The 57,671-nt window shown below is 63.6% G+C and carries 48 protein-coding genes and 1 tRNA gene; 29 read left to right on the top strand and 20 right to left on the bottom strand.

Annotation, left to right across the window (positions count from 1 at the left end; translation table 11 throughout):
• Positions 1 to 14: 14 nt before the first annotated feature.
• The 4 genes from recN to xerD all read left to right on the top strand — a co-directional run bounded on the left by recN (position 15) and on the right by xerD (position 5,201).
• Positions 15 to 1,712, top strand: a complete 1,698-nt coding sequence (gene recN / locus E3O65_RS01655; RefSeq protein ID WP_134362017.1) for a DNA repair protein RecN — start codon at positions 15 to 17, stop codon at positions 1,710 to 1,712.
• A gap of 11 nt (positions 1,713 to 1,723) precedes the next feature.
• On the top strand, positions 1,724 to 3,445 hold the full coding sequence (locus E3O65_RS01650; RefSeq protein WP_134362016.1) for a CTP synthase: 1,722 nt from the start codon (positions 1,724 to 1,726) through the stop codon (positions 3,443 to 3,445).
• Between the two features lie 3 nt (positions 3,446 to 3,448).
• Positions 3,449 to 4,126 carry an NUDIX domain-containing protein gene (locus E3O65_RS01645; protein ID WP_422386393.1) on the top strand — a complete coding sequence of 226 codons (678 nt, stop codon included), beginning with the start codon at positions 3,449 to 3,451 and terminating at the stop codon, positions 4,124 to 4,126.
• Positions 4,127 to 4,205: 79 nt separating this feature from the next.
• The gene (xerD, locus tag E3O65_RS01640) at positions 4,206 to 5,201 is read left to right on the top strand and encodes a site-specific tyrosine recombinase XerD (RefSeq protein ID WP_134362015.1); all 996 of its coding nucleotides are present in this window, start codon (positions 4,206 to 4,208) and stop codon (positions 5,199 to 5,201) included.
• A gap of 1,066 nt (positions 5,202 to 6,267) precedes the next feature.
• Here the strand turns inward: xerD and E3O65_RS01635 are convergent.
• Both E3O65_RS01635 and E3O65_RS01630 read right to left on the bottom strand, forming a co-directional pair.
• Positions 6,268 to 6,975, bottom strand: coding sequence for a PIG-L family deacetylase (locus E3O65_RS01635; protein ID WP_241988653.1), 708 nt, complete (start codon positions 6,973 to 6,975; stop codon positions 6,268 to 6,270).
• A 32-nt stretch (positions 6,976 to 7,007) separates the two neighbouring features.
• On the bottom strand, positions 7,008 to 8,270 hold the full coding sequence (locus tag E3O65_RS01630) for a glycosyltransferase (RefSeq protein WP_241985821.1): 1,263 nt from the start codon (positions 8,268 to 8,270) through the stop codon (positions 7,008 to 7,010).
• A gap of 228 nt (positions 8,271 to 8,498) precedes the next feature.
• Between E3O65_RS01630 and E3O65_RS01625 the strand changes: the two genes are divergently transcribed.
• From E3O65_RS01625 to E3O65_RS01585, 9 genes are all read left to right on the top strand, one after another.
• Complete coding sequence (locus E3O65_RS01625; RefSeq protein ID WP_241985823.1) at positions 8,499 to 9,386, top strand: ParA family protein; 888 nt, start codon at positions 8,499 to 8,501, stop codon at positions 9,384 to 9,386.
• A complete protein-coding gene (locus E3O65_RS01620; RefSeq protein WP_134362012.1) occupies positions 9,370 to 10,179 on the top strand; it encodes a segregation and condensation protein A in 810 nt (269 codons plus the stop codon). Before E3O65_RS01625 ends, E3O65_RS01620 begins: the two co-directional genes overlap by 17 nt.
• Entirely contained in the window at positions 10,169 to 10,729 is a 561-nt protein-coding gene (gene scpB, locus E3O65_RS01615; protein ID WP_134362011.1) for an SMC-Scp complex subunit ScpB, read from the top strand. The genes E3O65_RS01620 and scpB overlap by 11 nt, the downstream gene beginning before the upstream one ends.
• Positions 10,726 to 11,523, top strand: coding sequence for a pseudouridine synthase (locus E3O65_RS01610; RefSeq protein WP_134362010.1), 798 nt, complete (start codon positions 10,726 to 10,728; stop codon positions 11,521 to 11,523). The genes scpB and E3O65_RS01610 overlap by 4 nt, the downstream gene beginning before the upstream one ends.
• A 14-nt stretch (positions 11,524 to 11,537) precedes the next feature.
• Positions 11,538 to 12,620: a prephenate dehydrogenase gene (locus E3O65_RS01605; protein WP_134362009.1), complete on the top strand. Its 1,083-nt coding sequence runs from the start codon at positions 11,538 to 11,540 to the stop codon at positions 12,618 to 12,620.
• Between the two features lie 2 nt (positions 12,621 to 12,622).
• Complete coding sequence (cmk, locus tag E3O65_RS01600; RefSeq protein WP_134362008.1) at positions 12,623 to 13,309, top strand: (d)CMP kinase; 687 nt, start codon at positions 12,623 to 12,625, stop codon at positions 13,307 to 13,309.
• Positions 13,306 to 14,823: a ribosome biogenesis GTPase Der gene (gene der, locus E3O65_RS01595; RefSeq protein WP_134362007.1), complete on the top strand. Its 1,518-nt coding sequence runs from the start codon at positions 13,306 to 13,308 to the stop codon at positions 14,821 to 14,823. Before cmk ends, der begins: the two co-directional genes overlap by 4 nt.
• A 296-nt stretch (positions 14,824 to 15,119) precedes the next feature.
• Positions 15,120 to 17,438: a glycosyltransferase family 2 protein gene (locus tag E3O65_RS01590; protein WP_134362006.1), complete on the top strand. Its 2,319-nt coding sequence runs from the start codon at positions 15,120 to 15,122 to the stop codon at positions 17,436 to 17,438.
• A complete protein-coding gene (locus E3O65_RS01585) occupies positions 17,435 to 19,021 on the top strand; it encodes a chitinase (protein WP_198411715.1) in 1,587 nt (528 codons plus the stop codon). Before E3O65_RS01590 ends, E3O65_RS01585 begins: the two co-directional genes overlap by 4 nt.
• 62 nt (positions 19,022 to 19,083) lie before the next feature.
• Here E3O65_RS01585 and E3O65_RS01580 read toward each other — a convergent pair whose 3' ends face one another.
• Positions 19,084 to 19,530 (bottom strand): hypothetical protein, encoded by a 447-nt coding sequence (locus E3O65_RS01580; protein ID WP_134362005.1) that lies wholly within the window; start codon positions 19,528 to 19,530, stop codon positions 19,084 to 19,086.
• Between the two features lie 249 nt (positions 19,531 to 19,779).
• Between E3O65_RS01580 and E3O65_RS01575 the strand changes: the two genes are divergently transcribed.
• From E3O65_RS01575 to E3O65_RS01565, 3 genes are all read left to right on the top strand, one after another.
• Positions 19,780 to 19,856: transfer RNA gene (locus tag E3O65_RS01575), tRNA-Pro, on the top strand.
• Between the two features lie 177 nt (positions 19,857 to 20,033).
• Positions 20,034 to 20,297, top strand: coding sequence for a helix-turn-helix domain-containing protein (locus E3O65_RS01570; protein WP_241985820.1), 264 nt, complete (start codon positions 20,034 to 20,036; stop codon positions 20,295 to 20,297).
• A gap of 21 nt (positions 20,298 to 20,318) precedes the next feature.
• Entirely contained in the window at positions 20,319 to 21,491 is a 1,173-nt protein-coding gene (locus E3O65_RS01565) for a tyrosine-type recombinase/integrase (RefSeq protein ID WP_241985819.1), read from the top strand.
• A gap of 520 nt (positions 21,492 to 22,011) precedes the next feature.
• Here the strand turns inward: E3O65_RS01565 and E3O65_RS16995 are convergent.
• The 8 genes from E3O65_RS16995 to E3O65_RS01530 form a co-directional block, all read right to left on the bottom strand.
• Entirely contained in the window at positions 22,012 to 22,275 is a 264-nt protein-coding gene (locus E3O65_RS16995) for a type 1 glutamine amidotransferase family protein (RefSeq protein ID WP_166804631.1), read from the bottom strand.
• Positions 22,276 to 22,706: 431 nt separating this feature from the next.
• Complete coding sequence (locus E3O65_RS01560; protein WP_134362003.1) at positions 22,707 to 24,086, bottom strand: SIR2 family protein; 1,380 nt, start codon at positions 24,084 to 24,086, stop codon at positions 22,707 to 22,709.
• Between the two features lie 438 nt (positions 24,087 to 24,524).
• A complete protein-coding gene (locus E3O65_RS01555) occupies positions 24,525 to 25,013 on the bottom strand; it encodes a Panacea domain-containing protein (RefSeq protein ID WP_134362002.1) in 489 nt (162 codons plus the stop codon).
• Entirely contained in the window at positions 25,013 to 25,888 is an 876-nt protein-coding gene (locus E3O65_RS01550; protein WP_134362001.1) for a hypothetical protein, read from the bottom strand. The genes E3O65_RS01555 and E3O65_RS01550 overlap by 1 nt, the downstream gene beginning before the upstream one ends.
• Before the next feature lie 209 nt (positions 25,889 to 26,097).
• Positions 26,098 to 26,817, bottom strand: coding sequence for a DUF4238 domain-containing protein (locus E3O65_RS01545; protein ID WP_134362000.1), 720 nt, complete (start codon positions 26,815 to 26,817; stop codon positions 26,098 to 26,100).
• 234 nt (positions 26,818 to 27,051) lie between these two features.
• A complete protein-coding gene (locus E3O65_RS01540; RefSeq protein WP_134361999.1) occupies positions 27,052 to 27,609 on the bottom strand; it encodes a hypothetical protein in 558 nt (185 codons plus the stop codon).
• Positions 27,610 to 27,617: 8 nt separating this feature from the next.
• Complete coding sequence (locus E3O65_RS01535; protein ID WP_174722249.1) at positions 27,618 to 27,986, bottom strand: single-stranded DNA-binding protein; 369 nt, start codon at positions 27,984 to 27,986, stop codon at positions 27,618 to 27,620.
• 311 nt (positions 27,987 to 28,297) lie between these two features.
• Complete coding sequence (locus E3O65_RS01530) at positions 28,298 to 29,089, bottom strand: hypothetical protein (RefSeq protein WP_134361998.1); 792 nt, start codon at positions 29,087 to 29,089, stop codon at positions 28,298 to 28,300.
• Positions 29,090 to 29,298: 209 nt separating this feature from the next.
• Between E3O65_RS01530 and E3O65_RS01525 the strand changes: the two genes are divergently transcribed.
• The gene (locus E3O65_RS01525; RefSeq protein WP_134361997.1) at positions 29,299 to 29,871 is read left to right on the top strand and encodes a hypothetical protein; all 573 of its coding nucleotides are present in this window, start codon (positions 29,299 to 29,301) and stop codon (positions 29,869 to 29,871) included.
• Positions 29,872 to 30,479: 608 nt separating this feature from the next.
• On the opposite strand, the gene E3O65_RS01520 is transcribed toward E3O65_RS01525, so the two are convergent.
• The 4 genes from E3O65_RS01520 to E3O65_RS01505 all read right to left on the bottom strand — a co-directional run bounded on the left by E3O65_RS01520 (position 30,480) and on the right by E3O65_RS01505 (position 33,828).
• Positions 30,480 to 30,950, bottom strand: coding sequence for a hypothetical protein (locus E3O65_RS01520; RefSeq protein ID WP_134361996.1), 471 nt, complete (start codon positions 30,948 to 30,950; stop codon positions 30,480 to 30,482).
• Positions 30,951 to 31,157: 207 nt separating this feature from the next.
• The gene (locus E3O65_RS01515) at positions 31,158 to 31,907 is read right to left on the bottom strand and encodes an ATP-binding protein (protein ID WP_134361995.1); all 750 of its coding nucleotides are present in this window, start codon (positions 31,905 to 31,907) and stop codon (positions 31,158 to 31,160) included.
• 60 nt (positions 31,908 to 31,967) lie between these two features.
• Positions 31,968 to 32,357 carry a hypothetical protein gene (locus E3O65_RS01510; RefSeq protein ID WP_134361994.1) on the bottom strand — a complete coding sequence of 130 codons (390 nt, stop codon included), beginning with the start codon at positions 32,355 to 32,357 and terminating at the stop codon, positions 31,968 to 31,970.
• A gap of 469 nt (positions 32,358 to 32,826) precedes the next feature.
• Positions 32,827 to 33,828 (bottom strand): hypothetical protein, encoded by a 1,002-nt coding sequence (locus E3O65_RS01505; RefSeq protein ID WP_134361993.1) that lies wholly within the window; start codon positions 33,826 to 33,828, stop codon positions 32,827 to 32,829.
• A 462-nt stretch (positions 33,829 to 34,290) separates the two neighbouring features.
• On the opposite strand from E3O65_RS01505, the gene E3O65_RS01500 reads away from it, so the two are divergent.
• From E3O65_RS01500 to E3O65_RS01485, 4 genes are all read left to right on the top strand, one after another.
• Positions 34,291 to 35,217, top strand: coding sequence for a restriction endonuclease (locus tag E3O65_RS01500; RefSeq protein ID WP_338419161.1), 927 nt, complete (start codon positions 34,291 to 34,293; stop codon positions 35,215 to 35,217).
• Positions 35,218 to 35,248: 31 nt separating this feature from the next.
• The gene (locus E3O65_RS01495; RefSeq protein ID WP_134361992.1) at positions 35,249 to 35,455 is read left to right on the top strand and encodes a hypothetical protein; all 207 of its coding nucleotides are present in this window, start codon (positions 35,249 to 35,251) and stop codon (positions 35,453 to 35,455) included.
• 627 nt (positions 35,456 to 36,082) lie between these two features.
• Complete coding sequence (locus tag E3O65_RS01490; protein WP_134361991.1) at positions 36,083 to 38,023, top strand: ATP-dependent nuclease; 1,941 nt, start codon at positions 36,083 to 36,085, stop codon at positions 38,021 to 38,023.
• A gap of 26 nt (positions 38,024 to 38,049) precedes the next feature.
• Positions 38,050 to 39,534, top strand: a complete 1,485-nt coding sequence (locus E3O65_RS01485) for an ATP-dependent helicase (RefSeq protein WP_166785613.1) — start codon at positions 38,050 to 38,052, stop codon at positions 39,532 to 39,534.
• Positions 39,535 to 40,175: 641 nt separating this feature from the next.
• Here the strand turns inward: E3O65_RS01485 and E3O65_RS01480 are convergent.
• Positions 40,176 to 40,550, bottom strand: a complete 375-nt coding sequence (locus E3O65_RS01480) for a hypothetical protein (RefSeq protein ID WP_134361989.1) — start codon at positions 40,548 to 40,550, stop codon at positions 40,176 to 40,178.
• A gap of 97 nt (positions 40,551 to 40,647) precedes the next feature.
• Positions 40,648 to 42,474 carry an alpha/beta hydrolase family protein gene (locus E3O65_RS01475; RefSeq protein WP_134361988.1) on the bottom strand — a complete coding sequence of 609 codons (1,827 nt, stop codon included), beginning with the start codon at positions 42,472 to 42,474 and terminating at the stop codon, positions 40,648 to 40,650.
• Between the two features lie 625 nt (positions 42,475 to 43,099).
• On the opposite strand from E3O65_RS01475, the gene E3O65_RS01465 reads away from it, so the two are divergent.
• Entirely contained in the window at positions 43,100 to 44,650 is a 1,551-nt protein-coding gene (locus E3O65_RS01465) for a hypothetical protein (protein ID WP_134361986.1), read from the top strand.
• A gap of 222 nt (positions 44,651 to 44,872) precedes the next feature.
• Here E3O65_RS01465 and E3O65_RS01460 read toward each other — a convergent pair whose 3' ends face one another.
• From E3O65_RS01460 to E3O65_RS01450, 3 genes are all read right to left on the bottom strand, one after another.
• The gene (locus tag E3O65_RS01460) at positions 44,873 to 45,586 is read right to left on the bottom strand and encodes a DUF6994 family protein (RefSeq protein WP_241985818.1); all 714 of its coding nucleotides are present in this window, start codon (positions 45,584 to 45,586) and stop codon (positions 44,873 to 44,875) included.
• A 238-nt stretch (positions 45,587 to 45,824) separates the two neighbouring features.
• A complete protein-coding gene (locus tag E3O65_RS01455) occupies positions 45,825 to 46,766 on the bottom strand; it encodes an aldose 1-epimerase family protein (protein WP_338419160.1) in 942 nt (313 codons plus the stop codon).
• Between the two features lie 50 nt (positions 46,767 to 46,816).
• On the bottom strand, positions 46,817 to 47,755 hold the full coding sequence (locus E3O65_RS01450; protein ID WP_198411714.1) for an NAD(P)-dependent oxidoreductase: 939 nt from the start codon (positions 47,753 to 47,755) through the stop codon (positions 46,817 to 46,819).
• A gap of 280 nt (positions 47,756 to 48,035) precedes the next feature.
• Here E3O65_RS01450 and E3O65_RS01445 point away from each other — a divergent pair, with 280 nt between their 5' ends.
• From E3O65_RS01445 to E3O65_RS01415, 7 genes are all read left to right on the top strand, one after another.
• Positions 48,036 to 48,863, top strand: coding sequence for a DeoR/GlpR family DNA-binding transcription regulator (locus E3O65_RS01445; RefSeq protein ID WP_134361985.1), 828 nt, complete (start codon positions 48,036 to 48,038; stop codon positions 48,861 to 48,863).
• Between the two features lie 404 nt (positions 48,864 to 49,267).
• A complete protein-coding gene (locus E3O65_RS01440; RefSeq protein WP_134361984.1) occupies positions 49,268 to 50,212 on the top strand; it encodes a carbohydrate kinase family protein in 945 nt (314 codons plus the stop codon).
• Between the two features lie 45 nt (positions 50,213 to 50,257).
• Positions 50,258 to 51,157, top strand: coding sequence for an aldolase (locus E3O65_RS01435; protein WP_134361983.1), 900 nt, complete (start codon positions 50,258 to 50,260; stop codon positions 51,155 to 51,157).
• Positions 51,157 to 52,461 carry an AGE family epimerase/isomerase gene (locus tag E3O65_RS01430; RefSeq protein ID WP_338419159.1) on the top strand — a complete coding sequence of 435 codons (1,305 nt, stop codon included), beginning with the start codon at positions 51,157 to 51,159 and terminating at the stop codon, positions 52,459 to 52,461. The genes E3O65_RS01435 and E3O65_RS01430 overlap by 1 nt, the downstream gene beginning before the upstream one ends.
• Positions 52,462 to 52,557: 96 nt before the next feature.
• Positions 52,558 to 54,021, top strand: a complete 1,464-nt coding sequence (locus E3O65_RS01425; RefSeq protein WP_134361982.1) for a glycoside-pentoside-hexuronide (GPH):cation symporter — start codon at positions 52,558 to 52,560, stop codon at positions 54,019 to 54,021.
• Positions 54,018 to 56,291 (top strand): glycoside hydrolase family 31 protein, encoded by a 2,274-nt coding sequence (locus tag E3O65_RS01420; protein WP_134361981.1) that lies wholly within the window; start codon positions 54,018 to 54,020, stop codon positions 56,289 to 56,291. The genes E3O65_RS01425 and E3O65_RS01420 overlap by 4 nt, the downstream gene beginning before the upstream one ends.
• A gap of 105 nt (positions 56,292 to 56,396) precedes the next feature.
• Positions 56,397 to 57,122, top strand: a complete 726-nt coding sequence (locus tag E3O65_RS01415) for a sulfite exporter TauE/SafE family protein (protein ID WP_134361980.1) — start codon at positions 56,397 to 56,399, stop codon at positions 57,120 to 57,122.
• Positions 57,123 to 57,671 lie beyond the last annotated feature (549 nt).

The following is a 57,671-nucleotide window of genomic DNA, read 5'->3' as shown; positions in this document are numbered from 1 at the left end:
AATAGGTGCTCTGCATGATCGAGGAACTCGTCATCCGCGACCTCGGTGTCATTGCCGAGGCCACCCTGCCCCTCGGTCCCGGCTTCACCGCCGTGACGGGCGAGACTGGAGCCGGCAAGACCATGGTGGTCACCGCGCTTGGCCTGCTGCTCGGAGAGCGCGCCGATCCCGGCCTGGTTCGCCAGGGGCAGCCGAAGAGTTCGGTCGAGGGCCGCTGGGTGATCCCCGTCGACGGCGCTGTCGCCGGCCGCGTGCGCGACGCCGGGGGAGACCTCGACGGCCCGGAACTCATCCTCAGCCGCTCGGTGTCCGCGGAGGGCCGCAGCCGGGCCGTGGTCGGCGGACGCAGCGCCCCCGCCAGCGTGCTCAGCGACCTCGGCGGCGACCTCGTGGTTGTGCACGGCCAGTCCGACCAGATTCGGCTGCGGTCATCCGTCGCCCAGCGCGCTGCGCTCGACCGGTTCGCGGGGCCGCCGCTGGCCGAGACCCTCACCGTGTTCCAGGACGCGTACCACCGCTGGCAGGGCCATCAGGCCGACCTCGACCGGCTCGTCGACGAGCAGGACCAGCGCACCCGCGAGGCCGTTGAGCTGCGCGCCGCCATCGATGAGATCGAACTCGTCGCCCCGCAGCGCGGCGAAGACGAGGCGCTCAGCGAACGCGCCGAACGCCTCGGAAACCTCGAGGAGCTGCGCGTGGCCGCCGCCCAGGCCAGGGAGTTCCTCTCCGCCGAGGAGAACCCCGACGACCTGCCCGACGCGGTGGCCCTGCTCGAGTCCGCCCGGCGTCAGCTCGAACGGGCCGGCGAGCACGACCCGGCCCTGCCGCCCCTCGCCGAAGCCCTCGCAAACGCCGGTTTCCTGGTCGCCGACATCGCCGCGCAGCTTTCCAGCTACCTGGCCGGACTCGACGCCGACGGAGCCCGCGAACTCGAGGTTGTGCAAGAGCGCCGTGCCGACCTCACCGCATTGGCCCGCAAGTACGCCGGCGGCATCGACGAGGCCGTCGACTTCCTCGACACCGGCAGTGCCCGACTTCTCGAACTCGACAGCGACTCCGACCGCATCGACACGCTGCGGGTCGAGACGGATGCCGCGCGCCAGTCGACCGACGACCTCGCCGACCGGCTCACCGGCATCCGTCGCGCGGCCGCGGAGGCCCTCGGAGCGGCCGTGACCGCCGAGCTGGCGGCCCTGGCCATGCCGAACGCGTCGCTGCTGGTGGAGGTCGACGGCCGCGCCGAGATCACCGTCACCGGGCGCGACGCCGTGAAAATCCTGCTGCGTCCGCACGCGGGTGCCGAGCCGCGCAGCCTGGCGCGTGGGGCATCCGGTGGCGAACTGTCCCGGGTGATGCTCGCGATCGAGGTCGTCATCAACCAGGCTGACCCTGTGCCGACGTTCGTCTTCGACGAGGTTGACGCGGGCGTGGGTGGTGCGGCGGCCATCGAGATCGGCCGTCGGCTCGCCCGCCTCGCCGAAACCGCCCAGGTCATCGTGGTCACCCACCTCGCCCAGGTTGCCGCGTTCGCCGGCAACCACCTCAGCGTCGTCAAGGACAGTGACGGCTCCGTCACCGCCAGCAGCGTGCGCCAGCTGCACGGCGACGAGCGCGCCGCCGAAATGGCCAGACTCCTCTCCGGTCTGCCCGATTCCGCGAGCGGACTCGAACACGCCCGGGAGCTCATGAACCTCGCCCGCACCAACCGTTAGGTCAGCCCGCAATGCTAGAGTCGAAGCCCGTGGTGGAAAATAAAAGCACGGACGAATCAGTACGCAACGACACGACGAAGCACATCTTTGTAACCGGTGGTGTCGTCTCTTCTCTTGGGAAGGGCCTGACGGCCGCAAGCCTCGGCAATCTCCTGACAGCCAGCGGTCTCCGCGTTGTCATGCAGAAGCTCGACCCCTATCTCAACGTGGACCCGGGCACGATGAACCCGTTCCAGCACGGCGAGGTCTTCGTCACCGACGACGGTGCCGAGACCGACCTGGACATCGGGCACTACGAGCGGTTCCTCGACATCAACCTCAGCCAGGCCGCGAACGTCACGACCGGCCAGGTCTACTCCCAGGTGATCGCCAAGGAACGTCGTGGCGAATACCTCGGCGACACCGTGCAGGTCATCCCGCACATCACCGACGAGATCAAGCGTCGCATGCGCCTGCAGGCCAGTGACGAGCTGCGCCCCGACGTGATCATCTCCGAGATCGGCGGCACCGTCGGCGACATCGAGTCGCAGCCGTTCCTCGAAGCCGCCCGCCAGGTGCGCCACGAACTCGGTCGCAACAATGTGTTCTTCGTGCACGTGTCGCTGGTGCCGTTCATGGCCGCCGCGGGGGAGCAGAAGACCAAGCCCACCCAGCACTCGGTCGCCGCCCTGCGTTCCATCGGCATCCAGCCGGATGCGCTCGTGCTGCGCAGCGACCGGCCCGTCTCCGACTCGAACAAGCGCAAGATCGCGCTCATGTGCGACGTGGACGAAGACGCTGTGGTCAACGCCGTCGACGTGCCCAGCATCTACGAGATCCCCACCATGTTGCACGACCAGGGTCTCGACAAGTACATCACCGACCACCTCGGCCTGCCCGTCACCAGCGTGGACTGGACCGGCTGGCAGAAGGTGCTCGACGCTGTGCGCGAACCCCAGCACACCGTCACGATCGGCCTGGTCGGCAAGTACATCGACCTGCCCGACGCCTATCTGTCGGTCACCGAGGCGCTGCGCGCCGGCGGTTTCGCCAACCAGACCAAGGTCAACGTCTCTTGGATCGCCTCCGACGACTGCGAGACCGAGGAGGGTGCCACACGCCTTCTCAGCGAACTCGACGGCATCTGCGTTCCCGGCGGCTTCGGCGTGCGCGGCATCGAGGGCAAGCTCGGCGCCCTCAAATTCGCGCGTGAGAACGGCATTCCCGTGCTCGGCCTGTGCCTCGGTCTGCAGTGCATGGTGATCGAATACGCCCGCAACAGGGCCGGCCTCACCGGCGCATCCTCGTCGGAGTTCGACGAGGAGACCGAGTTCCCCGTGATCGCGACCATGGAAGAGCAGGTTGAGATCATCGCCGGTGGCGATCTGGGCGGCACCATGCGCCTGGGCCTCTACCCGGCTGCCCTCGCCGAGGGTTCCATCGTCGCCGAGCTCTACGGCGCCCCCGAGGCGTCTGAGCGTCACCGTCACCGCTACGAGGTCAACAACGCGTTCCGCTCTCAGATCGCGGATGCCGGCATGTGGTTCTCCGGAACCTCACCCGATCGCCACCTGGTCGAGTACGTCGAGCTCAAGCGCGAGGAGCACCCGTTCTACGTGGGCACGCAGGCTCACCCGGAGCTGCGCAGCCGGCCCAGCCACGCGCATCCGTTGTTCCGTGGCCTGATCGGCGCGGCCCTGGATCGCCAACAGGCCAGCCGTCTGTTCGAGGTCGAAGCCAAGGAAGAAGCCTGAGTCGTGACCGATACTCACGTGACCGCCGAAAAGTCTGGCCAATCGGCGTCAGCCCTGCTGGCGGATGAGCCCGCTTTCGCGCCCGTCACGTCCAGCGCGATCGTGTTCGACGGCGCGGTCTGGGATGTGCGCCGGGACACCTTCGGCTACAACGGCGTCGGCGTCGTGCGGGAGTACCTGGACCATCCGGGCGCCGTGGCGATCCTCGCGCTCGACGCGCAGGACCGCGTCCTGCTGATCAAGCAGTACCGGCACCCCGTGCGTGTGCGCGATTGGGAGCTGCCCGCCGGGCTGCTCGACCAAGACGGCGAACACCCGCTCGTCGGAGCGCAACGGGAGCTGGCCGAAGAGGCCGACCTCGTGGCCGCAGAGTGGAACATGCTCGGCGAGTTCTACACCTCCCCCGGCGGCAGTAGCGAGGTCATCCGGATCTACCTGGCCCGCGGTCTCACCGTGGCGAAGGAGGTGTTCGAACGCACCGACGAGGAAGCCGACATCGAGGTGCGCTGGGTGCCGCTGGATGACTGCGTCGACGCCGTGCTCGCCAGCCGGGTGCAGAACCCTTCTCTGGTGATCGGTGCGCTGGCCGCCCAGGCTGCCCGCGCCCGCGGGTGGAGCACGCTCGGGGCAGCGGATGCGCCGTGGCCGCGGCATCCGGTCAATTGGGACCACACGGTGTGACCGGTTGGCCTCGCCCATCGATGTGAGCGGTTCCGGCCACGGTGCGCCTGATGCTGCCGATGGTGGGGCAACTCCTGCCATGGGCAGCGACGGGGCGAGCGTACCGGCGTCGCGGGACGCGGCAGGTGCGGCCGTTGCTGCGGCCGTGGACTCGTATCTCCGGCATGTGGCGATCGAACGCGGCCTGAGCACGAACACAGTGTCTGCCTACCGGCGGGACTTGGCGATCTACAGCCGGTGGCTGGCGGACGCGCAACTGACCGGTCTGGCCGATGTCACCAGTCGGCACATCTCCGACTACGTACGGTTCCTGGGCTCCCGGGAGGAGTCGCCGTTGACCGCGGCGTCGATCGCGCGCATCCTCTCGACCGTTCGTGGGTTCCACCGGTTCCTGCTCGAGGAGGGCGTGGTCGAAGCGGATGTCGCGCACGAGTCGAAGCCGCCGAAGCTCGGCACCCGGCTGCCCAAGGCCATCTCGATCGAGCAGGTCACCCGGCTGCTGGCGGCGACGGACGGTGACGAGGTGGCGAACCTGCGCGACAAGGCGCTTCTTGAGCTGCTCTACGCTACGGGCGCCCGCGTCTCCGAGGTGGTCAACCTCAATGTGGATGACGTGCTCGACCCCGAGGTTGTGCGCCTCACCGGCAAGGGCAGCAAGCAGCGCATCGTGCCCGTCGGCAGTTACGCGCGCGCTGCCATTGACACCTTCCTCGTGCGGGGGAGACCCCTGCTCTCCGCCCGCGGACCGGCGACGCCGGCCCTGTTCCTGGGTCTGCGCGGCAAGCGGCTGAGCCGGCAGAACGCGTGGCTGATCATCCGGGCCGCCGCCGAAAGAGCCGGACTCGAAGGGCACGTGTCGCCGCACACGCTGCGGCACTCGTTCGCCACGCACCTGCTCGAGGGTGGAGCCGATGTGCGTGTGGTGCAGGAGTTGCTCGGCCACTCCTCGGTGGCCACCACCCAGATCTACACCCTCGTCACGGCCGACACCCTCCGCGACATGTACACGACGGCGCACCCCCGAGCACGGGTGTCCCGCCCTGCGCCGGTGGTTGAGCCGCCCGCCGCTATGTGAGCCGGCGCCTGGTTGAACCGGTGTTTTGCTCTGCGAATCCGGTGTTCTGTTCCGCGAATCCGGTGCTCGGCTCTGCTCTGCGAACCCGGTGGTTGAGCCTGTCGAATCCGGTGTTCTGCTTCGCGAATCGGGGCCCTGGTCATTCGTCTTTGTCGCTAACTGCGGAGTTTTTCGCGACACGCCGTTGGGCCGGGCACCGAAAGCGGCGTGTTGCGGTTTTCTCCTCAGTTGCGTGATGCGGATGCCGCCAGTCGGGTTTGCCCGCGGCGGCGGCTCCCGGTGCGGTGGTTGAGCCTGTCGAATTCGGTGTTCTGCTTCCCGAATCCGGGCCCTCGTCATTCGTGTTTGTCGCTAACTGCGGATTTTTTCGCGACACGCCGTTGGGCCGGGCACCGAACGCGGCGTGTTGCGGTTTTCTCCTCAGTTGCGTGGTGCGGATGCCGCCAGTCGGCTTCGCCCGCGGCGGCGGCTTCCGTTGCGGTGGTTGCGCCTGTCGAATGCGGTGGTTGAGCGTGTCGAATCCGGTGTTCTGCTTCGCGAATCCGGGCCCTGGTCATTCGTGTTTGTCGCTAACTGCGGAGTTTTTCGCGACATGCCGTTGGGCCGGGTACCGAACGCGGCGTGTTGCGGTTTTCTCCTCAGTTGCGTGATGCGGATGCCGCCAGTGGGCTTTGCCCGCGGCGGCGGCTTCCGTTGCGGTGGTTGAGCCTGTCGAATGCGGTGCTCTGGCTTCCAAACCCAGCTACTTGCTCCTGTTCCGGACAACTGTTGCCCGTGTACTGGCAACAGTTGTCCGGAACGAGAGCGATTGCGGCCAGGTCGGTCGGCCTCCGAGCTGCCGCCCCAGCGCCCACCGCTTCAGCGCCCCAGCACACACCGCCCATCGCCCACCGCCGCACCGCCCATCGCCCACCGCCGCAGCACACATCGCCCACCGCCGCAGTACACATCGCCCACCGCTTCAGCACACATCGCCCACCGCCCCAGCGCCCACCGCTTCACCGCCCCAGCACACACCGCTTCACCGCCCCATCGCCCACCGCCGCTGCACACAGCGCCCACCGCTTCAGCGCGAGAGCGCGCGCAGCCCGACAGCAGTGCTGATCGGCTCACGCTGCCCGCCGGAGTGCACGATGTGCGTGCCGTCAACGGTGAGCTGACTGGCGTGGCAGCGCAGGGCGGCGGTCACCACAGCGAGGTGCCGGTCGAGGGTGAACCACTCGGTGCCAGCGCCCGGCTGGTGCACGACCTCGGCGAACGCCACCCCCACCGCGCGACTAGCCGCCAGCGCCGCCTCGTGCATGCGAACGTGATCCGGATGCCCGTACCCGCCGCCGTTGTCATAGCTGATCACCAGCGCCGGGCGAAGCTCCTCGATCACAGCGGCCACATCCGCCGTCACCTCACCGAGCGGCGCGCGCACCAGGGCGTCGTCGTCGATGTCGTCGGCCGGCCCGGCCAGCCCCGGGCGAATCCAGGTCATGCCCGAGTCCCGGTAAACGCGCGGCGACAAGCCTGCACCCCGCGCGGGCGGCATACCCAGCCAGAACCGATCTGCGGAACCGATACCGAGGGCCGATGCGGCACCGGCGAGCTCGCGTTCGCGTTCGTGAGTGAGCGCATCCGTGCCCTCGAGCACCGACAGCGGCCCGGACACGACCTCGCCCTGCTCGCCGCGTGTGGCGGTGAGCAGCGATACTCGGATGCCCCGGGCCGCCAATTCCGCGATCAACGCACCCGTCGCGATTGTTTCGTCATCGGGGTGAGCGTGCACGCATAGAACCGTGGAAACCCCGTTGAGCAGGCTCACGCGCGCAGCAGTGACGGGCGGCGGTCGCCGGCTCCCGGGTGCGCGAGCGAGCGGTAGACCGTCACGAGGCCGTCGGCCGACCGTGGCCAATCCAGATGCTCTGCCCGCTCCCGCGCGGCCAGCGACAGGCGCCGGGCGAACGCGGGGTTCGAGAGGATCTGAGTGAGCGCTCCGGCCCACACCTTCGGGTCGCGTGAGTCCAGTACCACGCCGGTGTCGCCGTCGAGCACCGCTTCGCGCAGTCCGCCGGCCGCCGCGGCAACCACGGGCACGCCGCTCGCGGCAGCTTCGAGCGCCACGAGTCCATACGTCTCGGAGTGCGAGGGCACGAGCACAACCCGGGCGCCGCTGAGCAGCAGAGCCAGGTCCACCCGGGACTGCGGCCCCACGAACCGCACGTTGCGCTCGATCCCGTGCCGGGCGGCGAGGGCCCGCAACTCGTCGATGTAGCCGTCGTAGTCGGCCGACGCGTCGCCGGCGATCACGAGTTCGGGCCGGATCGCCTCTGGCACGGCTGCGATCGCCTCAATCGCCAAGTCGAGGCCCTTCAGTGGCTGCAGGCGCCCGGCGACAACGGCGTAGCCGCGAATGTCCAGAGGCCCTGCCGACGCGTAGTCCCGCGGCTCGACGGGCACCAGGTCCGTCGGTCGGAACAGGATCCCGTCTACTCCGGGCAGCACGATCGTGATGCGCTCTGGCGAACCGCCTAGCCGCTGAACGATGGTGTCGGCCTCAGCCTCGCTGATGGCGATCAGGGCGTCCGACTCCTGGGCGAGCCATTCCTCGCCGGCCATCCGCCCGGGGGACTCGGGACGCTCGCCCGCCGACAGCGGCGTCGACGGGTCGGCCGCAATGCTGTGGAAGCTCTGCACGTGCGGGGTACCGCGGCGGCGTGCCAGCGGCAGCGCCGCCATGCCCGAGAACCAGTGGTGCGAGTGGATGACGTCGTAGGGTCCGAGGGCATCCATCTGCAGCCGGAAGGCCTCGATGAAATGCTCGTGGTCGCCCTTGGGCACGGGACGGGCCGGTCCGGCGTCGAGGAAGCGGAGCGTCACCCCGGGACTCAGCTGCACGGTTTCCGACACGGGGGAGGACCGGCGGGTGAGGATCTCGACGTGGTGGCCGGCGGCGGCGAGCGCCTCGGCCTGGTGGCGCACGACGACGTTCATGCCGCCGGCATCGCCCGATCCGGGCTCAGCGCCCGGCGAAGTGTGCAGGCAGACGAGCGCGATCCGTAGGGGCGTAAATAGGTGAGGCACTCGAAAATCTTAACTCAAGAGCCTGTGACCTGCTCCGTTCCGCTCATTCCACCGGATGAGATCCCTGACACACGCCCCATCCGTGACCGCAAAACGACCCGTCACAGCCAATCCCCGCCGGATTCACGCGGTAGACCTGCGGTTTTCGGCGATCCGTGCCGCAATATGCCCGATCCGATCGCTACAGTGGAGACAGTGACAGGTGTAAGACGGATCGAGGACATCTCAGTGGCGCGCAAGCAAGATGACCGGACGCGACTCCCCGGTTTTGACGAGGTACCGGTCGGTGCGACGGGTCGCCCGAAACGTGACTTCGACGAGCCCCCGGTTCTGCCCAGCCACGGCCCGGCGCGCATCATCTCGCTGTGCAACCAGAAGGGTGGCGTCGGCAAGACGACGACCACCATCAACCTGGGTGCCGCTCTCGCCGGCTACGGCCGCCGCGTGCTGGCCATCGACTTCGATCCGCAGGGTGCCCTCTCTGCCGGTCTCGGTGTGCCCACCCACGACGTCACGACCATCTACGACCTGCTGCTGAGCGGCTCGGTCAACCCCTCCGACGCCATCCAGAAGACCTCGGTCGAGAACCTCGACATCATCCCGGCGAACATCGACCTGTCTGCCGCGGAGGTGCACCTCGTGAACGAGGTTGCCCGCGAGCAGATCCTGGCCCGCGTGCTGCGCAAGGTCTCCGGCGACTACGACGTCATCCTGATCGACTGCCAGCCGTCGCTGGGCATCCTCACCGTCAATGCCCTCACCGCCAGCCACGGCGTGCTCATCCCACTCGAGTGCGAGTTCTTCGCCCTGCGCGGTGTGGCGCTGCTGATCGAGACCATCGACAAGGTGCGCGACCGGCTCAACCCGGCCATCGAACTCGACGGCATCCTGGCCACCATGTTCGACTCCCGCACGCTGCACTCCCGTGAGGTGCTGGAGCGGGTCGTGGACGCGTTCGGCGACAGCGTGCTCGAAACGGTCATCGGCCGCACCGTCAAGTTCCCCGACGCGAGCGTCGCCGGCATCCCGATCACCGAGTTCGCGCCCGAGCACGCGGCGGCCAAGGCCTACAAGCAGGCGGCGCGGGAACTGATCCAGCGTGGCGCCGTCGCCTGACGCGGCCGCACCGAAGTCGTTTTCGGTTGCCCTCGGCAACTTCGAGGGACCGTTCGACCTGCTCCTGTCCCTGATCGGCAAGCACGAACTCGACATCACCGAGATCTCCCTGAGCCGCGTCACTGACGAATTCATCGCCTACCTGCGCGGCCTCGACCAGGACGAGGAGCTCGACCAGGCCACCGAGTTCCTGGTGGTGGCGGCCACCCTGCTCGACCTCAAGGTCGTGGGGCTGCTGCCGCAGGGTGAGCTCGTCGACGCGGAAGACGTGGCCCTGCTCGAAGCCCGCGACCTGCTGTTCGCCCGGCTGCTGCAGTACCGCGCCTTCAAGAGTGCGAGCAGCTGGTTCCAGGGCCGGCTCGACACCGAGTCCACCCGGCACGTGCGGGCGGTGCGGTTGGAGGAGAAGTTCCGCCGGCAGACACCCGAACTGGTCTGGACTCTCTCCCTCGGCGACTTCGCCGCCATGGCCGCCCTCGCCCTCACCCCGCGCGAGCTGCCCCGAGTGGGGCTCGAGCACCTGCATGCGCCGCTGGTCAGCATCCGAGAGCAGGCTGCCTACGTGGTGCGGATGCTGCGGGCCGGCAACACCCTCACGTTCCGCGAACTCATCGTCGGTGCCGAGGAGAAGGGCGTCGTGATCGCCCGTTTCCTGGCCGTTCTCGAGCTGTACCGCCTCGATGCCCTCTCTTTCGACCAACTCGTGCCACTTGGCGACCTCAGCCTGCGCTGGAGTGCCGAGAACTGGTCGGACGACACCCTCGCCAACCTCGGAGCCGACTATGAACAGTGAAGCAACGCTCGAACGCACCCTCGAGGCGATCCTGATGGTCGCCGACGAGCCGCAGGGACTGCTGCAACTCGCCGCTGCGGTCGACGCCACGCTGGCCGAGGTGCGGGCATCCGTCGCCCGGCTCGTGGCCGACTTCGACGGCCTCGACGGCACCGTGCGCCGCGGCTTCGAACTGCGCGAGGTGGCCGGCGGCTGGCGCATTTACGTGCGGCCCGAACACGACGTGACGGTCGCCGACTTCGTGGTGACGCAGAACCCCAGCCGACTTTCGCAGGCGGCCCTGGAGACCCTCGCCGTGATCGCCTACAAACAACCGATCAGTCGCGGGGCTGTAGCCTCGATTCGTGCCGTTAATGTGGATTCGGTCGTGCGCACGCTGCTCGGCCGCGGTCTGATCACCGAAGCGTTCACCGACAGTGAGACCGGTGCGATCAATTACGGCACCACAGACCTTCTGCTAGCCCAGCTCGGAATCAACTCTCTCGACGAGTTGCCCTACCTATCGCCGTTGCTCAACGACGGCGCGAACGGATTTGAGGAACTGCCATGACTAACGACAATCAGGGGATTCAGGGGACACCCACCAACCCCGAGGCCGCCGCCGACGGCGTGCGCCTGCAGAAGGTCATGGCCTCCGCGGGCGTCGCCTCCCGTCGCGTGTCCGAAGAGATGATCGCCGCCGGCCGCGTGCGCGTGAACGGCAAGGTCGTCACGGAACTGGGCCGCCGCATCCACCCGGACTCCGACCTGATCATGGTTGACAACGTGGCCGTGCAGCTGGACACCAGCCGCCGCTATGTGATGTTGAACAAGCCCGTCGGCGTTGTCTCGTCGATGCAGGACGAGAGCGGACGCCCCGACCTGCGCGAGTTCACCGACCAGTTCGAGGAGCGCCTGTTCAACGTGGGCCGCCTCGACGCCATGACCAGCGGCCTGCTGATCCTGACCAACGACGGCGATCTCGCGCATGTGCTCGCGCATCCGTCGTTCGGGGTCTTGAAGACCTATATCGCCAAGGTCGAGGGCCGGGTGTCGGCGCAGACCATCCAGCTGCTGCAGAGCGGCATCGAGCTCGACGACGGCCCCATCTCCGCCGACAAGGCCCGCATCCTGGCCAGTCCTCCCGGCGACGGCTTCAGCCTGGTCGAACTCACCCTGCACTCCGGCCGCAATCGCATCGTGCGCCGCATGATGGAGGCCGTCGGTCACCCCGTCGTCGACCTTGTGCGCCGCCAGTTCGGCCCGCTGCACCTCGGCACGCTGCGCGTGGGCGACGTGCGCGACCTCACCAAGGCGGAACTCGGCCAGTTGCTTACGGTGTCGCGGGCCGAGACCAAGATCTAGTCCGGGAGCTACACGTGGTTGAATCTCGCCTGATCGGGCCCGTGCGCGTCGTGGGGGCCGGCCTGCTGGGCTCCAGCATCGGTCTGGGCCTCTGCGCGCGCGGCATCGATGTCATCCTCGCCGATGCGTCGCCGACCAACCTCAGCATCGCCGTCGACTACGGCGCAGGCCGGCCGTCTCGCCCGGGCGACCTGCCCCAGCTGATCGTGGTCTGCGTGCCGCCCGACGTGACGGCCGAGATCGTCGCGCGTGAGCTGGCAGCGTTCCCGCAGGCGATCGTGACGGATGTCGCGAGCGTCAAGCTGGCTCCGCTGCAGGAACTGCGCGCGATGGGGGCCGACGTGTCCCGCTACATCGGCGGTCACCCGCTGGCCGGCCGCGAACGTGGGGGACCGCTCTCCGGCCGCGCCGACCTGTTCGTCGGCCGCCCCTGGGTGGTCGCAGCGCACGACGCGATCAGCTACCAGCAGGCCACCGCGATCGACGACCTCATCCTCGACCTGGGCGCGACCCTGGTGGAGATGAGCCCCGAGGAGCACGATCGCGGCGTCGCGCTCATCTCCCACGTTCCCCAGGTCGTCTCCACGATCATGGCCCGCCGGTTGTCGGATGCCCCCGGCTCGGCCCTGAATCTCGCCGGACAGGGTCTGCGCGACGTGACCCGTGTCGCCGCGAGTGACCCTGACCTGTGGGTGCAGATCCTCGGCGCGAACGCCGAACCCGTGCGCGACATCCTTCTGGCCTACCGCGACGACCTCGACCGGTTTATCGACGCTCTCGCCGACCCGGCCGCGCCCGGCGCAAGGCGCAAGGTGGCCGAGGAACTCGCCGGCGGCAACGCCGGGGTGGCCCGACTGCCCGGCAAGCACGGTCAGGACCGCCGCTACGCCTCGTTCATCGTGATGATCGACGACCGGCCCGGCCAGATCGCCAAGCTGCTGAACGAGATCGGCGAGCTCGACGTGAACATGGAAGACCTGCGCCTGGAGCACTCTCCGGGTGCCCAAATCGGCCTGGCCGAAATTTCTGTACTCCCTGAGGCCGTTGCACGCCTCACCGAAGAGCTGGCCGCCCGCGGCTGGCGGATTGCTGGTTAATCATGGGTCGTCACTCCAGCCCCCACATCGTCGCGATCGACGGGCCTGCCGGAAGCGGCAAGTCCAGTGTCAGCCGCGCCGCCGCCCGCCGCATCGGATTCGACTACCTCGACACGGGTGCCGCCTACCGGGCCTTCGCCTGGTTCGTCAGCGATCGGGGGATCGACCCGAACGATGTCGACGCCGTCGTGGCCGCCCTGGGCGACTTCGACTACTCCATCGGCATCGCGCCCGACGAGCACTGTGTGCGGGTCGGCGAAACGGATGTCACCGACGCGATCCGCGATCCCGCCGTCTCCGCAATGGTGAGTTCCGTGGCCCGCATCCCGGAGGTGCGCACGCACCTCACGGAGCTGTTCCGCAGCATCGCGGCGAGCTCCAAGCGCACCGGAATCGTGATCGAAGGCCGGGACATCACCACCGTGGTGGCCCCCACCGCGGAGATCCGTATACTGCTCACGGCTTCCGAGGAGGCTAGAATGGCTAGGCGCTCTGCGGAAATATCGACCCAATCGGCTGAAACCGTGGCGGAACAGATGCGATCGAGGGATCGCGCTGACTCACAGGTAGTCGAATTCATGAGCGCCGCAGACGGTGTGACCACCGTCGACTCCACCCATCTCGACTTCGAACAGACCATTGACGCGGTTCTCGACGTCATCAATACATACCGCGAGGCCATCGCATGACCAACAACAACGACTTCGACGACACGATCCCCGACCTCGACACCGAGCTGGTAACGCGCTTGGACGACCTCGATGACGACTTGGTGACGCAACGCGCCGCCGCGCTTCGCACCGGGCTCAATGAGTACGATCTCGCCGACGAGGACTTCGACGTTCTCGATACGGTGACGGAAGACCCCGACGCCATCCAGTACCTGCCGGCCTTGCCGGTCATCGCCATCGTCGGCCGCCCGAACGTAGGCAAGTCGGCGCTCGTGAACCGCATCCTCGGTCGCCGCGAGGCCGTCGTGGAGGACACCCCCGGGGTGACCCGCGACCGCGTGACCTACAAGGGTGAATGGCACGAACGCCGCTTCAGCCTCGTTGACACCGGCGGCTGGGAGCCCGACGCCAAGGGCATCGACGCCTCCGTCGCCGCCCAGGCCGAACTGGCCATCGAACTCTGCGACGTCGTCATGTTCGTCGTCGACGCCAACGTGGGTCCCACCTCCACCGATGAGGCCGTGGTGCGTCTGCTGCGCAAGGCCGGCAAGCCGGTCTTCCTGGTGGCCAACAAGGTCGACGACATTCGCCAGGAGCCGGAGGCAGCGAGCCTTTGGGCGCTCGGCCTCGGCCAGCCCTGGCCCGTCTCGGCCCTGCACGGCCGCGGCGTCGCCGACCTGCTTGACGCGATCCTCGAGGAACTCCCCGAGATCTCCGCCGTCGCCAAGCAAGAAGTCGGTGGACCGCGCCGCGTCGCGATCCTCGGCCGCCCGAACGTGGGCAAGTCGAGCCTTTTGAACAAGGTCGTCGGCGAGGAGCGCGTTGTTGTCAACGAGCTCGCCGGGACCACGCGCGACCCGGTCGACGAGCAGGTTGAGCTGGGAGGCCGGGTGTGGCGCTTTGTCGACACGGCCGGCATCCGTCGCCGCGTGCACCTCTCCCAGGGTGCCGACTTCTATGCCTCGCTGCGCACCAGCGCCGCCCTCGAAAAGGCCGAGGTGGCCGTGGTGCTGATCGACGTGACCGAGGTGATCAGCGAGCAGGACGTGCGCGTGATCGACCTGGTGCTCGAATCCGGCCGCGCGCTCGTGCTGGCGTTCAACAAGTGGGACCAGATCGACGACGACCGTCGCCGCTACCTCGAACGTGAGATCGAGCAGGATCTGGCGCACGTCTCCTGGGCCCCGCGCGTGAACATCTCGGCCAAGACCGGCCGCCACATGGAGAAGCTCGTTCCGGCTCTCGAGACCGCTCTTGAAGCCTGGGACACCCGCATCGCCACCGGCAAGTTCAACGCGTTCCTCGCCGAACTCGCCGCGTCGCACCCCCATCCCGTGCGCAGCGGCAAGCAGCCCCGCATCCTGTTCGGCACCCAGGCGTCGAGCCGCCCGCCGACCTTCGTCATCTTCACCACCGGGTTCCTCGACCCGGGCTACCGTCGCTACATCCAGCGTCGCCTGCGCGAGGTGTACGGCTTCGAGGGAAGCCCGATCAACATCAGCATGCGCGTGCGCGAGAAGCGCAAGCGCTAACCGGTCCGGCGACGAGCAGTCGCCCGGCGTAACGCGCCACCCACCACTGAAGACCCCGAACGGTTGCCGCAGGCTACCCCCGTTCGGGGTCTTTGTCATGTGCGCCAGGAATCGTAAATTTAACGGGTCGGTAGTTTTTCCCGCGAACACCCCAAGCCCGCTAGCCCGACGGCACTGGACCCGAAATCCGATCTGCCCGAAATCCCGTGGTGCCTCTCCGCCCACAACCCTGCCGGCTCACTGACCCGAAATCTGTGACCCGACCCGATCCCTGGCCCTAACCGAGGATTTTTATCATGCTCCCGAAGTCACTCACTTCGCCTGCCCGCAAACGTCAATTCGGTGCCGAACGCAGCACCAGACCACTCCCGATCGTGCACGACCGGCCCAGTGACGCCAAGATCACCTGGGGTCGGGTGGCCATCCTGGTCACTGTCCTTGCCTGGATCGTCTACCTCGTATACACGATCATCCGTGAGTTCCTGAACAACGGAACCCAGAGTTTCCGGTTCACGACCGAGGCCGTCTCCTACGTGGTCGTGGTCACGTTCCTCACCTTCTCCGCGCTGATGTACCTGATTGCGCGCCAGGGTGCCCTGCTCCGGTTCCGCGACCACGTGCGTGTGCCCCGCGCCGAGCTGGACAGCCACTTTGCCGTGAACCAGGGCTCGATGACCGTGCTCGTGCCCTCCTACAGCGAGGAGCCCGGCGTCGTGCGCGGCACCCTGTGGTCGGCCGCCCTGCAGGAGTACCCGTCGCTGCGCGTGGTGCTGCTCCTGGACGACCCGCCGCACCCCGCCGATCCGGCCGTCGCGGCGCAGCTCAAGGTGTCCCGGGCCATCGCCCAGGATATCGCCGACGCGCTCGAGGAGCCACGGGCCCGCTTCGCCGACGAACTGCTCATCTGCCAACTCGAGCTGGCCGCGAACCCGGAGGTGAGCGTCGAATCCGTGCGGGACCTCGCCGACAACTACCGCTGGGCCGCCGCCTGGCTCGACCACATGGCCGCCGCGGAGACCGTGGCCGACCACGTGGACACGTTCTTCGTGGAGCAGGTGCTCGGCGGGCTCGCCGCCGAGCTGGCCATCACCGCCACGGCCCTGCACGCCGCGGCCGATGAGTGCACGGCGCCCACCGGGCAGCGGATGCTGGAACTGCACCGCCGCCTGGTCTGGACATTCTCGGCCGAGATGGAGACCTTCGAGCGCAAGCGCTACGCATCCCTGTCTCACGAGGCCAACAAGGCCATGAACCTCAACGCCTATATCGGGTTGATGGGCGGCTCGTACCGACGCGAGGAGACCCCGGCCGGCACCGTGCTGCGGATGCTGACCGGCCGCGACGCCGCCGGCGCCGACTTCGTCGTGCCCGACAGCGACTACCTGCTCACCCTCGATGCCGACTCGCTGCTGCTGCGTGACTACTGCCTGCGCCTGGTCTATTTCCTCGAGCAGCCCGACAACGCCCGGGTCGCCGTGACGCAGACCCCGTACTCGTCGTTCCGGGGTGCGCCCACCCGCATCGAACGTCTGGCCGGGGCGACCACCGACATCCAGCACATCCTGCACCAGGGCATGTCGTTCTACGGCGCCGCCTTCTGGGTGGGAGCCAACGCCGTCATCCGCAAGCGCGCCATGGAAGACATCGTCGAGGTCGAGACCGTCGGCGGCTTCGAGGTGCGCCGCTACGTGCAGGACCGCACCGTGATTGAGGACACCGAGTCGAGTATCGACCTCGGCACCCACGGCTGGACACTGGCCAACTACCCCGAACGCCTCAGCTACAGTGCCACGCCGCCGGACTTCGGTTCGTTGGTCGTGCAGCGTCGACGCTGGGCCAACGGCGGGCTGCTCATCTTGCCCAAGCTGTGGCGTCAGCTGCGCGAGCGCAAGCGTCAGGGGCACCCCGTGCACCTGACCGAGCTGTTCCTGCGGATCAACTACATGACCTCGATCGCGTGGGCCAGCTTCGGCCTCGTGTTCCTGCTGGCCTACCCCTATGACAGCAAGTTGCTCAGCCCCGTCGTGGTGATCGCCGCGCTCCCGTACTTCCTGGCCATGGGCAGCGACCTGCGCTATTGCGGCTATAAGTTCACTGACATCTTCCGCATCTACGGGTTCAACCTGGTGTTGCTGCCGGTGAATCTCGCCGGTGTGCTCAAATCGCTCGCGCAGGCCCTGACGAGCAAGAAGATCCCCTTCGCCCGCACCCCGAAGGTGAAGAACCGCACCGCCGCGCCGCTCCTGTTCGTGCTGGCGCCCTACCTGATCGTCGCGTTCTCGGCGCTCACCCTGTGGCGTGACCTGCTCGCCGAGAACTGGGGCAACGCGGCCTTCGCGGCGTTCAACGCCGTGTTCGCGCTGACGGCCATCCTGGCCAACATCGGGCTGTGGAATTCCATCGTCGACGTGTGGCTGGGTCTGACCCAGTGGATGTTCGTGGATCGCAAGCCGCGGGCGTCGGCCGAGCACTCGGCTGCCGGGCAACCGGAGGCCGCGCTGGACTGGCGTGCGGTGATCTATCACGGGTGTGCGCCGGGCGAGGTTTCCTCGGGGGCGCGGTCGGCATCCGTCACCACCGGCGCCGACCTGCAGGCCGTTCGGAGCGGCTCATGAGCGTCGCCGAGACCGCGAAGGCGAACACGACCAATCGGTCGCGCCGGCTGTCCCCGCTGCGGGTGCTGGTGTCGATGGTGCTCGTGGCCGTGCTCAGCGTCAGTGGCTACTTCGGTTTCCAGCTGTGGAGCAGCGCGCAGGCCGCCGAGGCCTACGAGCCCTGGTTCGCCGGCTATACCGACATCACCGCCACCCCAGTCTTTAATTTCGAGACGCCCGACTCCGAGGCCGGCCGCGACGTGGTCTTGTCGTTCATCGTGGCTGACAAGACGGATGCCTGCACGCCCACCTGGGGCACCTACTACACGCTCGACGGAGCGGCGGAGGGTCTCGACCTCGACCGCCGTCTCGCCCGGGCCGAGCAGCTCGGCGGGCAGGTGGTGGTCTCGTTCGGCGGTTTGCTGAACGACGAACTGTCGACCGGCTGCACTGACCCGGCCGAGCTCGTCAGGGCCTACACCGAGGTGATCGACCGCTATGACGTGACCACGATCGACCTGGACATCGAGGGCGGCAACCTCACCGACACCGCCGCCGGTGAGCGTCGGGCTGCCGCCATGGCGACCCTGCAGGAGAAGCGCAGCGCGGCCGGCAAGAACCTGGCCGTGTGGCTCACCCTGCCTGTGTCCCCGGCCGGGATGACCGCCGACGGCGGGGCATCCGTCAGCCAGATGCTCGAGGCCGGTGTGGATCTGGCCGGCGTGAACCTGATGACGATGGACTACGGCGCGAGCCGGGCCGACGGCGTCAGCATGGCGGAGGCGTCGATTGCTGCCCTGCAGGCCGCGCACAACCAGCTGGGCGGGCTCTACAAGCTCGCCGGCACCGAACTCACCGCGGCCACGCTGTGGACGAAGATCGGCGCCACGCCGATGATCGGTCAGAACGACGTGGAGGGGGAGATCTTCAGCCTGGAGGATGCCGCCGAGTTCAGTGCGTTCGCGCAGGAGACCCGGATCGGGCGCATGTCACTGTGGTCGCTCAACCGGGATCAAACCTGTGGCTCGAACTACGTCGACCTCAAGCGCGTGTCGAACTCCTGCAGTGGCGTCGACCAGGGGGACACCCGGTTCGCCGACGTGCTCGCCACGGGCTTCGACGGGCGTCCCGAGGCAGGCGCGTCAACCAAGACGACGGATGAGGCGGACCTCATCGGTGACCTGACCGATGACCCGGAAACCAGCCCGTACCCGATCTGGACCGAGGAGTCGTCGTACCTCACCGAGACCAAGGTTGTCTGGCACCACAATGTGTACCAGGCCAAGTGGTGGACGCGCGGTGACCTGCCCGACAATCCCGTGCTGAACGCATGGGAGACGCCGTGGACGCTGCTCGGCCCGGTGCTGCCGGGGGAGAAGCCCTACACGGCGGCCACCCTGCCGGCCGACACCTTCCCCGCGTGGGACGGCGCAGCCGTCTACGAGAAGGGCGCCCGCATCCTGCTGGACGGAGTGCCCTACGAGGCCAAGTGGTGGAACCAGGCCGAGAGCCCCGAGGCTGCCTCTTCGAACCCCGACGGTTCGCCGTGGACCCCGCTCACCGCGACGGAGATCGCCAAGTTGACGGAAGACCTGCCTCAGTAGGCGAGCCCCGGTGCGAGCCTGTCGCGACCCGGTGACCCGGTCTCGACAGGCTCGCGTGCGGGTCAGCGAACGACGCTCTCTTCGAGTTCGCCCTGCTGCTTCTCTGTCGTCTCTGTCGTCTCGTGCTTCTCGCCGTCGACGCTCTCCGTGCCCGGCGCGTCGGTATCCGTCGCCGATGTCGCCGTCGGTTCCAGCTCGTCCTCGACGGCGTCAACTACGACGTTCTCGACGCTCGCCACCACAGCACCCCGCACCCGCACCTGTGAAGCCAGCGCCAGGATCATGCCGAGCACTCCCGCTCCGATCAAGATGCTCCCGAGCGTGCTGCCGGACTGAGCCGCAAAGTATCCGGCATAGTTCTGCGATGCCGAGGTGTAAAAGTCGGCCTGGGCGGCGTTCGACGAGCTCAGAACCAGCCACCCCACCAGAGTCACGATCACGCTGGCCAGCCATAGCACCACCAGGGCCAGGTTGAGTCTGGTCAGGATGCCTGCAGTTTTGTTCGCCATAATTCCTACTCTCTTGATGCGACCCGTTCGGCCGCTGCCACGGTACGTTCGCGACCTATGAGTCGGCTATGGACGCGCGCGGGATTGCCTGAACGCCACCTGCGCGACCCCGCTGAGCACTGCTTGAGCTGATTCGTCGTCGCGATTTCATCGCTGAGGCCCCATACTGTGCGCGAGTACTCTCCCGACGCGGTAGGCTATTCGAGTTGTCTCCTGTTGGTTCTGTTCGTCGGAATTGTACGGGAACGGCGGGCTGTGGCGCAGCTTGGTAGCGCACTTGACTGGGGGTCAAGGGGTCGCAGGTTCAAATCCTGTCAGCCCGACCAAATGTCCCGGAAACTCAAGGGTTTCCGGGACTTTTTTGGTTAAAGAATTGACTACCCCATCACAAACCCATCTTTTACTCCTCCCTGGAGCAGCTGAGACGGCCTTCCTATCCGAGGTGGCGGCGTCGTTTTCGGTCCAGCCCGGTCGTCCGGGATTGCGGTGCGCACCTTCTGGGTATGAGCATCCACGACGAATACCCAACCTCCTCCTCTACCCCCTCCACCGACGCCTGGGGCCTGGAACCCCTAATGGACATCAACGAGCTGGCGACCTACCTGGGCATACCGATCTCCACGGTCTACGACTGGCGCGTGCGGGGCAAAGGCCCGACGGCCTACCGATTCGGCAAGCATCTGAAATTCGCCATCTCCGATGTGCGGGCCTGGATTGCCGAGCAGCGGGAACCCTCCAGCCCGCCCCGGCGCACCGATCGGCGGTGAGCTGAGATGTCGCGGCCACGGTTGACGATTAGCACCTTCGGCGACATCACCATCCGGGTGGCGCCGTCCGGCCGGTTCGAGGCTCGGACCCGCTACCGGGACTGGGACGGCCAGACACGCCAGGTCCAAGCCACTGAAGACACCGCCCGGGCCGCGGAACGATCGCTGAAGAGCAAGCTCACGACGAGATACCTGCAGCAGCCGACGAACACGTCGCTGACGCCGGACAGCTCGTTCGAGGACTTGGCGACGTACTGGCTTGAGGACATCGACATGGAGAATCGAATCTCGAGGACGACCCGGAATCTGTACGAGCGCAACATGCGCACGCTCGTGCTCCCGGTGTTCCGCAGTCTCACGCTGCGTGAGATTGGTGTTGCTCGCTGCGATCACTTCATCAAGCAGTTGGCGAAGGTCTCCCACAGCCGGGCCAAGCAAGGTCGTGTCGTTCTGCGGCTGGCGCTTGAGTTGGCGGTGCGGCATGAGATTCTCCCGAGCAATCCGATGGACCACGTGTCCCGCCTGTACCGCGAGCCGCATCTACCCGATGCGCTCACGGCCCCGGAGGTGAATGTGATCCGCGCAGCGATCGCCCGGTGGGAGAGCGCCGTCAATCACATCTCCGGCCCCAAGCCCGACGGCCAGCTCGGCGCGATCATCGAGGTCATGCTCGGCACATCGGCCCGAATTGGAGAGGTGCTGGCCATCCGTCGCCGGGACATCGATATCACAAGCGCCATACCGTCCATCCGCCTGGCCGGCACGATTATCAGCCGCAACGGCGAGCAGACCTTCCGGCAGGACCACCCCAAAACCGCCAAGTCGCGCCGCGTCGTGGCACTACCCACGTTCACCGCCGACGCGGTTCGCCGGCGTCTTGCCAATGCCGGGAGCATGGGCCTAGATGATCTGCTGTTCCAATCCCGGGACGGCACGCCGCTGACCACCGCGAACGTGCGTCGTCAGTTGCGTCACGTGCTGGGGGGAGCGGGAATCGAGGGTGTGACCCCGCACATGTTCCGCCGAACAGTTGCGACTGCGGTCAACGCCAACGCCAACATCGAACTCGCCGCGGAGCTGCTCGGCCACACTGACACGAAGATCACGGTGCAGCACTACATCCAACGGAGCGAGCTGGTGAACCCGGCCACCGCGGCTCTCCTCGACCGGGCATTCGCAAGAGACGAGGAATAGAGGGCTGTCGCGACCGTCGAACCCCTCCATATTCTTCTTTCCCTACGAGGAACCCTCGGCGGTCGCTTCTCAGGTTCACCCGCGATAATCCGAACCATGGCGATCCCCGCTGTAGCCATTGTGTGCGCACTCGGCATCCCGGTGCCGATGCTGCTCGGACTCCTGCCAAGTCAGCGCAAGCGCCACGATTCGCGCCTCTGATCGGTCGAGCGGAGTGCCGGCATGTCGCCGCGCAATAAGGTAACCGCCTACGGGACGCTCCCGCAGAGCGGATTGCATTTACGGTAAGTGGTACATGGAATTGGGCTCTGGCTCTGGCTCTGGCTCTAGCTCTGGATCCAGCCACGTTGCCAGGACGCCTCTCGTGGCGATTAACGCCGTTCGCGATGAGACCGACAAGGAGGAATTGGAGCCCGTTGGGTCGTTTCTTAGGGGCTGGCATTTGCCTCAGCCTAGGGTGAACTGTTCGGACCGAGGGAACCTTCAGCGGGGCATCGGCGGTATTCGGTATGCGGATCGCTCAGAGAAGCACAACGCTGCTGCCGTCGACCACCGACGCCTGGCCGTCGCGAAGAGCCCAATAGGGCTTGCCCTCTTCGGCGTAGCCAGCGACCACTCGGGTTAGGGCCTCGCTTTCCGAGTGCTCCGGAGATCCAAGGTGAGGCACCAAGGGTCGATCAAGGATTCTGAGGCCGTCAAACTCGACGGCCCCGTACATGGACCAGGCGTCCTCCGTTGAGTCGCACTCTTCGAGGCCCACCAGGTTCGGGGTTAGGACGCACACCCCCGCGACTCAAGCCGGCGTAAACCAGTTTGTCCGCTCTGAGACGACCCGTAATGAGCGCGTCGGCTCCGATCGCGCCAGAGCCGCCCGGAGCGTGAAGACGTTGCCGCCGCGAACTAAAAGGAAGTCCGGTTGGCCAAACTTCGCAGAAAGGCCCTCGGCGTTGTGCATGCGAAGGTCGAGTTCACGCCCTGCGAGCCCAACGCTCGTGAGATTTCGTGCTTCCATCGGATGCAGGCAAACTGGGCCAGTTTGGCGGGCTGAAGCTTTCACGAAGGTCGGCACTTGTTACGTCGCCCATAGATTCAGCGTGGACCAACGGCACCTGGTTGGGAGGGCTCTACTTGGGGCGTTGCAAACCCAAAGCTAACCAGAGCAGTTGCGATCGAAGGTTTACCAAGGGCCGACGGCATCGCCTTGGCGCCGATTCGTCATGAATGCAGCGCCACGTTGCGGCCATTTGGAGATACTGGTCCAAGATCATGCAGATCGGGAAGCGTTCGATCATGCGTGAGGATCATGTCCGAAGGGAGGTCTGCGAGCATTCGTCGTGCGTGAGCGCGCTGCCGAGGAGCCCGGCGGCGGCTCTGCTCGATAGCCGTATGGAACTCGTCTGGGTGAGTGAGATCATCGTCCGAGCCGTAGACGAAGAAGTATGGAAAGGCATCGGCATCGCTTGCTTCATCGAGAATGAGCGTGAGTAATATATTCGCGTAACCTTGCATATACGCAGCGTCTTGGAAGCGCCCTCGGCCTTCTGCTTGGTCAGCCGCAAGGAGATAACGACGCGCTAGCATCTGAACTCGATGCGCGTCAGAGTACTCGCCCGAACCGCGCCGGAACTGTATCCGAAAGCAGGCGTCCGTGACTCCTTCTAGGTACATCCAGCAGTAGAGCACGGACGGGTACTGACGGTGCGGGATTTCCTTTGCGATCTCATCGGCCCTCAGCGCGCGGCTTTCGATCGCCCCGAGTTCGTCGTAGCGCTCATCAGGGATTAGACAGTCATCTTCGAGTGCGTATTTCAGCTCGCGGATGAACTTGACACCACTAGTGCGTAAATGTGTGAGCCCGTTTCTCTCCGCGGTGCGCCCATCGTCGGGCGACACAACATACGCTGCAGGGGCGAATTTACCCATGTCTGCGCGCAACGTGGCGTACAGCCGCTGAAAGTTCCAATCCGTCATCGAATACCCGACGAAAACGACCACCTTTCCAGCCAGGAGATCACGAACACGCGCACCGAGGGCATTCTGGGAGAGTCGACTTAGGCTTTCGGCATAATCGCTCTCCGTCACGACCAGGGTAGAGACATTGGCGATAGATCCATGGATCTTGAACACACGACGGGAGTAAATTCCAGCGAACGCCATGTCTTCGCCAACAACAAACGGTGTCGCGAGACACTCTTCCTCAAAGTACGTGTCCCAGTTGGTCGTGATGATGTCCTGGATGTACGGGATTGTCGATACTGCTTCGTGAAACTGCCGCGCCGCGCGGCGGAGTGAGGGGAACGAATCCGCCATGTCGAATCGCGCCTTGAGCTCCTTCACGAGTTCCGTGCGGGAAAACTTCGCCTCAAAGTCCGACATCACCCCTGGGAAGGAATCGGCCGTTGACTCCGACCGAGTTTTCATGTCGTTGTAAAAGCTTGAGGGAAAAACCGCGGGTACTTCGGTGCTGACGCCGGCGCCGGCAAACAGGACGAGATCTCCGCGTCGACACGCCTCGACGACGGCAGCCGGCATCTCGAATTCGTAGTCGAGAGCACACCACTTGCATTTTGCTCCGTCGTGGAGATGTTCCGTCATGCACGCAGCCTATCGCTGGCGAATGCCGTTTCATTGAGCGGTAGATCTTCGTGCGGGAACACCGATCCCTCGTCGGTTGAGATGAATGTACTTGGTGCCGCCACCTGTGACCTCAGGGCAAGCGGCCTGCATCTCTAATGTGCTCCCAACGGTTGCCGGATTCGACTCCGATCTCATCGGAGCCAGCACCATAGAGGGCATGCAGGTCGCGAAATCGAAAGGACGACTGCTCGGCAAACAACCCAAACTCTCCCACACCCAACAACGGCACCTGATAGAACTCCACGATGCGGGAATGCACCCCGCTGGCGAGATCGCTGAACGGCGACCCGGCAGGAAGATCACCCCAAGGGGGCTCAGGTGCCCTGTGCGCGACGTTTCGGCTCCTCGGCCACACCCCAAGCGTCCGACAACGCGAAGGCAACGGTCGGGGTCTCATCAAGTTACCTGTACTGCCGCCAGTTCTCTTTGGTACTTGGTGGCGAGCTGTGCGAGATCGAGATGCACGTGCCGCGCTTGTGTGGCAATGGGGTATGTGGAGTAGACGAGCTTGATGAATGGTGCCCAGGTTAGGTCCTTTGTCATGGCCACAACGTGATCCAGAGCTGCGATTTCAGGCTCAGACAAGGAAGCGAAGGTCTCCTCTTTTCGCTTTAGCCCGATCACTTCCTTGGGCGAGCCATACATATTGGTGGTCTTCAGGATCGTAAAGCGTCCCTCGTTGGCTTCTGCCGCATCCTTCACGTCATCTACGTAAGGGCCATAGTGATTGAAGGTCCAGTCGAGATTGGTTATCTGAGACTGCTTGGTCAGGGCCATTCGCCAGTCCGCCAAGTAAACCATCTTGGTCAGCCGGGCCTTGGACAACTCCTCTTTGAAGGGGTATCTGGAACACAGATACGCCATCACGTCTTCAAGATTTCCCATCAGAAGCCTCTCTTCTGTGCGTCCAAAATATCCGGAAGGTACTCACGTGACGTGGAAACTTGCACCTGCAGTGCGTGCCACACTTTGCTGCTCATCAGATTCGTCCTGACAGTACTCGTGACTCCACGAGGGGCCGTACTTTCAATCACCAGCACGCCGATGTGATCGTTCGAGGCGCTCGTGGTATCACTAAGCCGTGCCGCCAGGATGCTCGCGCTTCTCATTCCGAACCCCTTTGATGTGCCAATAGGGATATTGAAATCTTTCTGCAGCTTCTTGCCATAATCAGGATCGTTCGTCGGGATTGCCGTGAAAGCAGCCGTGACGCCGCGCTCCCAGGCCATGCGCAGTATGCCCTGGTCCAGCGGATAGAACCCTCGACCGATTGCCTCAAGCATCGGATTATCGGATTTCCTTCTAAAGAGTTGGAACCCACTTCCGTTGAAGGTGTACAGAGTCAGCCTCGAGTGGCTATTCCAAACTTGCAGCTCGGTTGCGAGGTTCTGAAGGGTCTCAGCGACGGCGCCAGCAAACTGTTCCCGACGAGATGCTTCACGTTCCTCCACTCCGTTGAGTTGATCGCGCAGCAAGTCACGGTCACCTTCAACGCCGATTGTGTGACTTTTTGTGTAGAGGCCACGGACGTTACCCACTATTAGAAGTGCCGCGGCACCACCAATGAAGTAACCCAAGTGGTCCTCGTTCACGACACCGACGTACAGCGAAGCAACTGTCCCAGTCAGAATGAGGGGTTCATGCCAAGTGGTCTTGATCCCCTCACGACTCAGGAAGTGGGACGTTGTGGTCGTGGCTGCATGCCAAAAACCCTTGAACTTCCCCACCGGTCTCGGGCTGACTCTTTCAATTACTGTCATGACAGCGCGAGTCTGCCACGGCGGTCACCGAATCCAGGTGTGACACGTACTGCACCCCCCCCTGAGCTGGGGGTGCAGTCACCGCCACATGAGGCACCTGCGCTCATGGGGTGAGGTTCGTGCATATCTCCACTCGCTCGCCCCATGCGCACCTCCGCGGGACCCAAGGTCCGCACCGGCACGTAGAAGTAGCGCATTGGGGTGGCCGCTCATGTTGTCGCATCGCCGCCATCGTCAGCCCAATTCAGATTGAGCGTTCCTGGCGCTCCGATGATCCACCGCTTGCAGTTGGCGGTAAGGCGAGGGAGTAGCGGAATTCCATCGGGGAGTTTCTCCCCGATTATGAGCAACCGTGTGGGTGATAGCGGAAAGGAAACGGTGCAGATGTTGGCGCCCTTGGCTGGACCCCACAGGAGGACCGCACCATCTCCGGTCGGGAGGCCCTGGGCCTGGACCACTCTCCATGGCCATTGCTCTAGCCCGAGCGTCGCCAGTCTTAGCACGTCGGGATGCGACTGCGATAGGAGGATACGGTCGCCTAAGCTCAGCTCTGGGTCTTCAAATTGCCACCCGGTTTTAACTAGAACGGCGGGCGTGCGAACCTTTGCTTGATCTGCGTAGCGGCCGCGGTCGAGGTGCATGTCGACGAAGGCGATCATGGCCGCCATATCGGCTGATGTGAGGGTGGCAGCGCCGTTGCGAAGTTTGACGATCACCGGTATGCCATCGGATTCGATCTGCCCGTAGGCAGCTTCCAGGTCACTCGTCAGTACTGCCGGTTCATAGACGTAGTTCACTACCGTCGCGTTTCCGATGGGTTGACGGAGGCCTCGACGGCCCTGAATGTCGATTACCTCGACGATGCCTTCTGCATCTGCCCAGCCCTTGATGTAGCCCCTCGAGACCATGTGTGGGCGCTTTGTCTTCAATGCGCACTCCTCTTCTTCGTAGCCCAAGGTATCTATTCGGCGCCGCAGTCCGTAAACGATCCTTTCTGAGCGCATCGAAAGCTCGCACCACTGAGCTGTGACTGTCGATCAGTGCTTTTAACGTCGGATGAAAAACTGACCCCGTATCGTCGATTGAACAGGCAGCAACTTGTCAATTCGTGTACGCACTGGTCAAGAGTCGATTTCCTCGATCGTCTAAAACGAGTCCTTGAATCAAGGAGATTCGGCGTAGGCATAGAAGGGCGCCTCGGCCGCTCGCCGCCTGGCGACGTCATCGACGACGAACTGCACGAAGTCCTCGTCGCGATCGCTGATCACGATGTCATCGACAGCATCCGCCGACGGCTCTCCTGGCCACGAAGTCTGGCGCGTCGGACGGTCACGATCCAGGCGCGTCCCCGATGTCGCAACCCAATCGTGGAGGCGCTGGCGGGCGTCGGCGAAGTCGCGGTGCCATCCGAACGGGGCCGAGCCGTGCTGATCGGGATCGTAAGCGCAGAGCCAGTGCAGGTGCAGGGCGGAGAGTTCCCAGACGAGTTCGGCGTGGCGATGCCAGAGGGGCGGCACGACGGATGCCGGGAGCCCGTAGGTCCGTCGTAACCAGTTCACCCACCGGTTGAGTTCGACCCACTCTGTTTCGGCATCGTCTGCGCTGAGGAGATTCCAGTTGATCGGATGCGGCGGCTCCGCCGAGAGCGGCCCTTCGAGTTCGTCCTCACCGAACGAGGCACCCTGGTCGCCGGACGCCCAGTCGACCAGGGACGCTGCCATCGTTGACCTCACCTTCCGAGCACAGCAGAGCCGGCGCGAGCGTGCTCCGACTCGAGCAAGACTGCCTTCTGGGCTGCTAGCGCATCCCGTTCGGTGCCTGCAGCCGAGCGGCGGGTTCGGTCGACGTCGTAGTTCGTGCGTGCGAGGTCGTGGCCGATCTTCTTCGCGACGAACTCCTCACGATTGACGACCTCACCGTCGCGCTCAAACTGGAAGTTGCGGACATAGCCCTCGGCGACGAAGCTGTCACCTTTGGCGAACCTTGTGAGTGCCCGGTCGGCGGTGGCGCGGTAGGCCACGAGGTCGTGGAAACTGGGCTCGAGAACGGTGAAGCTACCGCTGTCTTCGCGACGGAAGTGCGGCTGGCCGACGCGCACGTTCGCTGAGACAACAAAGTCAGCAGGTTGGAAAACGCCGTCGAGCGATACATCGATAGACGGTTACGGGCACGAGCCCGTGAACGCGATGGGTAGTATTCGGCGATTTGAGATCCAGCTCTCTCGCCGCGTGTCGAGCAACGACCATGCGGTCGCCACCGAACGCCGCCTTTCAGGGGTCCGATATCGAGCCCTCCGGGCTCCGAAGAGCGACAATGCGTCTTGGAGTCTTTCGGCCGCCCCTCATGCCAGGCGCGCGGTATCCGGCACCGTCTCAAAACGAGGCCCACCGGCCGGGCGAGTCATTCTGGTCACGATGCTTCGAGCGCGAGCCGTTCGACCAGCCGAGTGGCAGATCTTTTTGCGGCAATTCGGACTAGTTCGGCAAGGGGCACCACGGCGGACCAGTCGAAGTCCATCTTGACGACGCAATCGTCGTCTTCTGCAGTCGCCGGGGGCGTTTCTAGGGCGCGGGCAAGGGCCTCGTTCATGGCGATGACCTCATAGAGGTCTTGGTGAGCGTTCACGATGGTCTCGAGGGCCTTTTCGATAACCGCAAGCGACACCGTCGAGTCCGCCCCGGCCCAGGAGTCGAAGTCTCGGTCGATGGATGCGTGCCCTGCCCACTTGTTGCGCAGGTGTCGTACGTACTTCAATGATTCTTCTAGGTCCGCGTTCGTGCGCCGATGGACGTTTCGTACCAGGTCTCGTGCCGCGGCTGCATCGTCGCCTTCTTGCCCGGCGAGGGCCGACGATAGAGCTAAGCATGTCCGATCGACGGAACGTGTCCGGGAGGAGGTATCAAACACCTTCCACACTGCAATCACGGCGACACGGACCAAGTCAGTGCGTAGAACCGGCATCGTCGGACGCACCTCCTCCGGTATCTGGTCATGGAAGCGTTCCCACTCGAGGTGGAACTGCTTTGCGAAGTAGAAGCTGCGCACTGCCTCGATCAGCAACTCACGACTTGAGCCGTCCACCTTCGCCCGGAGCGGAATCGAACCCTCTAGGGAGTCCAGGACCGAGTGGGTCAACGGCGCTCCGTGGAGGTTGGGAAATGCGTCGTCGGTGTACTCCGACTGAAAGGGCGAGATGCGCATGCCCAAACGATATGCCCGAGTGGACGGTTGTCGGGCCAAGCACACCGGCCAACGATAGCCAGCTGAGGACTGACCAACAGTTCGCGCCCAAGCCGAACGTCCTGGGGCATCAGGCCTCTCGATCCCCGACCGCTGTCCCTACCCCATCTATGTTCCTGTCTCCTGGCGACGAAGCGAACGGGCTGGCCGCCGCCAACTATGGTCGGTACATGTTCATTCAGAATGCGCCTCCGGAGGATCCAGCAGCATCGGCGAGCCGGCCGGAACTGGTTGAGGTCGACCGATATGGGATCCCGCTCGATGTGTTCGGTGATTACCCGCCGCCTGAATTCTTCGAGGTCATCGGTCGCATCGTCGCCATCAACGCAAAAATCGAATACCTGAAGGAGCGTCTCGATAATCTGCCGCCGTCCGAAACGACGGGGATCAAGAAGGTCCAGCAGTTCCTCAAGAGGGATAGCTCAGGAAGGATGGATCGCAACGCGATCGTCCACTCGTTTTGGACGTTCGGCGCGAGCACGGAGAACCCCAACTTGATCTTGGGCATTCGTTACAAGGTCAGGAAACTTGCCTCCGGCGAGATCGCAACGACGTCAATCCGCGATGTCCCCGACAGCGAGCGCGAGCAGGACATCGTTCAATTCGAGCTGGTCGGACTTCGGAAGATCCTCAAGCGAGACCTCGCCACAATGCAGGTTGGCGAGCTTGCGTACAGCGAGGTCATGTTGCAGTGGGCAGCTAGGCAAGACCCCACCGCTGCAGGGGCGTTCGGTGGGTCGTGAGCTCCACTAGTTCGGCTGGTAGAACCGGCGCATGCAACTGCGATGTTCCGACGTGTCGAGCCAGGCCCCCTCTTCACGGGGCCAGATTTGCTTCACGGCCGCGCGCGTGAGGGTTCTGGCCCGGATGGTTCCGCGTGCCGCCACTTGCCGGTGACAAGGTAGTCCCTTGACCCCTGGAAATGATGCGCCCGAGCGCTCACTTGCGGCCACTTCGGTTGCTCCAGAATCGGGCGAGGCGACCGACTGCTCCGCGAGTGCGCCCTGATTGAGCCCGAAGGGCATGCCAAACGGCGATGTGGCTTGGGTCTCGTTGCATGCGCGTCGGAGGATTAGGCACACTAAGCGATCGCCGTCGTCTTAGGCGAGACAGGCGAGTGCCTAATTTGTCCCTTGGCCTGCGTGCGGTCGATTCCGGGTGTCCGATGCGGCGTGCCGATCGGAAGACCACGACCACCCTCAGGACTGTGGTCAGAGGGGTTTCAAACGCGCGACAGCGAGCTCTCGCGACTGATTCCCCCAGATTTTCGTGCGCGCGCCCAGTAACGCGCCCCAAATCATCCTCCGACGGCACCGCTGAGCGCCTTGGCCCAGGCTGAAACGGCTTTGACTTACTCCGCTTCCTGAGAGTATTTAGCGCGATTCTCACGAGAGCAGTTCTTGCACACGACGAAGTCGCCGAGCTCATCCTGACGGAGCTCCGCTGGGCGAGTGGTCGCCAGAGCTTGTCCGCACGATTCGCACAGCCCGAAGCTAGCGATTTCCTCACTGTCGCACTCAGCCTCCACGGGACTCGCGGATCTGCTGCGAAGATATGCGTACGTCGCGACCCCGCCGATCAGAGCCACTGTCCCCGCCGCTATCAGAGTAGAGATTGAGAGCGACGGCACGCGCTGCATTGATAACGTTTCGCGAAGGAAGGCTACGCGCTCGCCATCGTTTGATTTGCCGCGCGAGATTATGGACTTGGTTATCGACCGGGCGACAGCACCCTTGGCGCCTTCATATGTGAACGAACCCTTGACGTAGTCGCCGCTGGTGTACTGGTTGCCGAAGAAAACATGGCCGGCCGGTGCTCCCATTTGAGATTCCAATCAAGTACGGTCCCGCTTATTAGGATTGTTAGCGGGAGGATTGTGGCTCCGTCCGCAGCATACTGAACACACTATCGGTCACTGAGTATTTGATGCCTTGAGAGCCACCCGATCGTGCGGTTCAGAGCCACCGATCGTGCGAGAGAGAGCCAGTGGTGGTGCGACTGGGAGCCACTGGCTCTCTCCGCCGGATTGTTAGGCGCTGGTGAGGGCTGTCTGCTCCCTCATGTTGCAGGTACCGGTCTCGACCCAGACCGTGTTGTGGATGATCCGGTCCATGATCGCGTCGGCGTGAACACCGGAGCCGAGGCACTGGTGCCAATCCTTCTGCGAGTACTGGGTGCAGAACACCGTTGATGTTTCGCCGTAGCGGCGTTGCATCAACTCCAGCAACATGCCGCGCATCGACTCCGTCGGCCGGTCCAGCAACCACTCGTCAATTATGAGCAACGTGAATGCGGCGTATTTGCGCAGGAACTTCCTGGCGCCGCCGGGGGTGTCTTGGGCGGCGACCCAGGCTTCCTCGAGGTCGGGCATGCGGACGTAATGTGCGCGGATGCGATGCTCGCAGGCGCGTTTGGCGATCGCGCATCCCAGATACGACTTCCCCGACCCGGTGAACCCCTGGAAGACGACGTTCTGTTGCCGGGCCACGAACGAGCAGGTGCCGAGCTGGGTCAGCAACGGCCGGTTGAGGCTGCGCTCGTCGAGCAGGTCGATGCGGCGCAGGTCAGCGTTAGGGTAACGCAGCCCGACCCGCCGGATCAGACCCGCGACTTTGGAGTGCGTGAAAGTGGAATAGGCATCATCGACGACCAGCCGCACCCTCTCCTCGAACGGTAGGCCGATGCTGAGCGTCTCGTCCTGACTATCGATCGCCTCCAAGAGCTCGCCTGCATTCATCTCGCGCAGCTTCCGTTTGGTCTCCCCGTCCAGCCGGCTCATCGGGTGCCACCGGCGTAGTAAGCGCTGCCACGGACGTAGCCGCCGTCGTCAGCCTCGGGTTCATCGGGGACGTGTCCGGTTTTGTCCTGGCCGGTGTCGAGGATCGTTCGCAGGTGCGCGTAACGGGGGAGAGCGGATCGGCCCTCGCAACGCGAGCCGACAGGCGGCTTCTACCCGGGTTGGGGAGAACCGGCGCGACAGACGCAACACTGCCAGGGCCGGGTCGTAGCCGGCCTCCTCGATGGACGCTGCTTCGAAAATCTTGCCGATCACCGTCACCGTGGACGGGCCCATCCTCGCGGCCCAATCATCGATCCGGGTCCGGTCCCAGGCCTGCCAGCTGCCCCCCTCGGGAAGGTCCGCCTCGTTCGTCTGATACTGGTTCATGGTGGTTGGCGGCAGCAGGACGCGACTGGTCAGGCGCTCGTCGCTGCGATAGATATCCAGCATGGTGTCCGTCGTTCGGAGGTCCACGTGGGCGCCGATGTGCGTGAAGGGCACGGAATAGAAGTTCTCGCCCAGACCACATGAGCGTTCTTGTCCACTTTGCGCCGGTAGGTCCAGGTGCTGATCTCAAACGGAATCGCCGGGAGCGACTGCATCACTGGTTTCTCCTCGGTGGTGAACACGCTCAGCCAAGTCCCGTCCCGTTTCTGGAAGGGTTTTCGGGACTTCTGGGTTAGAGAGTTGATGTTCCCGTGACTGCCCCATCACTTTCACCTCTCTGGACAATCCCAGGCGGCGTCTCGTCGGACGCATGGGGCTTCGTACAACGTCTACCGTGGTGCCCGAGGATCTTCCGGCCGCCCCGTTTTGTTGTGCGCCTGGCGAGCACGACGGGCAACATCTTCTGAGGACCTTTAGCGATTCATCGATGTCTCAGAAGTTTGCCCTGGAGAAACCGCTGGCCAAAAGCGTTTCACAGAGACCTTGTGACTTCACCTTCCGACCTGCGAGCCAAGTAGGCGGCGCGATTCAGTACGGCCGGAGTCATTCCGCGGGAGTGGAGCATTACACGTTCCCGTTCACGAGCCATATACGACCGGATGAGCGGTCGTGCGTCTTCGTGCAGCGCGGTCATATCGATCTCGTCACCACTGAAGCCCACACCGTGGGCGTTCTCGACGACGAATGCGGTTCTGGTGCCGGCTAGGGCATCGATGAGGCCAGAATCATCTGTAACGAACGCGATGGGCAATTTCCAGTCCTTGCGGAACATCGGCTGAGTCATCACCGCGGGGATGCGCGAGTACATCAGATCCCATGTGGCGCCCCACACCGAGTCGCGAATGTCTCGGCCTCCGGCCACCTTGAGGAGTCGCCTGGCGCGATCTGGGTAGTCACCGGTACCAGCAAGGAGGAGGAACCCGATCCAGGCTTCCCGGCTCGCCGACACCTGCAACTCATGCTCAAGCCAGAACCTAAACCGGTCGAGTCGTTCTGTGCGCGACAGACCCTCCTCGCGGTCAATGACGATCGCCTTCAGAAGTGCGGCGTACGACACCATGAACCAGGAGCGAAGTGCATCAGGCTGGTACGGAGCGTCGTCCGGCTCTGACTCAATGAGCAGGCCGTGGCTCGGGCCGCCGTCCAGGAGGTGAAGCAGGTAGTCGGGCACCCGTGAGAGGTAGACCGACGCAATGTCCGTCCGTTCGTTGTACCGATCAACATCTGCTACGCAGCGTGTACGCCGCGTCTCTGGTTCGGCAGCGCCGAACGCTCCGAGGATCTCCGCTCCCGGAGGGATGGTGGCCACGAGATTGCGCAGGCGAATCATCTCGGCGGCGTTCAGGTTGAGTTTCTCGAACTTAGCCTGTCTCTGGTGGATATTGGCGATGCGCGCACTGATGTTCCAGTCCAACATCACGGTTCCGGCGGTTGCCAAGCCGCCCGTTGGCAAATCAAGGTAATTGTCACGCATCGGCAGGCCCCGCGAACAGGCTAGTGCGCGTATATCCACAAATTCTGCGGAGTGACGTGCTGGGACGGGCGAGCACCGTAACGAGCGCAGATAGCAGTCGTAGGCAGGGCATGGTGTCAGTGCCGACCAGGTTCGTTACCATCTAATGCAGCCAAATCCTGAAGTCATGGCTAATTGTCCCGCAAAACACAGTAGCTATCGCGTTGCTCGCGATACCGCCGCCCAGGTCACTAGGAAAGGCGTTGCGCTCGGCCCCGGCGAATCGATCTACGATCCATCTGGGGGCGCGGGGCTGGTCACAGCCTGAGCTCTGTAACGCTGGCAGCGTCTGGCGCCCGACCGTCGCGGGCGTCAAAGTGGCGCAGCGGTCGCCGCTAAGACTCTGGCCAAACCTTAAACACGCTTTGCCATAAGCTCGGGTTCGAAGCAAAGAACTACAGCGGTGAATGATGGGGGAGCCAAGTGAACGATCAGATGCCCAACTGGGAGGGCTTCATGATCCCGACGCTTCAAGTCTTGAGCGACGGGGTCGTTCGCCATTGGCGTGAGTTTCAGCCCCTGGTCGCCGATCAGGCGGCCCTGACAGGGGAGCAGAGACAAGAGATGCTGCCTTCGGGTAGTCAGGTCAAGTACGAGAATCGCATCGGCTGGGGTGTCTCGTTCCTGACGAACGTCGGCGCACTCACCCGTCCCAAGCGTGGGCACTACGCCATCACCGACGCTGGCAGGCAGCTCCTCACGAAATTCCCGAACGGTGTGAAAGAGAGCGATATCCGCATGCTCGGGAAGGATCCGCAGTCCCCGATCCGCGTGTATCAAAAGAGCGAGCGATCGACGAATGCTCTCGATCCAATTACTGTGCACGACACGGAAACGATGACCCCCACTGAGCAGGTCCAGAGCGGGGTTGAACGCATCCATGAAGAAGTGGCTGTGGAGTTGCTCGAACGACTCCAGGGCAAGGAACCCGGCTTCTTCGAGCAGGCGGTTGTGCAGTTGTTGCTCGCCATGGGTTACGGAGGTACGACCGGTAGCGGCAGTGTCACGCAGCTCAGCAACGACGGCGGCATTGACGGCGTGATTGACCAAGACGTGCTTGGCCTCAGCCGCGTGTACATTCAAGCGAAGCGATACGCCGACAGTAACGTCGTCGGGCGACCCGACATACAGGCCTTCGTGGGCGCACTTAGCGGAAAAGCAGACAGCGGAGTATTCATCACGTCCAGCCGCTTTTCAGATGGCGCCCGCGTCTACGCCGAAGGTGTTCCAACGCGCGTCATTCTGATCGACGGTAAGCGCCTCACCAGCCTGATGATTCGTTACGGGGTTGGTGTCCAGGTACGTGAGACCTACAGGGTCGTTGAGATCGACGAGGACTTCTTCGCATGACTACTGTCTTCGAAGCCATGGGAGTGAAGACATGACGGGCTCGCACAAGATCCACCTCGAAAACAACAGTGGCTTCTACCCGTGCGGCGCGACCTCCCCGCGCCTCACCTCAGGCGACCCGAATGATGTGACGTGCCACCTCTGCCGCAAGAATGCAGAGTGGAAAAACGACCCCGAGAATCAGCGGCGTATCGCCGAGGGCAGTGCCTGGCTCGAATGGTACAACACCCCGGATTGACCACTCCTCGCTGGTCTGAGCGGATCGATCAAGCTCTCGGTGAGGCTGCGACAGCCAGCACCAAGAACGACTCCGAGGCGCTACAAGCCGCCGAAGAGCTCCTCACTAGGAAGATGAGGTCAACCATCAAGATCAAGAATCGATGACGCTCTCCAGAGGCGACACTCAGCGCGCTGATTGGCTGAGGAATCGGCGGTAGCCGGTCAGTTCCCGGTCGACCAAGGAGTGATGATGCCCGCCGGCCGGGGAGTCCACCGGGACTGTCATATGTGCTGTTATCAGGGCAGAGTCACCTAAACCTTCAGCGGTTCCGATTGGCACTCTAGGCTGCGGCGGGCTGCACGGGCGGAATTTCCGTCGTTTCATGTGCGCCTGTACCGTTCTTCACATGGCGTGTGAACAGCTTGGCCAGGTCCGCCAACGGCTCGGCATCGTCCAGATCGAGCGTCGAGCGTGCAGCGATTGGCGTGACGCGATGAATGCGCGAGTCAAAGGCAACGAATCTATCTCTAGCGGTAGCACCGCGGATTTGGCATCGCTCGTTCCCATCCGTCAGTCATGATTTCCATGCGTATTTCGGCTGGCTGAATCGGATATTGTCGAAGATAGCGCACGGGGGAGCACCACATGTATGTCAGCAAAATCTCAGTAAGTGGCTATCGGGCGAGTGCCGAGGCCAAGTTCGTTTGCGAACTCCCGGGCCGGTTCAGCGTCCTTGTCGGAGCAAACAACGCCGGCAAGACGACGCTGACCGATGCCCTGTATATGGCTCACGAGAATAGGTTCCCGACGATTGCGCCCTTCTCCGCATCGGCGCTCGGGGGAGCCGAGCGGGAAATCACCGTGGAATATTCCTTCGAGTCCGACGTGCAGGACGAGGGGCCACTCGGCATGCGGATGCAGGATCTGGCAGGCAAGCCGATGCCTGGAAAGCAAGCGGGAGCATGGAGCTACGCTCTCTCGAGGCGTCTTGGATCTGTTCAAAGGACACAACTCGTCCAACACGACCTCAAGCACGATGCTCACCTACTTTATCTGCCTGCTTGGCGCGCGCCTGTGGACGAGCTCGCCAGACGCGAGTCACGGATCCTTGTTGAGTTGCTTCGTGCACAGCAGCAACGTCTTCACGGAAGCAAAGACCTTCATTCCCTCAGACAACAAGCATCGGGGTTGCTCGAAGCCCTTGCACAACACGAGCTCTTGGAATCAGTCGAAGTGAGGATCAAGGAACAGCTGTCTGCATTGACCTCAGGTGTAAGTGAACAATGGGGATTTATTCGTGGTCAAGTCATTGATGACGCCTATCTCGCGAGAGTGCTTGAGTTGATGCTCGCTGCGATGAGCGATCGTCATTCGGCGTTGCCTCTCGACGTTTCTGGCCTCGGTTACGTCAACCTGCTCCATATGTCGGTCGTTCTTGCGGCGATCCCAGATCTGACTGCGCATGGCGACCCTCTTGCAGAAGGAATCGAGGTCGATGACAGCCGTAGAGGCGTTGGGATCGTCGCATCGGCCGAAGAGGCCCGTGCGACGCTTGCCAGCGCTGCCGCCGCCAACGAGGCCGACCAGGACTCGCTCTTCCCAATGGGGCCTTTTCACGCGACTCTAGTTATTGAAGAACCTGAGGCCCACCTGCATCCGCAACTTCAGCACTCAATGGTTCGCTACCTAAGAGGAGTGGTTGCAAGACGCCCAGAACTACAGGTGATACTTTCCAGCCATGCGACTGATGTAATTACGGCCTGCAAGCCTGAGGAGATCGTCGTAGTTAGAAAGGCTTCTGATGGAACACGATATGCCCGGCCACTCGCGAACCTACCGATACGCAACCGGACTGATGTCCTGCGGATGGCTCGGCTGCATCTCGATGCCAGCAGATCGTCAGCACTCTTCGCCCAGCGCGTCGTGCTCGTCGAGGGGGTGACAGATGCCGCGATCGTGCGCGTGTTCGGAAGGGGCTGGGCTGGGGGAGACGGCCGAAAGTCAGCTTTCGTTGATGCGTTGAGCATCGTGCCCGTCGGCACCAAAGTCGGCGAGTGGCCGGTCGCGCTGTTAGCAACACGAGCCTATGAGTTGGTGGACAAGGTTGCGGTGATGCGAGATACAGATCAACCAGTCGGAGACGCGCCAAAGACGGCTTCTTGGATCAACGGCTACGACAGCGAGACCGTCAAAATGTTTCTCAGCCATCCCACCCTCGAACCTGCCATATTCGCCGGCAACGAAAAAGCGTTTGAAGTGGCGCTTTCGCGGATCACAAACGACCTACCGGACGTCCTCACGATGGACTTGATCGATCATTTGTTCAGTTCGGGACGCTCCGCCAAGAAGGATTTACCTGCTCAGCCGCCGGGGCGATTGAGAAAGAAGAAGGCACAGTTCGCGTTGGAACTGGCGCAGGTGCTTTCAGAAGCGATCGACAGCTGCAAATCGATATCGGTGCCTCTCCACATCACGCAGTTGTTCGATTTTCTCTATCCAGGAACTGATTTGCCGAACCTTGCTTCGCCCGCCGCTTCGCCCGCCGCTTCGCCCGCCGCCTCGCGCGGAGAAGCCACGCCCTCGTGACTCAAATGCGTGTTCAGACACAAAGGTTGAGTGAAGAGCAGGCTATCGCTTCCGCTTCCGGTTTGAGCAGAGTCTTCATTGAAGCTGGGCCCGGATCGGGGAAGACAGTTGTGGCGGTGCAGCTATTCGGCGTCCAACGTCTCGCCGACCCGACGGACAGCAGATCTGTTGTCGCACTCAGCTTCACCCGTTCAGCTACCTCCGAACTCCGCTCTCGCATTACGAGGGCCTGGGGGCCACGCGCATCGCGTTCGCCACATCGTGTTTGCACCATCGACGCTTTTCTCAACGAGATAGTTTGCGTATTGCTAGCTTCTGGTGAAATTGGCTGGCCAAAAGGGCGCATAGAGCTCGACGTCATCGATGATTGGAAAACAGTTGCGGACATGCAGTATGGCCTCAGCGGAGCTCGATTAACAATGCAAGATGGGGTTATAGGGATCGAGCGGTCCTGGTCCTCGGAGCGCAAGAATCGCATTCAACTCACTCAATTCCGGGAAAAGATTGAGTCAGGTATTTGCTCGCACGATGACGTGCGCCGAGTCCTGTCACTGTACTTGCAGGAGGCTGAAGGCAGGCGCAAGCTAGGCGTTTGGCTACGCAATAACTTTCGCTGTGTTGTTGTCGATGAAGTTTTTGATGCGAACCAACTCGACATCGATCTTCTTCGGATCGCAGTAGAAGCCAACATAGAGGTATCTGTCATCGGTGATCCCTGGCAAGCGCTCTACGGTTTTCGGGGTGCGCGACCAGATCTCATCGGGGACCTCGTCAAAGGAGAAAAGTTCGAGCGAATCGTACTTACCCGTTCTTACCGATTCGAGACTGACACGCAACTTGCACTTGCAAACGAGCTACGGGCCGGCAATCCGGTTGAGCTTGTGAGCGGCACCCCAATGCAGTGCGACGTCGTGCTCGCGCACAAGTGGGAAACCTTGTGGTCGTCGTCATCTGCGATCTTGCCGATGGCAATCAAGAGCGGATCCTCGCCACAATGGGCGATTGCCAGCATCATCTTGCACGCGGTAGTGCAGGCACACTTCGGAATCCCAGGGCACCACTACAAAGAGGCTTTCAGGTTGGTCGGAATCGAGGGCATCGTCCAGATCAATGCGGCAACGGCGCGTCTGGAACCCGCCGTTGGGCACTTAACGCTCTTCGACGAAGCAACTGCACTTCGAGAATCGTGGGATCATGCTGTGGGGATCATCCGGGAGTTGTCCGGAGTAGTGGTACTCGGGCAGCGAGCACCGAGTCGCCTGAAGCCTCTACGTGCGCGTCTATTGGAGCCGGGTCAGCTGGTAATCGGAATGACTGTTCATCAGTCCAAGGGTCGTGAATGGGACAATGTTGGGGTCGTATTTACTGAATCCGAACTTCAGCACGTGTCCAAGGGACTCTCCGTCAATTCTGAGCCCGATCGGGTTTGCTACGTCGCACTCACACGGGCACGAGAGTCAACATTTCTTCTGAATGAGGTCCAACCGCTGACTGGATCGATTGTCTCTTGACATTGCTGGAAACTGCGATCAGCCGCTCTTCTGAAGCCATAGCAAAAAAAGGGCCTTCCCCTGCCCTGCGCCCGCATTGTCAGACTCATGTCTCTCCGGCTGCCACATCTGGGCACTGCGGTGATCGGCGACCGGGAGGCTCTAACGTTGATCGGGCAACTCAATTCGGTGGTTGCGAACGTGACCGAACTAGTCCGGCGGCGTACTGCCGTGGCCGAAATAGGGCGACGAGGTCTCGCTCAGGCTGAGGACGAGGACTAACTCGACACGCTCGCCGTGGCTCTCTGATCGACTGGGACTCGTCCGATACCCGAGCTCGGCTGCACCGGTTGGCACCCGCCCCTTGTCGTGGGTCACTACCTCGGGCGGGTCCTACAAGATAACCGCAGCCATGATCGTTCGAGGATCCCGCAAGTGCCGCGCTGCGGCTGCTAGTCGACGCACCCAGCACACTAGTTCCGATCACATCAAGAGAAACCAGTCGAAGTCTTGGCGACTATTCCACGGCCCGGCTAGCGGTTTTCGGCCACGCTGACATAACCGCACCTATCGGTCACAGGCAGGTCTGACCAGCGCCGAAAGGCCCTAACCGGGTGCACCCGTGAAGCGGGACGAGTGCCCATCGGTCAGCGGCGTTGATCCTAGGTTCCGGGAACGCCCATGACGCCGCAATTCGGGCAGATCACGCGCTTTGGGAACAGAGTGAACCCGGAGATCGTGAAGCCGATGGGCGCGTTGCATTGAACGCATGACGATTCGCCCGACCTGCTTTCTTCCACGCCGTCCGGATCCATTGCGCCGAACGCGGCGGCGATCACTTGCAGAGCGAGAACGCGATCGTCGTCGAGTTTCGCGGCAGCCCGCCCGATAGCTTCGGCCGAGAATATCTGTGTCACGGTGTAGTCAAGTGAGCTCTCAACGGCCCCTCGAATCTTGATCTCGTTGGTGGCCTCTTGCATCCGCTTATCGACAATGTAGTTGACGTGGCGGTTGATGCTATCGCTGATTGAGGTCAATATGTCGTTGCTCTTTCGCTGTAGGGGGAGGGGGCGAGGCCGGGGTTTCGAGGCGTTCTGCGCAATCGAAACGATCGGTGCGATGGTCGCGATCGGTCTAATCCGTCTGGTCGAGAGCCCCGGGGGTGATGCCCGGCTCGAGACCGTTGTCCCTCAGATACTTCAGCGCGCGCTCGATGGTCTGGATCTTCCGCTTCAGTTCTTTGAGTACCAGTGACGATTCGTCCGAGAACTCATCGAGCCGCTCATATTCACGCCTGACCTCAATCTCGGTTTCGGCAAGGACTCTCCAGGCAGCCGGATCCTGCTCGAGGTCATGACGTTGACGCAGAATTGCCGCCGCCAGCTGGCGTTCGACAACCGCTTCGAGGGTTGCCGCGGTGGTTCCGGCGCTCGCCAGACCGAATGCGAGGCCGCTGCCACCCGCAGTGAGGAGGGTGCCAGCAGTCAGGAGGCCCCCCATCATCCCGCCCGGCCCGAAGGCCGCCAGCGCGCTGGTGATCGCTGCGGCTCCGGCGAGACCGGCGCCAGCCGCGAGCGCCAGGCCGCCGGTCGCCAGGACGATCAGCGCCGCGCTGGCACCCAGTGCACCCCACTTCATCCAGTTCACGCCGCCGCCGCTCAGTGCCTCTTGCGCACGTTTGGCGGCGGCGAAGACATCGGCGCCGTACTGGCTTCCCAGTCCCATCTCGGCGGTGAGATCCTTCATGGCATCCTGCCACTTGTCTTTCGAGATCGAAATATCGAAGGGCCGGATGACGTTCTCTGCTGCGAGGATCGTCAATAGGACGACGGCCTCGTCCTTTGGGAGATGGCTGCACGGGAGCGGGAAGGGCACAGTCGCGTGCGGATCGGACAGGTCGAAGGCGAGGCGTGCAACCGCCGATGGCATCCCTCTGTGATCTCTGTCCGCGCCGTCGTTTCGTCGTCTGATGTCGTCGACGACGGCTGCTTGCACGTGTCGAAGGGCGCCGGCGAAACGATCCTGTTGGTCGCCTTCCAATCTCGTCTTGAGGAGGTGGGCGTACCGCAGTGCGACAAGAGCCATACGTTCTATGGCGTCCACGGGGATGTCGAGACCCTTGTCGATGCACGCGAGCTCCTTCGACCTGGACCCAAACAGCGCGAAGCCAATGGCCGTCGCCACTGCCTCATTGGAGAGGTATTCCGCCGCGGCGTGGGCCTGAATACCCACCTTCTTCGTGTTAATCCGAAAATCGACCATCCACGGGAAAACGGAGGACACACCACGGTGGGCGGCCACGAGATCAGGCGCATTCCAGAAGTTCACCCACCAGGCCAGGTTCGTCGGCGGTTCTTTGAGCGTCTCCCGCAACTTGTCCACATCGAAACTTCCGTTCGCCAACGGGCTCCCAATGGTCACCATGCCGGCAAGCTCGAGCCCAACCGGCAAGCGCCGCACGAGGTCGGCGGCGATCACGGAGCCGAGGCTATGGCCTACGATCACAAGCCTCCCCGACTCGGGCAGTTTCGTGAGGATACGGTGCAGGACTTGCGCGCGAATCTCAGGATTCTTGAGGTAGTTGTGCGCTTGCTTCAATAACGGCAAGCCAGCGCGGCCCAGCCCCACGCCCACGCCAATATAAGCATCTCCACCTACGTAACCGTTGCCGCCATCGTGACGTCCGAGTCGGAACTCCACGGCGCCCATACGGCGTTCGAAGTCCCGGCGGTTCTTCTTGACCGCATCGCGGGGAGGCGGCTTGATCGTCTCACCCGGTAGCGGGATTTTGTCGTCCCAGTCCTTCAATGCGTGCGCGTACTTGGGGGCGATCACTCGTACTGTGTCCAGATCGGGGTACCCCAGGCGGGTCAGGGCCTCGGTGAAACGGATCTTCCAGTTGTCGTCCTTGTCGCCGTCCCCGACTCCATGCAGGAAAAGCAAGATCGGTTCGTTCGACAAAGGAGCCCCCATTTCGCGCCGCCTCTGGGGAATTCAGACTGAATACCCAGGGCTTCTGGTTAAGGATATCGAGTCCACTCGGAACTCCTTGCGGCCCTGAAATCTCCTCCCCAAGAGACAGGGGAGTGCTCGATACCGCGATCTGGGCGTACAAGCGCCCGCCGGGACGTCCCGTGCGCAAGGCCTAGATCGGGAGGATCGCCGGGGCTGGGCTGGGCTGCGCCGCTTGGCGGCAGCAGCGACCCCTGCGCGGTTTTCTCTCCTCGGGCCACTACCCTGAATGACAGCGGCACGCTGCTGGCTGCTGGCTATACAGACCGGGGGGCTGTTCTGATGGGACTGATGAGAGCGGCTTCTGACGCCATCGGTGGTGTGCTCGGTGACCAATGGAAGGACTTCTCCACGGCGCCTGAAAGCGATCGACGAGCTGATCGCGACCGATCTGGCCGCGCGCACTCCTTCGGCGAGCTAGCCGAGACTGGTTCGGTCGACGGTCACACGCAGACCGGAATCCAAGCGTGAGTCCACCCGACGTGCCGGCCCAGGGGAGGTCGCATCGCGGGAGCCCGTCACCAAAGCTGCGAGGAGCCGCCGCTGGTCCCGGGGGGCACTCGCTGGCGCATTGGTGGTAGTCCTCATTGTCACTGGCGTTGGCTACGTCGCCGGCCAGGCGGACTCCGACGACGACGGGTTGTCGAATCGGGTCGAGGTATTCGGCTGGGGCACGCTCGGCGGCAGCACGTTCACCACGGATCCTAATGCGGCCGATACGGACGGCGACGGACTCACTGACGGAGACGAGGCCGGTCAGGTGGTCTCAGACCCCGACGAGAGCACGCTCTATGCGGGAATTTCAAACCCCACCAAGGTCGACTCCGACGACGACGATCTCGACGACAAGCACGAGACGAGCGGCTGGCTGAGCACGAGGGGCGCGGTCTACCGAACCGATCCGATGGATCCCGACACTGACGACGACGGACTCACCGACGGGGACGAAGCGGGCCCGGCGGTCTCTGACCGCGACACGGGCATCGAGTTCACAGCCTTCTCGAGCCCGCTGATGCCCGATACTGACGGGGACGGCATGTCCGACGCCGCTGAAGCCGATCTCTCCCTCGACGCGTTCGATCGCGACAGCGACGGCGATGAGATCGAGGACGGCCGCGAGGTCGAGCATTTCGGCACCGCTCCGGATGTCGCGGACACCGACGGCGACGGCTTCGACGACGGGTACGAGGTCGAGAATCAGGAGAGCCAGGGACTCGACCCATTATGGGCCGATGTGAAGGTCGAGCCATCGACCTATGCGCGGGACTTCGCGCAAGGGGCGGTGTTCGGCGAGATCAGGCCGGGTGATTCTCTCGCCTGGTTTGCCGGCAATCTTGCCTCCGGAAGCTCCAGCGTCATTCCCGGAGTCGGCACGGTGGTCGGCGGGGTTGCCGACCTACGCGATGCCGTCGGGTCGAGCATCCACGCCGACTGGGTCGGCGCGGGTTTCAGCGTCGTCGGCTTAGTACCGGTCGCTGGCGACGCGGTCGCTATCCCCGCCAAGGCCTCGAAGTTCGTCCTCCGTCACCCCGAGCTTGCCCCCGCTGTCGGTGCTGCCATCGTGGCGCTCAAGTGGGTTCCGGACGATATCAAGGTGGCGACCCTCACGCAGACCACGAAGAGCTGGCCGGGCCTCCAGGCCTCCGGCTTCAGCGAGAAGTCGCTTCTGCGACTTCAGAAAGGGAGGGTCGGCCTCGATAGTCTCGCGGAGGCCATGAAGCGGCCCGGTCACGTCAAAGCCGGTGGCGGCGCTCGGTTCTTCGCCACGCCTAAGAAGGCAGAAGCATACCTGGCCAGGACGCATGGAGTAAAGGATCGCGGTGAGTACACGCAGGTCGGACGTTCCACGAAAGACTGCATTGAGGTCTGCAATGCCGTTGTTCGGCGGTTCGATGTCGTGGTTGACGACGTTGCTCACGAGTCAAAATTGGGTCGTGTCAATCTGAGCCCGTCGATCGAGCGCCAGATCAGGTCGGATGCTTACCTGGTGCAGAAGGGCGATATCAAAGGTGCTCACTGGGACTTCTTCGCCAGTTCCGTCTCGAACACGATGGGACCGAGCGCGCCGGTGCTCGATCTCCTTGACGAGATGGGTATCCCGTACACGATCCATGTCCCCGCATAGGAGGCGCGCGATGCGTGCCTCACCGACCTCGTTACGATGACCCGGGCCGCACGGCCGAGTACCTTGCCAAGGTTTCCCGACGACCGGCCATGGTCGCTCGACCAGTTTGGTCGACCAACGACGGCGAACCGACGTTCTCACCTAGCTCGCTCGATCCGGTGGCCCGATCGTACGCTGCCTGGTTCAGACCTAAGCGCGCTGAAGCTAGGACGAAGGAATTGCTCAATGGGTCTGGGCGGCAATCCGGCCATTGCGTGCCGCGACAAATTCAAGGCTTAGCCGCCGATGTGACCGATATTCTTCGAGCGTCTGGGGTATCGCCGGTGTGGTGAAGTCGGCGAAGGCGGTGAGGAATCGAACGTTCTGAAAGTCGTCCGTGACGAGGTCGTGAAGTAGGAAATAATCCACATAACCCGCGAAGTCCCCGAACAGCGCAAAGAAGTCGCCGTAGCGGGAGAGCGTTTCACCGAGCGGGCTGTGCTCGCCGAGATAGTGCCGACGTATGCACTCGAGGGTTAGATCAAGGCGGTCTGAGATCTTCGGGTGAGTCCCTCGACGCTGATTGATCGTCTGCATACCCTCGATCCGGTTGCCCGGAAACAGCATCATCCCCCCAATCGTGTAACCCTGGCGGCTGAAGGCTTCTCGTTCGCCCTCGGGAATCTGCTCAATCACCGATGCAGCCCGGCGCACGCTCCGAAAGGTCCGGATGGCGGCGTCGCTGGTAAGGAAGAAAATCCCGAGATCTGAGCTGTGATAAAGATAGGCGCCCGGCCTGTTGGCGCTGAGATCGAATCGAGCCCCGTTCGGCAGAACCTTGCTCCATAGCAGCCGGTGATACTCCCGAAGGGTAGGGCTGTGACTGTCCGGGTCCTTCCCTTTGGGAGTATCCGATCGCATGTCGAAGGTGACGTCTAGGTCCAAAGGCTTGCCCACGTTCCCGACTCTAGCGTTCTGGGAGCCGCGAGTACCCAAGGCAAGCGCCCTGGGCCAAGTGCAGGGCGCGGCCGCCGAGGCCCTGGATGTCGGCGCGACAGTCGACCGGCTACTCCACCGCGCCAACGTTGGCCAGACCTCGGCCACTCGATGCGCCTCACCCAGGCCCTCGCCGGGAAGGGCGTCACCGCGATGAACTAGAACGAGCAGGACCACCCCTATGAGTGGCCTCGCCTAGCTAGTCGATTGCTCGAATTGTCCAGGATGCGCGTGTGGATTCTGCCGGCTTAAGGACATTCAGGTTCACTCCGGAGTTGAAGGCATCCGGGGGGCAGGTCATTGGTTCGACGGCTAGTCCAATCCTGTCAATTGAGGGTATGGGTTTGTCGGCCGTATGAACCTGCACCCAGGGGCATTCACTGCCCCAGCTCAGTGCCACTCCACTGCCCGCGTTCGTCGTCACTCGTACTGTCGCTGTGTCCTCCTCGTCCTGGTGGAGGCCTGTGAAGGCGTGGTCTAAGAATGTGGCATCGATAGCCCGTGGCGTTCGGAAGTCAAAGGCTGCAAGATCGACGGCATCGACGTCGCGGAGGCGCAGTGGAATGAGCCGGTCTGGAGTCACTGTCAGTATTTGCCGGGCTGGGAGTTCGAGCGTCCAGTCGTTGACGCGGCCCTCGCCTGCGACTAGGTAGGGGTGCGCGGCAACTCCAAAAGGAGCGGCATTCGGGCCGGTATTCACTACCGTCACTGTCGTTTGAAGGCCGGCGGTGTCAAGCGCAAACTCCACCTCCATCGTCACCTGGTGGGGGTACCCAAGTTGCGCCTCGACGGTTGACTCCAGGACGAGCCGATCGGACGTCTGCCTGACCACATCGAAGTTCAGCCAGGCCACGAGCCCATGGATCGCATGTCCCCTCAGCGGCTCGGTGATGCTGAGCTGTTGCTCGACGCCACCGAATGTGTACTTTCCATCCACGATTCGGTTCGGCCACGGTGCCAGGATAGCGCCACGAAAGAAAGGTCGCACCTCGTCGGCATCGAACGGCACGATGAGGTTTCGTCCGTGATATTTAAGCGATCGAAGGCTCGCGCCGATGCTCGCGATCGAGGCGGTGTAGCCGTGAGCCTCGAGAACGAATTGGGTCCCTGATAGCGGCCTGAGCGACATGGAGTTTGGCATCGGAGCAACCCCCATCAGCCGAGTGTCACCAACGTCATGACTCAGTACACCTAGCTCGCGGCGCGGTTTCCGCGGGCCACCCGCTGTGGGTCGAGTGGCTCAATGATTGCGGCGGCATCCAGTGAACCGTGGCCGGAGGCACTTGCAGATGTGAATGCGGTCAGGGAGGCCGCGGCCATGGGGGTTGGGACGTGCCACTCGGCGGCGGCGTTCACCGAGAGTCGCAAGTCCTTGGCAGCCATGTCGACTGCGAACCTTGGGGCGAGGTCGTCCTCGACCATCCAATCAAGGCGCAGGTCTGCCTGAACAGACCAGCCCCCGGTCGTGCGAAGTGCTTCCGTGAACATGTCAGCGGGGATCCCTGCACGTCGGGCGAGGACATACCCTTCGGCGAGGACCGCGAGGTTGCTCATCCCGACAAGGTTGGAAACGAGCTTGAAGATCGTGGCTCCTTCGACGGACCCCATGTCGTAGACATTGTTCGATAGCACCTTCAGCAGCGGAGAAAGGCGCTCGATGTCCTCGGGAGCACCGCCAACGAAGGCGGGAATCTCGCCCTTCTCGGCATGGGCCGGCGTCTTGCCCACCGTGCAGGCAACGAACGACGCGGACGTGGTGGATGCGATCATGTCGCTGATCCGACGAGAAGTCGTGGGGTCGATCGTTGAAAGATCGACCGCAATGGAACCGGCGGTGAGATTCGGGGCCTGCTCAACCCAGAACTTCTCCACCAGTTCGGGCGTTGGTAGCGATGTAAACACCACAGCGGACCCGGTGACAGCATCCGTGGCGGAGAGCGCCGCGACGGCACCGGCCGCGCAGGCACGGTCAATCGCTGGGCCGGACAGGTCGAACACGCGCATGGCCCATCCAGCCGTGGCGAGGTTCCGGGCGATTGCTCCACCCATGGCTCCCAGGCCCACGAACCCGATGCTGTCCTTGGGAACGATGGGGCTCATCGAAGTGGGCAATTGAATCTGACTGGGCATCCTTGCTCCTCCATAAAAGCAACGCGAATACTGGGCTGCCACAAGATGCGGCACCGAGGTGCGCTGCCTGTTCGACTATAGCCCCTGGTTGGGATATGACGCACAACATTGTGTTGTTTATCTACCAAATAATCCATGGTGGGTGCGATGGGAATCAATATAAATATCAGGTGACCCTTTGCCACTGCGGGCCAGCTGGAGCTCTAGTTTGTGAGAAGATTGTGACATTCTTCCGGTTTTGATTTAAAGTTGTTAGTCCGATCGAAAGGAAGTTTGTGCGATGAGTGCTCAACCCATGCGCTACACGGGGGCACCCGAGCGCCGTGCGGCAATCGTTGAAGTCCTTCGCGCGACTGGTTTCGCCTCAATTTCAGTTCTGTCACAACGCCTCAGCGTCTCGGAGATGACCGTGCGGCGTGACGTCCGGCGACTCCAAGAGGACGGTGAAGCGGTTGCAGTGCATGGCGGCGTTCGACTCCGACTTGCTGAAACGGATGACGATCCCAATGCTCCGGGATACAACGGGCGAGAGAGTGCCAGGAATGCAGCCAAACGGACGGTTGGCCGATCCGCGGCTGCGTGCGTGCTACCCGATGATGTGATTGCCATTGATGCCGGCACGACGACGATCGAACTCGCGCGAGCTCTCTCCTCAGATTTCCATGGCACGGTCATCAGCCACTCGCTCCCAGTAATCAACCGCCTCCTCGAACAGCCCGCCGTGACCGTGATCGCGCTGGGTGGTGACTTGCACCGCGCAAGCCGCGCCCTCGTCGGTTCGTCAACCGTCGAAATGGCGCACCGCTACCGTGTCCGGACTTTCTACCTAGCTGCCGCAGCAGTCGACGAGCGTGGCGTGTATGCCTCCGCAGACGTTGAAAGGCTCGTCAAATTGGAACTCATGGATATCGCCGACCGTGTGGTGCTCTTGATCGACCACGGCAAGTTCTCGGCTCGCGGGCCGGTCTTTCTCTGCGACTGGGGCAGGCTGTCCGCTGTGGTGACGGATCGTCAACCGCCCGCCGGTATTGCTGAGCGGCTCCAAGCTGACGGCATCGAGATCGTTCTGCCCAATGAGTCAGAGCGCACTAACGCGGCGGCATTCTGAATCGACGCTTCGCCACTGAAAGTCCCCATTTGATCGACGGGTTCTCGGTCCCCTCCGCGCAGGAATGCCCTGTCTCGCGCCTGAAGTGTGCACTTTTTGCGCTGACTTCCGGTCGAAAGCCTTGTCCAACGATCAGAAACGCACGAATGTAACATTCTTCACAAATTCGTGCTCCAGTGATTTGGCCCGCCACGGGGCCTTATTCAGGGAAAAACGCCGCAAATGTATGCCCTGGCGGAGTGCAGCGCGCCTGCTTCTGTCCCGCAAGTCGCGAGCTTGTTGTGAAACCAACAGATCTTTGTGTTTGTATTCGCACAAACTGGGGTAGAGTCAACAACTGGCGCAGCGAGTCACCCAGAATCAGTGGCGGCCCGGTCCTCGCGCTACTTTTGGGAGGAGCAAGGATGCCCAGTCTGTTTCAGGTCGTCTGCGTCGGAGTCGTGACCATCGACGCCCTGGCGCTCGTGGACCGATACCCGGCCGCGGACGAACGCGTTGTCGGTGACCAGATCGCCATTGTGGGGGGCGGGCCGGCAGCTAACGCCGCCGTTGTGCTCGCACGCCAAGGCATTTCGGTGGCTTTTGTCGGCCGCGTGGGTGCCGACCCAGGGGGTGAGCAGGCGGTGCGGCTGCTCGAAATGGAGGGCGTCGACGTCTCAGGTGTCCTGCGCGATCCAGGCGCTTCGACCCAAACGTCGTGTGTCGTGGTTGCAAAAGAATCCAAGACGCGTGCGATTTCCACTCTGACGGTTCCGCCACTGCCGTCCCTCGCCGATATGGGCTCCAGGGCGGTTGAGCTCATCACGGCGGCCGAGTGGGTTCATGTCGATCACCTCGGGTTCGGCCCCGTTGCCGAACTGTTCGGCACGATGAGCCCCCCGAGTCGTCCACGCCTCGCGGTCGATGCCGGCAACCCGATTGCAGGGCTGGATATTTCCCTGCTTGACCTCTACGTCCCCACAGCCGCGTCGCTGGCTGCGCAGTATGGCCAGCTGGAAACTGCCGAGGGCGTCGAAAAGGCCGCCGGTCTTGCGCTCGGTGAGGGTGCCCGGGCGGTCGTTGCGACCAGCGGTTCCGATGGATCGACGGCCTGGTGGTCGGCAGAATTCGCGAGAGGCACCAACCCGGGACGGGTGCACGTGCCGGCATCGGGCGGAATCGAGATCATGTCCACCCTGGGTGCCGGTGACGTGTTCCACGGCGCCTTGCTCTCTGCCATCTGCCGTGGCTTGGACTGGCCGCAGGCACTTCGGCAGGCCAACGATACGGCTGCTCTGTCTTGCCGCGCCCTTGATGGGCGTAGCGCTGTTCCTACCCTGGACGAACTGTTCCGGCTCTCGGCCGGATAGCACGTCCACGGCCCGCCAACTCAAACCAACATAGGAGACCACAAAATGACCCTCTCACCCACCCTCACGACTGCAGCTTGCACGCTGCAGGACATTGCACGTCCCTCAGGTGGATTCGCAATGCTCGCCGTTGACCAGCGGGAGGCTCTGCGGAATATGTTCGCAGCCGCCGGCGCCGCAACACCGGTCAGCGACCAGACCCTCACCGATTTCAAGGTGAAGGCAACCCAGATCATCAGCCCGTACGCATCCGGTGTGCTGGTCGACCGACAGTTCTCGTACGATGCCGTCCTCGCCGCCCACGCGGTCGACCCGTCTTGTGGGCTCATCGTCGCCGCAGATGACTTCCTACCCGGCAACGGAATCCCCGTCGACAGTGTGCAGATCGACCGCGCCATCGACCCCGCAGCCCTCCGTGAGGCTGGGGTGAAGGCGCTCAAACTGCTCGTCCTGTGGCGCTCCGACGAGCCGGTCGAGCAGCGGGTAGCGATGGTCGCCGAATTCGGTGCGATGTGCCGTGGCGCCGGCCTGGTGAGCATCATCGAGCCGGTCGTGCGTCCTCCCCGCCGCGGCGCAGAATTCGACAAGGAAGCCGCGATCCTCGCGGCCGCAACCGAGCTGGGCGACACCGGAGCAGACCTGTACAAGGGGGAGATGCCCTACGGAGCACAGGCCGACGACAAGACGCTCTTCGACGCATGCCGACGCCTCGACGGTCAGATGAACATGCCGTGGGTCATCCTCTCTTCGGGAGTCGACGCGGACATCTTCGGGAAGGCCGTGCGGATAGCCGTCTCGGCCGGCGCCTCGGGGTTCCTGTCCGGCCGCGCCGTCTGGGCATCCGTCGTGGGGGCAACGGACCCGGCGACGATGCTCCGGGATGTCTCGGTGCCGCGTCTCAAGCGACTCGGCGAGATCGTCGACGAAGCCCTGGCGGCCCGCTGATGACTCCCACAGAGCAGATCACCACGCAGATCACCCAGGAAGACCTGATGTCAGCACAGATGAGTTGGATCGGAATGCCAGCACACACCCGCTGGCTCGAAACCGAACTGGACCGGATCCTCGAATTCGGTCGCAACGGCAAGGTGTCCAACGGTTTCGGTTGGATCAGCAACACCGGCGGCATCCGTGAGGAGATGGGCACGCACCTGTGGATCACCGCCCGGATGGTGCACGTCTACGCGGCCGCGGCGGTGATGGGACGGCCAGGGGCACGAAGCCTGGCCGCCCACGGCATCGAGTGCCTGACCAACGGCATCCTTCGCGACCGCAAGAACGGCGGCTGGTTCGCATCCGTCGCCAACGAGGGCGACGAGGTCATCGACCGCAAGAAGGAGGCCTACGCCCACATGTTCGTCGCGCTGGGCGCGGCCAGCGCGACCGCCGCCGGCATCCCCGGCGCGCCGGAGCTGCTCGAGCTGGCCATCGACGTCGTCAACACCCATTTCTGGTCCGACTCCGAGAACATGTGCCTGGACAACTGGGACGAGACATTCACCCACTGCGACGACTACCGCGGCGGCAACGCCAATATGCACGCCGTCGAAGCGTTCCTGATCCTCCATGACGTGACCCACGACGACGTGTGGCTGGACCGCTCGATTTCCATTGCCTCACTGCTCATCCACAAGGTCGCCCGGGGCAACCACTACCGGGTCAACGAGCACTTCGACCAGCAGTGGAACCCGATGCTCGACTACAACAAGGACGCGCCCGGCGACCGGTTCCGCGCATTCGGCGGCACGCCGGGCCACTGGGTCGAATGGGGCCGGCTCCTGGTTCAGCTGCGCGCCACGATGCTGGCCGAGGGCAAGACCCCGCCATCCTGGCTCGTCGAGGACGCTGAGGGCCTGTTCAACGGCGCCGTCCGTGACGCCTGGTCCACCGACGGCGCTCCCGGCTTCGTCTACTCCGTCGACTGGGAGGGCAACCCGGTGATCCGTTCCCGGATCCGGTGGGTCATCGTCGAAGCGATCGGGTCGGCCTACGCGCTCTACCAGGTGACCGGCGACGCCAAGTACTCCGACTACTACCAGGAGTTCTGGGACTACTGCCGCGACTACCTCCTCGACTACGAGACCGGCTCCTGGTGGCAGGAGCTGAACGAGAACAACGAGGTCTCCAGCCTGGTCTGGAACGGCAAGCAAGACATCTACCACCTGCTTCACTGCTTGCTGGTGCCCCGGCTGCCACTGACGCCCGGCTTGGTCCCCGCGCTGGCCGGAGGCTTGCTGGACCACATCTAGAACTGTTCATCGCGCCACCACGTGGCGCGCGCTAAACCCAACTTCGTCGCCGCCCCCACGCGGGGCCCCGGCGGTCATCAAAGAAGAGGACAAGAAATGGGCGTTTCCACACAGACAGGCCAGGTCGCTAGCGCGGGCCTGCGGCCGGTCCTTACCCTGAGGGAGAAACTCGGCTACGGCTCCGGGGACCTCGGATTCAACTTCCTGTTTGATATGGGGCAGTTGTACCTGCTGAAGTTTTTCACCGACGCGCTCGGGATCAACCCCGCCATCGCGGGCACCATCTTTCTTGTTGCCAAGATCTGGGACGCCTTCGCCGATGTCGCGGTGGGCACCTGGGTGGACAACCGCACCAAGTTGGGCAAGCGCGGCAAATACCGCTCGTTCATCTTCTACGCGACCATCCCACTGGCCCTGCTGCTGATCGCGTCGTTCCAGGTTCCTGATTTCTCGCTGACCGGGCGCACTGTGTGGGCCTTCCTGATCTACATCCTGTTCGGCACCGTCTACTCGATCGCGAACATCCCCTACGGCGCTCTGGTACCGGCGATGACCCGGAACCTGCAGGAACGTTCCGTTCTGTCCTCGCTGCGTCAGGGCGGTGGCACGCTCGGCCTGCTCATCTCGACGGTGGTGTTCTGGCCGATCGTAAACGCTTTCGACGACCAGGCCCAGGGCTACACCGTGGCCGTCACAGTGTTCGCCATCGCCGGGACCGTGATGATCTACGTGATGTACCACAACGTCCAGGAACGGTTCATCAGCAGCCCCCATGGCGTGCAGAACACCGCACCCCGGGTGCCGCTGTCCAAGCAGTACCGCATGCTGTTCGCGAACCGGCCGTTGATGGGCCTGTGTCTTGCCAACCTGGCCATCTTCTCCGCATTCAACGTGCGTATCGCGGTGCAGGTGTACTTCACCGAGTACAACCTGGGCAATACCTGGGCGCTCTCTTTCATCGGCCTCTTCGCGATCGCGTGGGTATTCCCCGGGGTCGCAGTGACCCCCTGGCTGACCCGGCGCATTGGCAAGCGCCAGACCTACATCCTCGGGTGTGCCATCTGGTTCGTGGCCGATTTCCTCGCCTTCTTCGTGGTGCATGACACGCTGTCGCTGGTGATCTTGTCGAGCTTCACCTTCTTCGGCAGCGCGCTGCCCAACAGCCTGAACTGGGCGATGGTGTCCGACACCGTCGAATACGGGGAGTTGAAGTCCGGTATCCGCAGTGAAGCCCTCACATACTCCGCGTTCACTTGGTTCCGCAAGCTGTCCCAGGCAATCGCCGGTTTCGTTCCGGGTGTGGTGCTGGCCTTGGTCGCCTACGCCCCCAACGTGGCGCAGCAGTCCGAACAGGCCCTGTTCGGCATCCGAGCACTGATGTTCCTCTACCCGATGGTCATGGCTGTTTTCGCCATCGTTGCCATCTGGTTCGTCTACAAACTGTCCGACGAACGTTGTGTGGAAATCCAACAGGAATTGCACGTTCGACACACCCAGCAGGAAGCCGGCGATGACACCGGATCCGCTGATCTGACTGGAACCCTGGTGACTGAGAAATGATCGACACCCAGACCGAACCCTTCATCCTCAAGTACATTGACAAGGTCACGGAGACCGACCACGGCGTCGACTTCCTGGTGACCGGTGTGGCGGCGAAGGCCCTCCCCGGTATCCCCGGATGGATGACCGGCGAATCTCCGGAGCAGCAGGGCATTGAGACGACGATGCCGAACTTGCCCCAGGACTTGCAGCTCCCGGGCCTGGACCAGGTCGAGTACCGGTGCCGGGTCTCGGCTCTCGGGCCGCAGACGGTGCGGGTGGCGATGGCTCCGGCCGAGCACCAGATGTGGCGCGAACCCGACGTGTGGCCGGGCATCATGGTGACCGCCACCAACGGCGTGCAGGACACGGAGTTGCGGGACACGGGCGACGCGCTGGAGATTCGCCTCGCCGGCTGTACCCTGCGGATCGGCAAGTCGCCGCTCACCCTGACCCTCTCCCGCGATGGTGTCCAACTGCTCCGCACCGGGGAACGGCTCCGCCAGGTGGCCGGCTTCCCCATGGCTCCGCCGGTGATCGTGCAGGATGGCAGCATCAACCTCAACCTCGAGATGGGCGTCGACGAGAAGATCTTCGGTTTCGGCGAGCAGTTCTCTCGATTCGAAAAGAGCGGGCAGGAACTCACCCTCACCGTCAATGACGCCCTCGGCACGGGCACCGGCCTGGCCTACAAGCCGGTGCCCGTGTGGCACTCCACGGCCGGCTATTCCGCTTTCGTCAACACAGGCGCGACCCTCACCGCCGACGTCGGCCACCGCCGTCCCAGCGTGCTGGGGATCACCCTGGACGATGCCGGCCTCGACATGATCCTGTTCGCCGCACCCACCGTTGAACAGCGGCTGCGTGACTACACGGCGTTGACCGGCCGGGCCAAACGGCCCCCGCTGTGGGCGTTCGGGTTCTGGATGGGACGGTGCCGCTACCACAGCGACACCGAGATGCGGGAGGTCGGCAGTACCATTCGGCAACACCAGGTTCCCGGTGACGTTCTCCACCTCGACCCGGACTGGCTGATCGTTGACCGACTGAACACCGACTTCATCTGGAACAGCGACCGCTTCGGCGACCGCCGCGCCTTCGTCGAAGACCTGCGTTCGCTGGGATTCCGGCTGTCGATGTGGGAGCTGCCCTACCTCGATCCGGCGTCGCCGATTTTCCAAGAAGCCGAAGATGGCGGTCACCTGCTGCGGATGCCCGACGGTCGACTCGCCGAACTCGAGGGCACTCCAACCCCCGACGGGCGGATGCGGGCACTGTTCGACGTCACCAACCCGGCTACCGCACAGTGGATCATGGACAAGCAAGAGCCATTCTTCGACGACGGTGTCGCCGTCATCAAGACCGACTTCGGCGAAGGCTGCCCCGCCGGGGCGGCCGCCGCCGATGGGACGCCCGGCAACTACATCCACAACCTCTACCCGTTGCGCTACAACGGCCTGTTCTCCGACATCATCGGCAAGCTCACCGGGCGCACCCCACTGGTGTGGGGGCGCAGCGGATGGGCCGGCTCCCACCGGTATCCGGGCCAATGGGGCGGCGACGCCGAGTCCACCGTGGTGGGAATGCAGGCAACACTGCGGGGCGGCCTCTCGTACGCGACGTGCGCGCCGGGCTACTGGAGCCATGACATCGGCGGCTTCTACGGCCCCGAGCTCACGCCGGGATTGTACATCCGCTGGACCCAATTCGGAGCTCTCTCCCCGCTGATGCGGGCGCACGGCCTCAGGCCGCGCGAACCCTGGGAGTTCGGGCCGGACGCCCTGCGCGTCTGCCGCGACTGGATCCGGCTGCGCTATTCCCTGCTGCCCTACCTGTGGCAGGTGGGCGGCGAGGTTGAGACCGACGGGCTCCCCTTCATCCGTCCGCTCTGCCTGCAATACCCCGAGGACCAGGTAGCGCTGTCCATCGACGACGAGTACCTGCTCGGAGGCGACATCCTGGTCGCACCGGTGATGGACGACGGAATGCAGCCGGTGACCCGGTCCATCTACCTGCCGGCCGGGACCTGGTACGACTTCTTCACCGACGAGCGCTTCGAGGGCCCGACTTTCATCCAGCGTCTGGTATCGATCGAGGAGATGCCGGTCTTCGTGCGCTCAGGCGGCGTCGTGCCACGCGTCGAAGTGACCCCGGAAACCCGCAACGCCGACGATCTGCGCAGCCAGCCGTGGATCGTGCACGTGTGGGGTGACGTGGCACAGGAGGCAATCGACAGCCTCGAGGGGTTCGACGGCCCGGCACCCATCGCCGAGATCGTCCGCCATGGGTGATTCGCGCCGCCCGCGCGACCTCCCGCCTCGGCGCCAGACAGCAACCGAGGCAGGGGTCGCCCGGGCGGCGCGGGGCGGCCCCGGCCCAGCCACACAGGACGTCTGATGGATACGCTCACTCTCGTCGGTGTTGGCGTCGTCTTGTTTTTCGGTTCCTTCATTCAGCGGGTCACCGGGATGGGGTTGGCCCTGGTCGCCGCCCCCTTCCTGGTACTTCTACTGGGCAGTGTGACCGGAGTCCAAACGCTCCAGGTGGTCGGACTCGGCGTGTGTCTGGTTAGTGCGATCACGCTGTGGTCCGACGTGAACTTCCGTGTGGCGGCCCTGTTGTTGGTGACTTCCGCGATCGGGCTCGTCCCCGGGACATGGATCGCAAAGTCACTGCCGGCCAGCTGGCTCGGTATCCTCATCGGTACCGTGACTCTCGCTGCTCTGGCCGCGACGGTATTCCTGCGCAAAAGCAGGGTCTTCGTGGGAGCACGGGGCACCGGAATCGCCGGCGCCCTCTCCGGCTTCATGAACGTGACCGCAGGCGTGGGCGGGCCGCCAATCGCCATCTACGCCAACTCCACCGACTGGGAGTACAGAGAGTATCTGGCCACAGTGCAGCTCTACTTCGCCGGCCTCAACGCTCTGTCCCTGCTCGCACGTGGAGTGCCCGACCTCCCGACGGCAGGATGGGCGGTCGCGGCCGGCTCCGCGGTTGCAGGTGTCGTGATCGGAAACCTCCTCAGTTCAACCATCAACGAGTCGATCGCGAAAAAGGCCGTGCTGGCCATCGCCGGCATCGGCTCCCTGGCCACAGTGATCCAGGGAGTATCGACTCTCTAGCATGACCAACGAAAACCGTCACGATTCCCGTATGTCAACGACAGGATCGGTCCAATCACCGTGTTTGACATTTGCCCATGAGTTCCGTGATGGTCCGCGTGATGTTGGCTGCCTAATTCGGCGTGGGCGAGAGAGCCATATTCTCCGCTGCCACATCTGGATGACGTTGTCTGCGAGCTCTGTCTCGACCACAATCGGCGCCCTCTCCCGCTCCGCGGGCTGACGTGCCTGGACTTTCCCGGCCACGTCGAGCAGGTCGCACTTAGTGAGATTCGTGCCTCGCGATGGGTCCGATCCGAGTTCGTGGTCCAGCGCTGGCATTCCTGGAGGAAAAGAATGAGGGCTGTGGAGGAAATGGGGCTTTACCCTCACCGACGATCCGCTGCCTGCTAGCTTTCGCGAACGGCCCACCAAATGTCCCGGAAACTCAAGGGCGAATTCAAACGGTGGAAGCAACAGGGACTATTTCCTTCCTCGAGACTAGCTCGCTGAGCAGGTCGGCTGGGGTGCTTCGTTTGAGGGTTTTGCGTGGCCGCTCGTTGAGTTCAG

Origin of the sequence: Cryobacterium breve, from assembly GCF_004402375.1 — a bacterium.
GTDB classification, from domain to species: domain Bacteria; phylum Actinomycetota; class Actinomycetes; order Actinomycetales; family Microbacteriaceae; genus Cryobacterium; species Cryobacterium breve.
Note: the sequence above shows the minus strand (reverse complement) of the source record. Positions and strands in the feature narration are given on the sequence as shown.

Bases quoted from the DNA above. Each gene is read 5' to 3' on its own strand.
- recN (WP_134362017.1), top strand. From the start codon at position 15: ATGATCGAGGAACTCGTCATCCGCGACCTCGGTGTCATTGCCGAGGCC.
- E3O65_RS01650 (WP_134362016.1), top strand. From the start codon at position 1,724: ATGCTAGAGTCGAAGCCCGTGGTGGAAAATAAAAGCACGGACGAATCA.
- xerD (WP_134362015.1), top strand. From the start codon at position 4,206: ATGGGCAGCGACGGGGCGAGCGTACCGGCGTCGCGGGACGCGGCAGGT.
- scpB (WP_134362011.1), top strand. From the start codon at position 10,169: ATGAACAGTGAAGCAACGCTCGAACGCACCCTCGAGGCGATCCTGATG.
- E3O65_RS01610 (WP_134362010.1), top strand. From the start codon at position 10,726: ATGACTAACGACAATCAGGGGATTCAGGGGACACCCACCAACCCCGAG.
- cmk (WP_134362008.1), top strand. From the start codon at position 12,623: ATGGGTCGTCACTCCAGCCCCCACATCGTCGCGATCGACGGGCCTGCC.
- der (WP_134362007.1), top strand. From the start codon at position 13,306: ATGACCAACAACAACGACTTCGACGACACGATCCCCGACCTCGACACC.
- E3O65_RS01590 (WP_134362006.1), top strand. From the start codon at position 15,120: ATGCTCCCGAAGTCACTCACTTCGCCTGCCCGCAAACGTCAATTCGGT.
- E3O65_RS01585 (WP_198411715.1), top strand. From the start codon at position 17,435: ATGAGCGTCGCCGAGACCGCGAAGGCGAACACGACCAATCGGTCGCGC.
- E3O65_RS01580 (WP_134362005.1), bottom strand. From the start codon at position 19,530: ATGGCGAACAAAACTGCAGGCATCCTGACCAGACTCAACCTGGCCCTG.
- E3O65_RS01570 (WP_241985820.1), top strand. From the start codon at position 20,034: ATGAGCATCCACGACGAATACCCAACCTCCTCCTCTACCCCCTCCACC.
- E3O65_RS01560 (WP_134362003.1), bottom strand. From the start codon at position 24,086: ATGACGGAACATCTCCACGACGGAGCAAAATGCAAGTGGTGTGCTCTC.
- E3O65_RS01555 (WP_134362002.1), bottom strand. From the start codon at position 25,013: ATGGGAAATCTTGAAGACGTGATGGCGTATCTGTGTTCCAGATACCCC.
- E3O65_RS01550 (WP_134362001.1), bottom strand. From the start codon at position 25,888: ATGACAGTAATTGAAAGAGTCAGCCCGAGACCGGTGGGGAAGTTCAAG.
- E3O65_RS01540 (WP_134361999.1), bottom strand. From the start codon at position 27,609: ATGGCAGCGTCCCTGGTCGACTGGGCGTCCGGCGACCAGGGTGCCTCG.
- E3O65_RS01530 (WP_134361998.1), bottom strand. From the start codon at position 29,089: ATGCGCATCTCGCCCTTTCAGTCGGAGTACACCGACGACGCATTTCCC.
- E3O65_RS01525 (WP_134361997.1), top strand. From the start codon at position 29,299: ATGTTCATTCAGAATGCGCCTCCGGAGGATCCAGCAGCATCGGCGAGC.
- E3O65_RS01520 (WP_134361996.1), bottom strand. From the start codon at position 30,950: ATGGGAGCACCGGCCGGCCATGTTTTCTTCGGCAACCAGTACACCAGC.
- E3O65_RS01515 (WP_134361995.1), bottom strand. From the start codon at position 31,907: ATGAGCCGGCTGGACGGGGAGACCAAACGGAAGCTGCGCGAGATGAAT.
- E3O65_RS01510 (WP_134361994.1), bottom strand. From the start codon at position 32,357: ATGCTGGATATCTATCGCAGCGACGAGCGCCTGACCAGTCGCGTCCTG.
- E3O65_RS01505 (WP_134361993.1), bottom strand. From the start codon at position 33,828: ATGCGTGACAATTACCTTGATTTGCCAACGGGCGGCTTGGCAACCGCC.
- E3O65_RS01495 (WP_134361992.1), top strand. From the start codon at position 35,249: ATGACGGGCTCGCACAAGATCCACCTCGAAAACAACAGTGGCTTCTAC.
- E3O65_RS01490 (WP_134361991.1), top strand. From the start codon at position 36,083: ATGTATGTCAGCAAAATCTCAGTAAGTGGCTATCGGGCGAGTGCCGAG.
- E3O65_RS01455 (WP_338419160.1), bottom strand. From the start codon at position 46,766: ATGCCAAACTCCATGTCGCTCAGGCCGCTATCAGGGACCCAATTCGTT.
- E3O65_RS01450 (WP_198411714.1), bottom strand. From the start codon at position 47,755: ATGCCCAGTCAGATTCAATTGCCCACTTCGATGAGCCCCATCGTTCCC.
- E3O65_RS01445 (WP_134361985.1), top strand. From the start codon at position 48,036: ATGAGTGCTCAACCCATGCGCTACACGGGGGCACCCGAGCGCCGTGCG.
- E3O65_RS01440 (WP_134361984.1), top strand. From the start codon at position 49,268: ATGCCCAGTCTGTTTCAGGTCGTCTGCGTCGGAGTCGTGACCATCGAC.
- E3O65_RS01435 (WP_134361983.1), top strand. From the start codon at position 50,258: ATGACCCTCTCACCCACCCTCACGACTGCAGCTTGCACGCTGCAGGAC.
- E3O65_RS01430 (WP_338419159.1), top strand. From the start codon at position 51,157: ATGACTCCCACAGAGCAGATCACCACGCAGATCACCCAGGAAGACCTG.
- E3O65_RS01425 (WP_134361982.1), top strand. From the start codon at position 52,558: ATGGGCGTTTCCACACAGACAGGCCAGGTCGCTAGCGCGGGCCTGCGG.
- E3O65_RS01420 (WP_134361981.1), top strand. From the start codon at position 54,018: ATGATCGACACCCAGACCGAACCCTTCATCCTCAAGTACATTGACAAG.
- E3O65_RS01415 (WP_134361980.1), top strand. From the start codon at position 56,397: ATGGATACGCTCACTCTCGTCGGTGTTGGCGTCGTCTTGTTTTTCGGT.